General features: G+C 47.8%; 56 protein-coding genes, 2 pseudogenes and 1 riboswitch (1 of these 59 running past the window's edge). Of the genes and pseudogenes, 26 read left to right on the top strand and 32 right to left on the bottom strand.

What is annotated here, in order from left to right; translation table 11 throughout:
- Positions 1-55 carry the beginning of an IS607 family transposase gene (locus ACFW2W_RS11500; RefSeq protein WP_378177609.1) on the bottom strand. Its footprint begins 587 nt before the window's first position, so only the first 55 of its 642 coding nucleotides appear in the window; the start codon lies at positions 53-55; its stop codon lies beyond the left edge, outside the window.
- A gap of 77 nt (positions 56-132) precedes the next feature.
- On the opposite strand from ACFW2W_RS11500, the gene ACFW2W_RS11495 reads away from it, so the two are divergent.
- Positions 133-480: a fasciclin domain-containing protein gene (locus tag ACFW2W_RS11495; RefSeq protein ID WP_378177604.1), complete on the top strand. Its 348-nt coding sequence runs from the start codon at positions 133-135 to the stop codon at positions 478-480.
- 189 nt (positions 481-669) lie between these two features.
- Positions 670-1,272 carry a hypothetical protein gene (locus ACFW2W_RS11490; protein ID WP_378177601.1) on the top strand — a complete coding sequence of 201 codons (603 nt, stop codon included), beginning with the start codon at positions 670-672 and terminating at the stop codon, positions 1,270-1,272.
- A gap of 51 nt (positions 1,273-1,323) precedes the next feature.
- On the opposite strand, the gene ACFW2W_RS11485 is transcribed toward ACFW2W_RS11490, so the two are convergent.
- Positions 1,324-1,809 carry a gluconokinase gene (locus tag ACFW2W_RS11485; protein ID WP_378177598.1) on the bottom strand — a complete coding sequence of 162 codons (486 nt, stop codon included), beginning with the start codon at positions 1,807-1,809 and terminating at the stop codon, positions 1,324-1,326.
- Positions 1,810-1,964: 155 nt separating this feature from the next.
- On the opposite strand from ACFW2W_RS11485, the gene ACFW2W_RS11480 reads away from it, so the two are divergent.
- Both ACFW2W_RS11480 and ACFW2W_RS11475 read left to right on the top strand, forming a co-directional pair.
- The gene (locus ACFW2W_RS11480; protein WP_378177595.1) at positions 1,965-2,285 is read left to right on the top strand and encodes a hypothetical protein; all 321 of its coding nucleotides are present in this window, start codon (positions 1,965-1,967) and stop codon (positions 2,283-2,285) included.
- Positions 2,282-2,683 carry an aspartyl protease gene (locus ACFW2W_RS11475; protein WP_378177592.1) on the top strand — a complete coding sequence of 134 codons (402 nt, stop codon included), beginning with the start codon at positions 2,282-2,284 and terminating at the stop codon, positions 2,681-2,683. Before ACFW2W_RS11480 ends, ACFW2W_RS11475 begins: the two co-directional genes overlap by 4 nt.
- Before the next feature lie 41 nt (positions 2,684-2,724).
- On the opposite strand, the gene ACFW2W_RS11470 is transcribed toward ACFW2W_RS11475, so the two are convergent.
- The 10 genes and pseudogenes from ACFW2W_RS11470 to ACFW2W_RS11425 form a co-directional block, all read right to left on the bottom strand.
- Positions 2,725-2,979: a glutathione S-transferase family protein gene (locus tag ACFW2W_RS11470; RefSeq protein ID WP_378177589.1), complete on the bottom strand. Its 255-nt coding sequence runs from the start codon at positions 2,977-2,979 to the stop codon at positions 2,725-2,727.
- Between the two features lie 43 nt (positions 2,980-3,022).
- A complete protein-coding gene (locus ACFW2W_RS11465; protein WP_378177586.1) occupies positions 3,023-3,253 on the bottom strand; it encodes a glutathione S-transferase family protein in 231 nt (76 codons plus the stop codon).
- 140 nt (positions 3,254-3,393) lie between these two features.
- A complete protein-coding gene (locus tag ACFW2W_RS11460) occupies positions 3,394-5,049 on the bottom strand; it encodes an alpha-keto acid decarboxylase family protein (RefSeq protein WP_378177583.1) in 1,656 nt (551 codons plus the stop codon).
- Between the two features lie 176 nt (positions 5,050-5,225).
- Positions 5,226-5,917 (bottom strand): annotated as a pseudogene (locus ACFW2W_RS11455) (IS1 family transposase).
- 16 nt (positions 5,918-5,933) lie between these two features.
- A complete protein-coding gene (locus ACFW2W_RS11450; RefSeq protein WP_378177580.1) occupies positions 5,934-7,166 on the bottom strand; it encodes a pyridoxal-dependent decarboxylase in 1,233 nt (410 codons plus the stop codon).
- Between the two features lie 39 nt (positions 7,167-7,205).
- Positions 7,206-7,748 carry a hypothetical protein gene (locus tag ACFW2W_RS11445; RefSeq protein ID WP_378177577.1) on the bottom strand — a complete coding sequence of 181 codons (543 nt, stop codon included), beginning with the start codon at positions 7,746-7,748 and terminating at the stop codon, positions 7,206-7,208.
- 240 nt (positions 7,749-7,988) lie between these two features.
- Positions 7,989-8,129 (bottom strand): hypothetical protein, encoded by a 141-nt coding sequence (locus tag ACFW2W_RS11440; protein ID WP_378177574.1) that lies wholly within the window; start codon positions 8,127-8,129, stop codon positions 7,989-7,991.
- 232 nt (positions 8,130-8,361) lie between these two features.
- On the bottom strand, positions 8,362-9,915 hold the full coding sequence (locus ACFW2W_RS11435) for an NAD(P)H-hydrate dehydratase (RefSeq protein ID WP_378177571.1): 1,554 nt from the start codon (positions 9,913-9,915) through the stop codon (positions 8,362-8,364).
- Positions 9,916-10,012: 97 nt separating this feature from the next.
- Positions 10,013-10,720 carry a hypothetical protein gene (locus tag ACFW2W_RS11430; protein ID WP_378177568.1) on the bottom strand — a complete coding sequence of 236 codons (708 nt, stop codon included), beginning with the start codon at positions 10,718-10,720 and terminating at the stop codon, positions 10,013-10,015.
- A 1-nt stretch (position 10,721) separates the two neighbouring features.
- Positions 10,722-10,922 carry a hypothetical protein gene (locus ACFW2W_RS11425; protein ID WP_378177565.1) on the bottom strand — a complete coding sequence of 67 codons (201 nt, stop codon included), beginning with the start codon at positions 10,920-10,922 and terminating at the stop codon, positions 10,722-10,724.
- Between the two features lie 200 nt (positions 10,923-11,122).
- On the opposite strand from ACFW2W_RS11425, the gene mnmA reads away from it, so the two are divergent.
- Entirely contained in the window at positions 11,123-12,178 is a 1,056-nt protein-coding gene (gene mnmA, locus ACFW2W_RS11420) for a tRNA 2-thiouridine(34) synthase MnmA (RefSeq protein WP_378177562.1), read from the top strand.
- Positions 12,179-12,230: 52 nt separating this feature from the next.
- Here the strand turns inward: mnmA and ACFW2W_RS11415 are convergent, their stop codons facing one another.
- Complete coding sequence (locus ACFW2W_RS11415; protein WP_378177559.1) at positions 12,231-12,539, bottom strand: type II toxin-antitoxin system RelE/ParE family toxin; 309 nt, start codon at positions 12,537-12,539, stop codon at positions 12,231-12,233.
- Positions 12,536-12,838, bottom strand: coding sequence for a type II toxin-antitoxin system ParD family antitoxin (locus tag ACFW2W_RS11410; RefSeq protein ID WP_378177556.1), 303 nt, complete (start codon positions 12,836-12,838; stop codon positions 12,536-12,538). Before ACFW2W_RS11410 ends, ACFW2W_RS11415 begins: the two co-directional genes overlap by 4 nt.
- Positions 12,839-12,908: 70 nt before the next feature.
- Between ACFW2W_RS11410 and ACFW2W_RS11405 the strand changes: the two are divergent.
- The 4 genes and pseudogenes from ACFW2W_RS11405 to ACFW2W_RS11390 all read left to right on the top strand — a co-directional run bounded on the left by ACFW2W_RS11405 (position 12,909) and on the right by ACFW2W_RS11390 (position 19,337).
- Positions 12,909-13,988, top strand: a pseudogene (locus ACFW2W_RS11405) (DUF6745 domain-containing protein).
- Positions 13,989-14,166: 178 nt separating this feature from the next.
- Positions 14,167-15,366 carry a sulfate adenylyltransferase gene (sat, locus tag ACFW2W_RS11400; RefSeq protein ID WP_378177553.1) on the top strand — a complete coding sequence of 400 codons (1,200 nt, stop codon included), beginning with the start codon at positions 14,167-14,169 and terminating at the stop codon, positions 15,364-15,366.
- Positions 15,367-15,468: 102 nt separating this feature from the next.
- On the top strand, positions 15,469-17,928 hold the full coding sequence (locus ACFW2W_RS11395; protein WP_378177977.1) for a caspase family protein: 2,460 nt from the start codon (positions 15,469-15,471) through the stop codon (positions 17,926-17,928).
- A 386-nt stretch (positions 17,929-18,314) separates the two neighbouring features.
- On the top strand, positions 18,315-19,337 hold the full coding sequence (locus tag ACFW2W_RS11390) for a TPR end-of-group domain-containing protein (protein WP_378177550.1): 1,023 nt from the start codon (positions 18,315-18,317) through the stop codon (positions 19,335-19,337).
- 288 nt (positions 19,338-19,625) lie between these two features.
- On the opposite strand, the gene ACFW2W_RS11385 is transcribed toward ACFW2W_RS11390, so the two are convergent.
- Positions 19,626-20,498 carry an S-methyl-5'-thioadenosine phosphorylase gene (locus tag ACFW2W_RS11385; RefSeq protein WP_378177547.1) on the bottom strand — a complete coding sequence of 291 codons (873 nt, stop codon included), beginning with the start codon at positions 20,496-20,498 and terminating at the stop codon, positions 19,626-19,628.
- 232 nt (positions 20,499-20,730) lie between these two features.
- Here ACFW2W_RS11385 and ACFW2W_RS11380 point away from each other — a divergent pair, with 232 nt between their 5' ends.
- Together ACFW2W_RS11380 and ACFW2W_RS11375 are read left to right on the top strand one after the other, a co-directional pair.
- Entirely contained in the window at positions 20,731-20,934 is a 204-nt protein-coding gene (locus ACFW2W_RS11380) for a hypothetical protein (RefSeq protein WP_378177544.1), read from the top strand.
- A gap of 118 nt (positions 20,935-21,052) precedes the next feature.
- Positions 21,053-21,448 carry an SH3 domain-containing protein gene (locus ACFW2W_RS11375; RefSeq protein ID WP_378177540.1) on the top strand — a complete coding sequence of 132 codons (396 nt, stop codon included), beginning with the start codon at positions 21,053-21,055 and terminating at the stop codon, positions 21,446-21,448.
- Between the two features lie 73 nt (positions 21,449-21,521).
- Here ACFW2W_RS11375 and ACFW2W_RS11370 read toward each other — a convergent pair whose 3' ends face one another.
- The 3 genes from ACFW2W_RS11370 to glgP all read right to left on the bottom strand — a co-directional run bounded on the left by ACFW2W_RS11370 (position 21,522) and on the right by glgP (position 25,502).
- On the bottom strand, positions 21,522-21,977 hold the full coding sequence (locus tag ACFW2W_RS11370; RefSeq protein ID WP_378177973.1) for a pentapeptide repeat-containing protein: 456 nt from the start codon (positions 21,975-21,977) through the stop codon (positions 21,522-21,524).
- Between the two features lie 276 nt (positions 21,978-22,253).
- Entirely contained in the window at positions 22,254-23,090 is an 837-nt protein-coding gene (locus ACFW2W_RS11365; RefSeq protein ID WP_378177538.1) for a Tab2/Atab2 family RNA-binding protein, read from the bottom strand.
- Positions 23,091-23,306: 216 nt separating this feature from the next.
- Positions 23,307-25,502: an alpha-glucan family phosphorylase gene (gene glgP, locus ACFW2W_RS11360; protein ID WP_378177535.1), complete on the bottom strand. Its 2,196-nt coding sequence runs from the start codon at positions 25,500-25,502 to the stop codon at positions 23,307-23,309.
- 466 nt (positions 25,503-25,968) lie between these two features.
- On the opposite strand from glgP, the gene ACFW2W_RS11355 reads away from it, so the two are divergent.
- Entirely contained in the window at positions 25,969-27,249 is a 1,281-nt protein-coding gene (locus ACFW2W_RS11355; RefSeq protein ID WP_378177532.1) for a valine--pyruvate transaminase, read from the top strand.
- A 13-nt stretch (positions 27,250-27,262) separates the two neighbouring features.
- The gene (gene rimM / locus ACFW2W_RS11350) at positions 27,263-27,934 is read left to right on the top strand and encodes a ribosome maturation factor RimM (RefSeq protein WP_378177529.1); all 672 of its coding nucleotides are present in this window, start codon (positions 27,263-27,265) and stop codon (positions 27,932-27,934) included.
- Between the two features lie 126 nt (positions 27,935-28,060).
- On the opposite strand, the gene ACFW2W_RS11345 is transcribed toward rimM, so the two are convergent.
- Complete coding sequence (locus ACFW2W_RS11345; protein WP_378177526.1) at positions 28,061-28,609, bottom strand: hypothetical protein; 549 nt, start codon at positions 28,607-28,609, stop codon at positions 28,061-28,063.
- Between the two features lie 399 nt (positions 28,610-29,008).
- Between ACFW2W_RS11345 and ACFW2W_RS11340 the strand changes: the two genes are divergently transcribed.
- Complete coding sequence (locus ACFW2W_RS11340; RefSeq protein ID WP_378177524.1) at positions 29,009-29,626, top strand: L,D-transpeptidase; 618 nt, start codon at positions 29,009-29,011, stop codon at positions 29,624-29,626.
- A gap of 49 nt (positions 29,627-29,675) precedes the next feature.
- Here the strand turns inward: ACFW2W_RS11340 and ACFW2W_RS11335 are convergent, their stop codons facing one another.
- The 3 genes from ACFW2W_RS11335 to ACFW2W_RS11325 all read right to left on the bottom strand — a co-directional run bounded on the left by ACFW2W_RS11335 (position 29,676) and on the right by ACFW2W_RS11325 (position 34,118).
- Positions 29,676-31,094, bottom strand: coding sequence for a sensor histidine kinase (locus tag ACFW2W_RS11335; RefSeq protein WP_378177970.1), 1,419 nt, complete (start codon positions 31,092-31,094; stop codon positions 29,676-29,678).
- A 151-nt stretch (positions 31,095-31,245) separates the two neighbouring features.
- On the bottom strand, positions 31,246-32,793 hold the full coding sequence (locus ACFW2W_RS11330; RefSeq protein WP_378177521.1) for a sensor histidine kinase: 1,548 nt from the start codon (positions 32,791-32,793) through the stop codon (positions 31,246-31,248).
- Between the two features lie 257 nt (positions 32,794-33,050).
- Positions 33,051-34,118, bottom strand: coding sequence for a diguanylate cyclase domain-containing protein (locus tag ACFW2W_RS11325; RefSeq protein WP_378177518.1), 1,068 nt, complete (start codon positions 34,116-34,118; stop codon positions 33,051-33,053).
- A gap of 309 nt (positions 34,119-34,427) precedes the next feature.
- Here ACFW2W_RS11325 and ACFW2W_RS11320 point away from each other — a divergent pair, with 309 nt between their 5' ends.
- The 6 genes from ACFW2W_RS11320 (at position 34,428) to ACFW2W_RS11295 (ending at position 42,059) form a co-directional block, all read left to right on the top strand.
- Positions 34,428-35,438: a permease gene (locus ACFW2W_RS11320; protein WP_378177514.1), complete on the top strand. Its 1,011-nt coding sequence runs from the start codon at positions 34,428-34,430 to the stop codon at positions 35,436-35,438.
- Positions 35,439-35,524: 86 nt separating this feature from the next.
- Positions 35,525-36,307 carry a TIGR03943 family putative permease subunit gene (locus tag ACFW2W_RS11315; protein WP_378177511.1) on the top strand — a complete coding sequence of 261 codons (783 nt, stop codon included), beginning with the start codon at positions 35,525-35,527 and terminating at the stop codon, positions 36,305-36,307.
- Between the two features lie 38 nt (positions 36,308-36,345).
- Positions 36,346-37,890, top strand: coding sequence for a hypothetical protein (locus tag ACFW2W_RS11310; protein WP_378177508.1), 1,545 nt, complete (start codon positions 36,346-36,348; stop codon positions 37,888-37,890).
- Between the two features lie 111 nt (positions 37,891-38,001).
- The gene (locus ACFW2W_RS11305; RefSeq protein WP_378177505.1) at positions 38,002-39,762 is read left to right on the top strand and encodes a pentapeptide repeat-containing protein; all 1,761 of its coding nucleotides are present in this window, start codon (positions 38,002-38,004) and stop codon (positions 39,760-39,762) included.
- Positions 39,763-39,933: 171 nt separating this feature from the next.
- Positions 39,934-40,833, top strand: a complete 900-nt coding sequence (locus ACFW2W_RS11300; RefSeq protein ID WP_378177502.1) for a lysophospholipid acyltransferase family protein — start codon at positions 39,934-39,936, stop codon at positions 40,831-40,833.
- 377 nt (positions 40,834-41,210) lie between these two features.
- Positions 41,211-42,059 (top strand): HEAT repeat domain-containing protein, encoded by an 849-nt coding sequence (locus ACFW2W_RS11295; RefSeq protein WP_378177499.1) that lies wholly within the window; start codon positions 41,211-41,213, stop codon positions 42,057-42,059.
- 83 nt (positions 42,060-42,142) lie between these two features.
- Here ACFW2W_RS11295 and sipA read toward each other — a convergent pair whose 3' ends face one another.
- The 4 genes from sipA to ACFW2W_RS11275 form a co-directional block, all read right to left on the bottom strand.
- On the bottom strand, positions 42,143-42,439 hold the full coding sequence (gene sipA, locus ACFW2W_RS11290) for a regulatory protein SipA (protein WP_378177496.1): 297 nt from the start codon (positions 42,437-42,439) through the stop codon (positions 42,143-42,145).
- Positions 42,440-42,550: 111 nt separating this feature from the next.
- Positions 42,551-43,573 (bottom strand): sirohydrochlorin chelatase, encoded by a 1,023-nt coding sequence (locus ACFW2W_RS11285; RefSeq protein ID WP_378177493.1) that lies wholly within the window; start codon positions 43,571-43,573, stop codon positions 42,551-42,553.
- 46 nt (positions 43,574-43,619) lie between these two features.
- A riboswitch (cobalamin riboswitch) is annotated at positions 43,620-43,755 on the bottom strand.
- Between the two features lie 549 nt (positions 43,756-44,304).
- The gene (locus ACFW2W_RS11280) at positions 44,305-44,733 is read right to left on the bottom strand and encodes a nucleoside deaminase (RefSeq protein WP_378177490.1); all 429 of its coding nucleotides are present in this window, start codon (positions 44,731-44,733) and stop codon (positions 44,305-44,307) included.
- 219 nt (positions 44,734-44,952) lie between these two features.
- A complete protein-coding gene (locus ACFW2W_RS11275; protein WP_378177487.1) occupies positions 44,953-45,096 on the bottom strand; it encodes a hypothetical protein in 144 nt (47 codons plus the stop codon).
- Positions 45,097-45,307: 211 nt separating this feature from the next.
- On the opposite strand from ACFW2W_RS11275, the gene ACFW2W_RS11270 reads away from it, so the two are divergent.
- Together ACFW2W_RS11270 and ACFW2W_RS11265 are read left to right on the top strand one after the other, a co-directional pair.
- The gene (locus ACFW2W_RS11270) at positions 45,308-46,420 is read left to right on the top strand and encodes an acyltransferase family protein (protein WP_378177484.1); all 1,113 of its coding nucleotides are present in this window, start codon (positions 45,308-45,310) and stop codon (positions 46,418-46,420) included.
- A 138-nt stretch (positions 46,421-46,558) separates the two neighbouring features.
- On the top strand, positions 46,559-46,762 hold the full coding sequence (locus ACFW2W_RS11265) for a hypothetical protein (protein WP_378177481.1): 204 nt from the start codon (positions 46,559-46,561) through the stop codon (positions 46,760-46,762).
- A 99-nt stretch (positions 46,763-46,861) separates the two neighbouring features.
- Here ACFW2W_RS11265 and ACFW2W_RS11260 read toward each other — a convergent pair whose 3' ends face one another.
- Entirely contained in the window at positions 46,862-47,287 is a 426-nt protein-coding gene (locus ACFW2W_RS11260) for a GxxExxY protein (protein WP_378177478.1), read from the bottom strand.
- 61 nt (positions 47,288-47,348) lie between these two features.
- Between ACFW2W_RS11260 and ACFW2W_RS11255 the strand changes: the two genes are divergently transcribed.
- Together ACFW2W_RS11255 and ACFW2W_RS11250 are read left to right on the top strand one after the other, a co-directional pair.
- Positions 47,349-50,447: a valine--tRNA ligase gene (locus tag ACFW2W_RS11255; protein WP_378177475.1), complete on the top strand. Its 3,099-nt coding sequence runs from the start codon at positions 47,349-47,351 to the stop codon at positions 50,445-50,447.
- Between the two features lie 156 nt (positions 50,448-50,603).
- Positions 50,604-51,062, top strand: coding sequence for a hypothetical protein (locus ACFW2W_RS11250; RefSeq protein ID WP_378177472.1), 459 nt, complete (start codon positions 50,604-50,606; stop codon positions 51,060-51,062).
- A gap of 115 nt (positions 51,063-51,177) precedes the next feature.
- On the opposite strand, the gene ACFW2W_RS11245 is transcribed toward ACFW2W_RS11250, so the two are convergent.
- On the bottom strand, positions 51,178-53,313 hold the full coding sequence (locus tag ACFW2W_RS11245) for a cation:proton antiporter (protein WP_378177469.1): 2,136 nt from the start codon (positions 53,311-53,313) through the stop codon (positions 51,178-51,180).
- Between the two features lie 62 nt (positions 53,314-53,375).
- Here ACFW2W_RS11245 and ACFW2W_RS11240 point away from each other — a divergent pair, with 62 nt between their 5' ends.
- Complete coding sequence (locus tag ACFW2W_RS11240; RefSeq protein ID WP_378177466.1) at positions 53,376-53,576, top strand: hypothetical protein; 201 nt, start codon at positions 53,376-53,378, stop codon at positions 53,574-53,576.
- A 108-nt stretch (positions 53,577-53,684) separates the two neighbouring features.
- Here the strand turns inward: ACFW2W_RS11240 and ACFW2W_RS11235 are convergent, their stop codons facing one another.
- From ACFW2W_RS11235 to ACFW2W_RS11220, 4 genes are all read right to left on the bottom strand, one after another.
- On the bottom strand, positions 53,685-54,353 hold the full coding sequence (locus tag ACFW2W_RS11235; protein WP_378177463.1) for an HAS-barrel domain-containing protein: 669 nt from the start codon (positions 54,351-54,353) through the stop codon (positions 53,685-53,687).
- 123 nt (positions 54,354-54,476) lie between these two features.
- Positions 54,477-54,674 (bottom strand): NAD(P)H dehydrogenase subunit NdhS, encoded by a 198-nt coding sequence (locus ACFW2W_RS11230; protein ID WP_378177460.1) that lies wholly within the window; start codon positions 54,672-54,674, stop codon positions 54,477-54,479.
- 97 nt (positions 54,675-54,771) lie between these two features.
- Positions 54,772-56,025 carry a rod shape-determining protein RodA gene (rodA, locus tag ACFW2W_RS11225; protein ID WP_378177457.1) on the bottom strand — a complete coding sequence of 418 codons (1,254 nt, stop codon included), beginning with the start codon at positions 56,023-56,025 and terminating at the stop codon, positions 54,772-54,774.
- Positions 56,026-56,097: 72 nt separating this feature from the next.
- The gene (locus tag ACFW2W_RS11220) at positions 56,098-57,162 is read right to left on the bottom strand and encodes an Mrp/NBP35 family ATP-binding protein (RefSeq protein WP_378177454.1); all 1,065 of its coding nucleotides are present in this window, start codon (positions 57,160-57,162) and stop codon (positions 56,098-56,100) included.
- A gap of 144 nt (positions 57,163-57,306) precedes the next feature.
- On the opposite strand from ACFW2W_RS11220, the gene ACFW2W_RS11215 reads away from it, so the two are divergent.
- A complete protein-coding gene (locus ACFW2W_RS11215; RefSeq protein ID WP_378177451.1) occupies positions 57,307-57,438 on the top strand; it encodes a hypothetical protein in 132 nt (43 codons plus the stop codon).
- Positions 57,439-57,671: the final 233 nt, after the last annotated feature.

Below are 57,671 nucleotides of genomic sequence, written 5' to 3'. Positions count from 1 at the left end.
CTAGTTCCTTAGCTGCCTCTCCTATGCTTAACGTCACGTCCTGAAAGTTCTCCATATAATCCTTACTTTACTTTTTTCTCTCGATTATATGGGCAATCAAAACGATTTACATAGACTTGCATAGAAATTATCTTGCAGCTTCTAGCCCTCGAACAACAAGGACCGTTCACGGTTTTTGCACCGACTGATGCAGCATTTGCGGCTTTACCCGAAGGCACTGTCGAAAAGTTGCTGCAACCAGAAAATAAAGCGATGCTGGTCAAAATTTTGACCTACCACGTCATTCCCGGCAAAGTTAGTTCCTCCCAGTTGAAGTCTGGAGAAGTGACTACAGTTGAAGGCAGCCCAGTCACCGTTAAGGTTGGAACCGATGGAGTGATGGTGGGGAACGCCAAGGTCTTGCAGGCTAACATCGAAGCCACCAATGGCATTATTCATGGGATTGACAAGGTGATTATGCCACCTATGCCGACCAAGTAGGCGTGAAACATAGTCATCGTTTGTAACGCTAACGTCTTAAAAGAATAAACCCGGTTCCGAGAAGGCTTGGGACTGGGTTTTTTATCTCTGGCTATCAATAATTCGGTACTGAGGAAATTCAGGATAAATTAGAATAAAATCGACACAAACATGGAGCATTTTGCTTCATGGGCGCTGAGGAGTGGGGAAATGGAGGGTTTCAAGGGTTTATTTTTGCAAGAAGGAGCCGCCCTAGAAGGGGACAGGAAAAAGGTAAAAAAAAGCCTTTTTTACTTTTTACTCTTTGGGTTCTACTTTTTGCTTCCCGTAGCCGATTCGGCTTCTGGTAGGATAGGGTTTGCTTTTTGTCAGCCAGCATCGGCTCAGGCAGCATACGGCAGCTACGTGGGCGTTGGTGCTACGGTGGGGATTAATGAGAATGATTTTGGAGAAGGTCGCCAGATAGGTGGGGTAGTTGCTGTACGCTACAAACTCCTGCAAGCTCCCCTTTCCTTAAGGGCACAAGCGCTGATTGGGGCAAGTCCAGCGGTTGTGCCAACGATTTCCTATGATGTCCCCCTCAACTGGCAAACAGATGTCTATGTGGGCGCAGGCGTTGCTTTTGGGAGTGGGAATCGGACGCCTTCGCCGGTGGGAGATAAAACCAGTTTTGCTATCCAACCGGGGATTGATTACGTCGTTCCTAACAGCAATGCTGTTCTTTTTGGCAATGCGATTATTGCTTTTGACGCCTACCGCGATGGCGGTGGTACTGCTGTTTCAGTGCAGGGTGGTGTGGGTTTGAGATTTTAGAGATTGCCTGTGGCGAACCAGCGGATTTGGAATGAGATGCGATCGCCAGCTTTAGATTTCTAGACGCCTGCGAATCTGCTGCACAATTCCGTCTAGCGGCTCGGAAATGTCCACCCAGAGGGCATTGTGTGGTTCTTCAAGGGTGTCAAACTGGCTTTGCAGGAGTGTTTTGGTCATAAAGTGGCTTTGGCGCTCTTCCAGCCGCTGCGCGATCGCCTCGAAACTTCCTTTGAGATAAACGAGCCGCATTTGTTGTGGATCTCGCCACAGCATCTGACGATAGGATTCTTTTAAGACAGAACACGCCAGTACCCTATTGTTGCCTTCCTGTAGCCATTGGTCGATGGCGTGTTGCATTGCTTGCAACCACGGCATTCGGTCGGCATCGGTCAGAGGAATGCCTCGGCTCATTTTTTCAATATTAGCGCTCGTGTGGAAGCAGTCGGCATCGCTAAAATCCCAGTTTAGTTCTTGTGCGAGTAGCTGGGCGACAGTAGATTTGCCGCTGCCAGAAACACCCATGACGAGAATAATCACTTCTCACAACTCCAAGTGTAGGGATTTTACAGTGCGATCGCTTTCATAAATTTGTCGATTTTAAATGATTAAAATTAAGCGATCGCGCCATAAGTTGCGCCGTATTGCCTAAAAATATAATATTAAATAATTTAAACACTAACTTAATTGTAATCATGACTGAGAAAACCCATAGACGAGTGCCGCGTGGCAGCAGAATTTCTCCTGACCGCCCACCGCTTTCCTCAGAAGAAATAGCCCGACGGAAGGCTGAAGATGAAGTATTTGTCCAGCGATGCCGAGAGATTTTTAACAAAGTTTACCCAGAATTAGTCGCGGCTCATTACAACTGGTTCATACATATTGAGCCAGAAAGCGGAGACTATTTCATTGATCCCGATGAAATAGTCAGTTTTCAAAAAGCCAAGCAGAAGCACCCTACAGCAGTGCTGATGGCAATGCGCCTGAATAAAACCGGGACTTGCGGCAGAATATGATCCAAGGCTATTTTGGCGAGAAGGGCGATCTATTTTTTGAGATTGACTTAATCGCGGATGATGGTTCATTAGTTACAGTTAATGCGTTACTAGACACCGGATTCACTGACTGGTTAGTAATAGATATCCAAGATGTGGAGAGTTTGGGATGGTCATTTGTCAAGAAAGAGCAAATGCAGACAGCAAGGGGAGAAGCAACGTTTAATCTTTATCGAGGAACTGTTGTGATGGAGAGTCAAGAGTTTACTATTCCCGTTTTAGGAGGTGAAGAAATTACGGAAGTTTTACTGGGTTTGCAGTGGCTAGAAAATCGACGATTAGTGGTAGATAGAAAAGCAGGTTTGCTGACGTTAGGAAAAGATGGAACAGAAAGCGATCGCATTCCCAGCGCTTCATAAAGAATAACGGCGATTTCTCTAATTTTCCATCACCATTTCCGCTACGCTGCGATCGGGAACTGCTGGCGACGAGACTTGTACGCTTCAATTACCTCCGGGCTAGTCTGGGTCATTTGCCAGGTAGCACGCTTCGACAAGCGTTCAGACCAAGCACTCAGTTTTAGATAATCACCCATAGACACACCTATTCCAGGTAAGCCGGGTATCACAGTTCCGGCAACAATATCAGCTAGGGTTAGGCGATCGCTACCAAAATATGGATGTTCGCCAAGTAGATTCTCAAAGAAGGTCAGCACCGTATGTGCTTGCTGCTTTGACTGCTCAAGTTTCTGCTGTTCGTCACCAGCAAGCGCCCATCCATTGCCGACTCAGCGGGGCTATGCCAAGCATCAGTTCATTGACAGTGACCATTTCCACCATCCGCACAGTTGCTCTTGCCTTGGCATCCGCAGGCAGCAAGGTAGGCATCGGATACTTGGTCTCTAGGTAGTCAAGGATTGCTAAGGATTCCACTACATTAAAGCCGTCATCCACCAAGACTGGAATGTGATGAAAGGCGTTAATCGCCAAGGTATTAGTCCTCTGAGGACTTCAGCTATAAGCTGTGGGGTTTGAACCCCTGGCGGGCTTTCAACACAAGTGCAAGAACTGAATCTAACTTCACTGATTTTTCTGTCATTGAAGTTTTCGCAAGAGCGCCATTATCCCGATCATTGCTGCAACAGCTTCAAGAGATTTTCAGGGTTGTCCATTTTGTCCATCACCACTTCAATAAAGGCAAGTTTGTCCCTATTTTGTTCGGCTTGTTGCAGCGCCGACTCTAACTCTGACTCAGTGCTTACTTTAATGCTCCAGCTATTGTTACCAAAAACTTCAGGAAGTTTGTGATAATTCCACCGCTGGATGTCGTTGTATGGCATCTTCTCACCGTGTATATCGCGCTCGATCGTGTATCCATCATTATTGATGAGAAAAATAATTGGCTTGAGGTCATAGCGTAATATTGTTGATAGTTCTTGTGCCGTCATTTGGAAGGAACCATCACCAATGAATAGGATAGACCGACGTTGGGGAGCAGCGATCGCACAACCGAGAACTGCGCCAAGCGAGTAACCTATAGAAGCCCAAAGCAGTTGTCCAACGAAGGTGGTTCCCTTTGGCAAAGGAATTTCTAAGGCTCCAAAAAAAGCCACTCCAATGTCGGCGACAACAATATCATTTTCTTGGAAAAAATGAGCCAGTCTTTGCCAAAACCGCTCCAGCTTAATCGGCGCAGAGGAGTTAGGTTGAAAGCTCGTTGTCAAGCCAGCATTTAAATTGTCTTTGGCGGGTTTTATGTCGAGCGAAATAGCATCCCGATGCTGCAACCGTTTGCTTAAAGCAGGTAGAAAATCCCCCATCGCTACATTATTGTACAAGGCACGCTTTATCTTGAGATACTGCCCATGCACTTCAATAGTTCGACTAGGATCGAGTTGGGCGGAAAACTTTCCGGTGTTGAAATCAGTTAAATAAGTACCGATACTCAACACACAAGCTGCCTCTTCAATACGTGTTCGCACATAGTTTTCACTGACAGCACCGTTATAGATGCCGATATATTGGGGGTGCGTTTCTTCAAGCAGCGCTTTCCCCATGCTCATAGTTGCATAAGGATATCCAGTGGCTGCTAGAAGCGATCGCAATTCATTATGGAGGCGATAGCGATCGACACCTATGTCAGCGAGAATGACTGGTTTTTCAGCCTTCTCCAGCATAGTTACACTGACATCAACTGCCTCATCCAAAGTAGCGCGATCGCTCTCTTCAACGGGAGGCATAAATTCACCTTCAGGTGCAGCTACTTCAGTCGTAGCAACATCCATCGGTAGGCTGATATAAACAGGTTGCTTCTTGAGAAGGCAAGCAGCCAGAACTCTATCGATTTCTGCTGTTGCATTCTCTGGAGTTAAATACGCTTGAGCTACCGTTACCTTCTCAAACATTCGGGCAAACATGGTAAAATCGCCAGTACCAAGGGTATGGTGGAGAGGTGCCCCAGATGATTGCTTTTTGGTAGCAGGAGATCCGGTAATCGCCACAACAGGAACGTACTCCGCGTAAGCGCCAGCAATTCCATTAATCGCGCTGAGTTCGCCAACACCAAACGTAGTAACTAATGCTGAAATGCCATTAATTCGAGCATAGCCATCGGCGGCGTAGGCTGCGTTAAGTTCGTTGCAATTTCCAATCCATTTAAGATTCTCTTGAGCGACAATACGATCGAGAAATTCCATATTGTAGTCGCCAGGGACACCAAAGATATGCTTGATGCCAATTTGCGCCAGACGAAGCAATAAATAGTCGCCAACAGTACAGTTTGTCATTGTTTTAGCCTTGATATTTTATATATGGTTGTATTGCAAAGGTTGTATTGCAAAAACTTTTTGAGGATGAAAGCTCCCCGTCAACTACCTGGCGATGCTCATAATTGCTGCTATTAGTCAGTGGTTATGAGCAAAGCAGACACGCCCTAGTCGGCGTTGCTGGATGCAGGTATGAGTTATGCAGGAACAGGGATATCCCGGAATTTTAAGTAGTGGAGTAGCAATCGAACTGAGTGTTTCAGCATCTCTACGGACTTTGAATAGCACAAGGTCTTGCGATGCAGTCGGGCAAGATAATCTCTTAATCGAGTGTTTTCGCCTTCAACACGAATCATGTAAGTCTTACTGACAATATGGTCTTCGTCTGGGATAAAGAGAGGATAAACGCGATTTCCATCAGTGACATAGAAGAAACAATTCCATAGAGCAACGAGGTTCCATAATGGTTCAAAGGTTTGGGCACTATGATCACCAATGACCCACCCTAAAATACCGCATCTAAAGTGGTCAACGGCTGTCCACAGCCAGATCTTGTTTTTTTTGACCGACAAACGTTTCGAGTTCATCGAGTTTCCCAACTTCAGGAATGGTTTCAGGTGCTACCGTCATCTGGCAAGGTTTGCCCCACGTGCTCGACCCAATCGATCACGGTCGTATGATGCACTCCCTTGACACGTTCGATTGCTCGAAATCCTGAACCGTTGACATACATTTTGAGGCATTCTCGTTTGAACTCATCCGAGTACCCTTTAGGTGGATCATAGCGGTCAATAAATTGGCGACCACAATCGACACAGATGTGATTTTGTTTGCCTCTTTTCTTGCCATTCTTACGGATACGGGTGGAGGCGCATTCAGGGCATTGCATGAAAATTTCTCCTAATTCATACCTTTATTCTGCAACGCCAAATTTCATTCTGCGTTTTACCATGCAAGCGATCGCGCAGAGTAGCAAGATAGCTTTCCTTGTCGCCATCATTTCCTGTCCGCTCAATTGGAAGACGTGGCAATGGCACCATAATAAAATTATCCTGTTCTGTTGCCATCAACAGTAGGCGCAGACACAACAGTTTGGTATTAAACAGGGATTGGTTGATTATCTTGCCATAGCCGCTCTCGGAGGGTCGAATCATTTGGTGCGATAGGAAAACCGCAGCCGCCCTTGCACCAGGCTTGGAGCCTTCCAGACCGTAGATTGCCACCGACGGTTCTTGGGGACGAATTGACTGAGTGCCGCCGATATAGGAACCAGCATAAATTGTGAGATTTTTCAACTGACCGTTGCGGTAAAGATTGCCTCCGGCAGGATAGGGGATATAGCCTAATTTGTGCGGATCTATCGTTGCGGAATCACACTCCCGCATTCGCTGCAACTGCCTTAATGTGTGTTCGTTGCAAGGTACGCGGCTGAAATCGTCTATAAATAGTGGGGAATTTTGCTCGGCAAATTTGTAATCGCGGCGGATGATTGACATCAAGTATCCACCCCAAGCAGCATCGACGTGGATGTTGAACTCTAATCCTTTTTTCCGATAAGTTTCGCGCAATTCTAATATGCTCTCAAGCGGATCGACGGCGCTTTCTTCGACGCTGCCAAGAACGGCTGTGGTTAAAAGTACCGGATTGCGGGAGTCCAAACACTCTTGCAAGCAACGCCCCAGCTTTTGCATATCCATCCGCGCATCGGCATCAACGTAAAGATCGATCTCGTTGTCCGTACCGATGCCAAGAGCCGCCGCCGCCTTGGGCCAAGCATAGTGTTTAGTTGATGATGTTATCATCTTCAACGAACCAACGTCTTGGAAGGCGCTTGACATCCCTCCCCATCCTTGACCGTTGAGGCTGCGCTTCAACAACAAGTCCCAAACGCTATAAACATCTTGCAGTTTTTCGCTCTCACCGCACAGTTCCCAAATTCTCTGCGGCAAAGCGAGAATATCGTCCTGACGGATGTTAAATAGCTGCCATGATGTCGCTTCCAGCAGTTTGGGGTGGCTGCCATCTACAATCGGCACCTCAATGTTGCGGGCTTTAACAAGTGCTGGTTCCTGCCTCAAGGCTTCGCGTGCCGCAAACGGGAAGAATTTCATCTCTCGCGTCGCCCAAACTGCCTCCATGATTGCAATGGAACCGCCCGCTGTAATATGGCTCCAAGGTTAGATTTGGTTATTGGATGGAAAACCAACCATCGCACACAAATCCTGACCCACCTGTAACTCCAGCAATGTTGTTGCTGTTGACATCTGGATAGTCAGTTGGTTGGGATTGTGCAACATGGTCGCGAAATAGCCAAGCATTGCAGGTAGCGTGGTATCCCACAATACGTGACCCTGATAGCGCATACTGAAATAAGGTGTCGCGTACTCGCGCAGATATTCCAGCAATTTGTCATAAGCATCCCTCAAAGCACTCATACCAGCCTGATATTCTGGAGAGGCTTTTACTTCAGGAGTGATGGTTTCCGGATCGCCTGCTAAGTATTCCTGCCGATACTGAATGATATGGTCTACAGCCTTGGCAATTAATTCCTTAAATTCAGCACCATTTTCCGCCCGCGTACCCAAAAACCAGGTGGAAATATCTCCAGGTGGCTGTGGCGAATTGATATTAGGAATCCCAGTTAGACGACCAATGGATAAGTCACCGTTGTCGTCTTGAATGAAGTTTTGGCTAAAGTTTCTGGAAATATTATCAACCATGTTTATCTCCTTTCTTTACCTGATTTTTTTACTAAGATTGAATAAAGTCCCCGCAGGAGTTATTTAAGACAAAACGGCGACATAATTTAACAGTCGTACATTGAGGAAAGTAGGGAGTATGAAGAGGGTAAACTAAAAGCGATTTCCCCGATCATTACTTGCAAAACGAACACCTCCTAACTGGATTTATAAGTTATCTTAAAAGAAGCTGAAACCATTCAAAAATGTGCCCAAAAATACCTACTCTTCAATAGTGCGACCCAAAAAAGGAGTACAAAATGCCAGTTGGGTGAGCTTTTCGCCGTGTCGCAGCTTTAAAGGGCAGTCTTCTAAAATTGATGCTCCCATGCAGCGATAAAACGCTCGTGCAGACTGATTCAAATTCAAAACTCTCCACTTCAACTACCCACAGTTGCGCTCAACAGCTAGCTAGCTAAGAACCACGCACTTATTGATAAATTTTCTATCAAGAATTTAAAATACAGGCTGAGAGTATATATCCCTAGAAAGGGGGATTTGAGTCAAGAAAGAATACCGATCCCGCGAGGGAGGTAAAAACTAGATAAGAAGGCTCACCCGCTTGGTATCAAGCAAAATTTGGTCTCAACGCGAACTAACCATTAAACGCTTGTCGCACTACTGCCATCAAATACTGTGTCAGAGTATACGCATCAACTCCTAACTCAGTACGCTCCTCGGCTGCCAAAATTCCCGCTTGAGCGTGCCACCAAGCCGCACTTTGTACCATCTCTTCTATGGGTAGCTGTTGCTTAGATGCGGTTGCTACCAGTCCACCCATTAGCCCAGTTAGCACATCTCCACTGCCGCCACGGGCTAAGGCGGGAGTGCTTTCGGGAACAATCCATACTGAGCCAGAAGGATGGCATATCGCAGTCCTCGCCCCCTTCAGGAGTACCACTGCCCCACTCTGCTGGGATGCTTTACGAACTGCACTCACCCGGTCTTTCGTGGCATCGGGTGCATCTGGAAACAAACGATTGAACTCACCCGTATGGGGGGTGAGAACAGTTGGTGCTTGTCGTTTAGAGAGGGTCGGGATCGTGTTTAACTGGGCGAGGATATTCAAGCCATCAGCATCTAAAACAACAGGCAAATCGCTAGCTAAGACTTTTTCAACGACTGGCGTGGCATCTTTTGTCAAACCGGGACCGCAAGCGATCGCGCTATAGGAACTCAGATCCGTGTCTTCTGGCAAAGATGCGATCGCACCTGTCTCTGTTTCTGGACAACCAATAATCAGCGCTTCTGGCAACTGAGCCACCAGTAAAGGTTTCAGCGATTCTGGCACCGCAATTGAGAGCATCCCGACGCCACTGGATCTTGCTCCCAAACCGGCTAAAATCGCGCCTCCAGCATACTTGCGAGAACCGCAAATCAACAGCAGATGTCCTTGTTTATACTTATGAGTAACTGCGGGGCGAGGAATGGGAAGATGAGCGATCGCAACTGCCGGTGTCACCCGCTGAATGTTGGGCGTCTCACCCAGTACCGCCGAGATATCCGCCACCGGGATACCAAAATCAATCAGTTCAGCTTTTCCAACAGATTCCAACGCTTGATCTTGCAGAAATGCTAATTTCCACAAACCTAAGCAAAACGTGTGAGTTGCACGAACCGCCGTTCCCAAGACTTCCCCAGTATCGGTATGCAAACCGGAAGGCAAATCGATACTAATCACTGGCTTAGACCACTGATTTAGTTGATGAATAGCAGAGAATATGGGTTCAGCGATCGCTCTTTCCAACCCAAACCCAAATAAACCATCAATAATTAGATCGCACGCTTGCAACGGCTCAATCTGCTCAACACAGGGAATGCCCAAACTCTCAGCATACTGGGCGTGTTGCGAAGTTAATTCCTTCAGCTTGGCAATCGGACGATAGATGACAATTTCATAACCCTGAAAATGCAACTCACGGGCGACCACCAACCCATCGCCCCCATTGTGACCAGGCCCCACCAAAACGCCTACACGTCGCATCTGGGAACGGGGATAAAGCGCTTGAACTCGACTGGCAATCAGTCCCCCCACCTTTTCCATCAAAGCCGCCACCGGCATTCCAGCCGCAAATACGCGCCCTTCAATCTCGCGCATCTGCTGGGCAGTCACCACCATTTGCTGAATCTTTTCCTGCCTCTGTTGCATCTGTGCCACTTTCAGTGCTGATTCCTGTGAGTTCTAAGTTTTATCTTACTCAGCATAGGCATGAGCGGGGTCTCCCCGCCCCTACAGCAGGGGCACGCTATTGACCGAAATAAACCCGTGCATCCATACCATTAGAGCGGAGAAAGCGACTCCAGCGTTCTGCTTGTGAGCGATCCTCAAAAGGACCGACCGCAACGTGGGGTCCGCGTGGTACCTCTCTTTGAAACACCGCATCCTTGGGGAACCCCAGCCGGATCATGTGGGAAGCAATGTCAGGTAAATACTCCTGACTCCCCGGAATCACCACGAAATAAGCAACTTCCTCCACTTCATCTCTACTGGTGACTGGACGAGAATCGAAATTCTCTGCATCAGCATCAAAATTTTGGTCAGAATAAGCACTGATTTGCCCTCGAATGCCCCATTCTTCCAAAACCCGAACCCGCTGCTGGGCTTTAATTTCATCAGCAAATACTCCCGCTTGGATCACACCCCCGCCGTACCGCACAAAAGCTTCGGGTTCTATCTTTCGGACTTGCGCTAACAACAGCGGACTATCCCCATTAATAAAAACCCCATAGAGACGAGAATTCCGACGCACCGGGCGAGGATTCTTATTTCTATTTCTGCTGGGTGTACTTCTGCTGGGTGTACTTCTGCTGGGTGTCCTTCTGCTAGGTGTACTTGGCGGCGGTGCCTGAAATTCAATCTCACGCCTGCCCGCAGGATTCGGTGAAATCGAGGGCAAAGTATCTTGAGGAAACGCTGGCGGAGCATTTGGCGATGCAGGTAAGCCAGGAACCACATCAGGTGGTGTAGGGAGAGGTCTGGCTGCTGCTGGGATCGGGTGTGGAATCAGCAAATATCCACCCCAGAACCAGCACGAGGTAAGGGATAACAGCCAACAGGTTTTTCTTTTTCTGTTGCCATGAGTGAGTAAACGCTGCTGATTGCTCCTCATTTAAAATCAGCTCTCCTCGGCGATCTTCCAGGAATTGTGCGGACAAAATTTGTAGTCAATCTAGCATAATTAGTCATTAGTCCTTCATCATTAGTGATTGAAACGTTGGAATGTTGTCAGGTTGGAACGTTCTAACCTGATAACGCCTACAGACAAAAGACTAATGACTTTAGACTAATGACGATTATCAAAGTGTTAGTCTAGAAAAGAAAAAACTGATAATTCAGTAATTCACTTTTTCGTTCTATGAATAAAGTCGTCGTCGGCCTCTCCGGTGGAGTTGATAGTTCCGTCGCAGCCGCCACCCTCCATCATCAAGGATATGAAGTTGTTGGTCTTACCCTCTGGCTAATGAAGGGTAAAGGTCAATGCTGTTCTGAGGGAATGGTCGATGCGGCTTCTCTTTGCGAACAGTTGAGCATTCCTCATCACATTGTTGATAGTCGGGATGTTTTTCAGGCAAATATTGTCGATTACCTGGTTGCGGGATACGAATCGGGGATTACTCCGTTGCCTTGTTCTCAGTGCAATAAGGCGGTGAAATTTGGCCCGATGCTGCGCTATGCCTCTGAAGAGTTGGGTATTGATAAAATTGCCACGGGTCATTATGCGCGGATCGGGTATGACGCAGAAACGGGACGTTATCAGCTGCGGCGGGCTGTAGATTTATCTAAGGATCAGTCGTACTTTTTGTACGATTTGACACAAGAAATGCTAGCTGGATCGATGTTTCCGTTGGGAGAACTGCACAAGACAGAAACTCGGCGCATCGCCGCAGAATTCGGCTTAAAAACCGCTGATAAGCCGGAAAGTATGGATTTGTGTTTGGTGGAATCCCACGGTTCCATGCAGACGTTTCTAGATAAGTACATTCCTCAGCAAACGGGTGAGATTGTTGACCAGTCTGGCAAAGTGTTGGGTCAACATACGGGTATCCATCACTACACAATTGGGCAACGGAAGGGAATTGGTGTTGCGGCGGCGGAACCGCTGTATGTAGTGGCGCTGGATGCAGTTCGGAATCGAGTGATTGTGGGCGATCGCGCTAGCACACACAAGCCTGAATGCACCGCCGCGCGGTTAAACTGGGTTTCAATTCCCGAACCCACCAGTCCCATCCGCGCCGAAGTGCAAGTCCGCTATCGCTCAAAGGCAGTCCCAGTCAGCGTAATTCCCCTGGAAGATTCGCGAATCAAGCTTGTCTTCGATGAACCCCAGTTCGGGATTACCCCTGGACAAGCTGCGGTTTTGTACGATGGGGACATTGTACTCGGCGGTGGCATTATCGAAAGGTTTGAGTAAACAGTAAACAAGCAACTTTTTTAGAGGCAAAAGTAAAAATTTTTGCCTCTTTTTAGTTGTCCTCATTTCTTGAGAAAACAGTATCAATATCCCGATAGCCACTAATCACCCGAACTACTTCAATACCGTTTTCAATTGGACGATAGAAAATCAGGTAGTTATCTATTGGAAAACTTCGCAGTGGAGGATTGAGGTCATCTCTTCGGCGACCCATGTTAGGGAAGTTAGCAATATTTTGAAATTTCTCCTCAATTTGGTCTAAAAAACCCTCTGCTGCACCAGGGTTTCTGGAAAAAAGGAAAGAGATAATGTTATCAATATCTTGTTTAGCTGGAGCAGTAAGAATGTAAAATTTACTCATTGGTCGCCGTTAGAGGAGCGTTGGCGAATTTTATCCCGGAGTTCTTGAATTGCTGTGGCTCCATCAACCACTTCCCCTCCTTCAGAAGCTTCAATACCAATAGTAATTTCCTTTTGAAGTTCAGCCAATCTAGCTTGATATACAATGTATCGGTCTTGTAGCGATCGCAGCCCCTCACAAACAACCTCACTAGCAGATGAGAATTTGCCGCTCTCAAGTAACTCGCTAACAAACTGCTCCAGTTCAGGTGTAACTGATACAGTGATGGAGCGATCTTGTTTTTGTCCAGTTAAAGTCATAGGTTCTATTTTTAGAATATATAAAAACAATAGCATAATAACTATTAGTATTTCTATTAATTTGTAGATAATGATTAGTCAACTTACCTCTGAGCAAGAAGCCCTGATTCCGGTTTATCGGCAGAAGTGGAGGCGAATCGCACTTTGCACTGAACCAATTGACCGTCAAAAAGCAACAGAAGCCATAAAAGCAGCTTACACATGGATTGGCGAAAAGCCGCCTGAGATTATTTTTTTTGATAGCCCAAAAACAGCTTTGATAGATACTTTGATAAGACTTAGGAAGGAACTGGGCAATGACTGGGATAACCGAGATTTGTGGATGGAATTGTATATTCCTGAAGACCCAGCAAGACAACTGGTGGACATACTTAGGGGCAAGCTCGAAACTCAACTGACCCGTCAATTAGAGAGCCAACTAAATAGCAACTTGAAAAGCAACCTGTTCTGGCAACTGTGGAACCGACGGGAGAGTCAACTGGAGATACAACTGGAGAGTCAACTGTAACTTGAACTGGAACTTGAATTTGAAGAAAATCACTACATTCGACACGATAACTTGTCTTGTAATAACGGTGTATATGATTTTTGTTTTTCCGCCTTAAATTGCGATTGCGATCAAAAAACATGGTATTTGTTTCAGTCTCTTGCTAAAGAGTGTGGCTGGATTTTCCCTTTTGAAAAGATTTGCTTGGTAAGCGATCGCCCTCGCGTCCTCTCCTTCGACAACCAACAACGCCTACACGCAGAAAGTCCCGCCATTCAATTTGCTGATGGATATAGTCTGTATTCCTATCACGGTGTAACCTTACCTGAAAAATATGGTCAAGTGCATCCGAACCAGTGGCACGCACAATGGCTTTTAGAAGAAAATAACGCTGAACTGAGGCGAGTATTAATTCAAGGAATTGGCTACGCCCGAATCTGCCAAGAATTACAAGCTGAAGAATTGGATACTTGGCAGGAATACACTCTATTAAGAATTGATAATGATGTGGATATCGAGCCAATTTATTTATTAAAAATGACTTGTCCCAGCACCGGATTCATTCACGCCTTGCGAGTGCCACCGGATATTAATTCAGCGCGTGAAGCTATTTGCTGGGTAAATTGGGGACTCGCTCCAGAGGAGTTTTTAGTGCAAACTTGAAGAACCTCTCCCTAACCCTCTCCTAAAAGGAGAGGGGACAAGAAAAATATTTGTAGCTGGAAGAAACTCCGGCTCCCCCTTCCCTACTAGGGAAGGGGGCTGGGGGGTTAGGTTTCTTATCTCTCGGTTCTATATATTGGTACGATAAATTTTTGCAGCTAACACATTTAAAATCGATATGAGTCTAGCACCTCACGGCGGTCAGCTAATTAATCGCATCGCTACACCAGAACAACGACAAGAATTTCTCGATAAAGCCGACTACTTGCCTAGAGTGCAACTCGACGAACGGGCGACATCGGATTTAGAACTGATTGCTATTGGTGGATTTAGCCCATTGACTGGCTTTATGGAACAAGCAGACTACGATCGCGTAGTTACTGAAATGCGGCTTGCCAATGGGCTACCGTGGGCAATTCCCGTCACGCTATCGGTGGATGAGTCGGTTGCGGCGAATCTAAGAGAAGGCACTTTGGTGCGCCTGGATGACCCGACAGGTAGATTTGTGGGGGTTATGGAACTCACACAAAAGTATCGCTACGACAAAACCCGCGAGGCGGTGAATGTTTATCGTACCGAGGATGAAAAGCACCCAGGCGTTAAGGTTGTCTACAAGCAAGGAGAAATAAATCTCGCGGGTTCAGTTTGGCTGTTGCAACGCGACTCTCATCCTTTCTTTCCTAAATACCAGATTGATCCTGCTCAATCTCGCGCCATGTTCAAAGAAAGGGGATGGAAAACGATTGTCGGCTTCCAGACGCGAAACCCCATCCATAGGGCGCATGAATATATCCAGAAGTGCGCTTTAGAAACCGTAGATGGCTTGTTCCTGCATCCCTTAGTGGGAGTCACCAAAGATGATGATATCTCGGCAGAGATTCGGATGCGCTGCTACGAGATTATGCTGGAATACTACTACCCCCAAGACCGGGTAATTTTGGCAATTAATCCATCTGCTATGCGCTACGCGGGACCAAGGGAAGCAATTTTCCATGCCCTGCTTCGCAAGAATTACGGCTGTACTCACTTCATCGTTGGGCGGGATCATGCAGGTGTCGGCGATTACTATGGAACTTACGATGCTCAGCATATTTTCGATGAGTTTGAGCTGGGTGAATTGGGCATCACGCCGATGAAGTTTGAACACGCCTTCTATTGCACGCGCACACAGACAATGGCGACGACAAAGACCAGTCCCAGCAGTCCAGCAGAACGTATTCATCTATCGGGGACGAAGGTGCGAGAAATGCTGCGTCGGGGTGAATTGCCACCACCAGAGTTTTCTCGCCCAGAAGTCGCGGCAGAATTGGTAAGGGCGATGCAGGTACCAGAGGAAGCAAGCAAATTTAAGATTGCCAGTTTCAAATTTGAAATTTAAGATTGGAGGCTACTTAAATTTGAAAATTTGCCATTCTTTCTATTTTCTAAACCCTAGCCCCTGATAGGCTGATCGAGTAATAGCTAATGGCTAATGGCTGATATGGGATTGAAGCGGCGGAGTTTTCTGCAACGGGCAGGGTTGGTGCTGGCAGCGCTGGGCGTGAGCGAAACGGTGCTATCTCTACTGGGAGATAAAAGCTTTGCGGTGCCTTTGCTGGATCGCTATTATCAGGCGCTGGCACAACCGAGTGGGCGGAAGTTGGCGCTACTTGTAGGAATTAATCAGTACCCCCGTGGGACACAGACGCGATCGCTCCCGTCTCTACAAGGTTGTGTTACAGATGTGGAACTGCAACGGGAACTTTTGATTCATCGCTTTGGTTTTCACCCTAGCGATATTTTGACGCTGACGGATAGCCAAGCCACGCGGCAGAATATTGAAACTGCTTTTCTGGAGCATCTCACAGGGCAGGCGGCGGCGGGGGATGTTGTCTTGTTCCACTTCAGCGGCTGCGGTAGCCGCGTCAGAATCAGGACTGAGGAGAAAGGACTGAGGACTGAGTTTGGTGCTGATGAATCCTTGCTCAGTCCTCAGTCCATCCTTCGGGAAGGCGAAAGCGTTGCGGCTGCAAAGCAGCTAGCGCCTACACTCTTCAACACTCAGAATAGTTTGGTGCCGGTGGATGGGGTGCTGCTGACGAAGGGGGCACCCGCGAATGATTTGTTGGAAGAGACACTGCTGTTGCTGTTGCGATCGCTTCCCACAGACCAAGTCACAACGGTACTGGATACCAGCTACACTGACGCCGATACTGTCCTCCAAGGCAACTTGCGGATTCGTTCTGCCCTACAATCGCTAGCAGAGCAAGCGAGCGACGAGGAACTCGCTTTTCAGGAACAACTCCTGCTGCGTCTCAAGTCTTCGCGAGAACAGCTCCATAAGCAGCACAAACCCGGTCAAATGCCTGGAATCGTTCTGGCAGCGGCTGGCCCCAGTCAACTGGCGACAGAAGCTCCTTGGGGCGGTTTCAGCGCTGGATTGTTCACCTATGCCCTGACTCAACATCTCTGGCAGGCGACTCCTCCCACTACACTTCAAGTCAGTTTCAGTCGAGTGGCTGGGGTAGTCGAGCAGCTGGTGGGAAAAGAACAACAACCCCAGTTGAGCGGTCAAAAAAGTAACCAGCCTTCCTTGCTACCCTATCAGCCTGAAATCAGCATCGGTGCAGATGGCGTCGTTACGGCGGTGGAAGACAGCGGCAAAACGGTACATTTGTGGCTGGCAGGATTACCTGCACCCGTTTTGGAATACTACGGAGCGAATTCTCTGCTGAGTGCTTCCCTACCGATGTCTGAAGCTCAGACTCCAGACAGCAACGCGACTGGTGAAGTTTCATCAGTTCCTGCTCAACTGCAACTACAAATTCGTTCTAAGGAGGGTCTGACCGCCAAGGCGCGACTTGTTGGCACCGCAGACACTTCCAACCTCCAAGTGGGGCAACTGGTTCAAGAATCCGTCCGGGTGTTACCAAAAAATATTGGCTTGACGATTGCCTTAGACGCCGGACTGGAGCGCATTGAACGGGTGGATGCCACCAGTGCTTTTGCCAGCGTTCGCTCTGTATCATCCGTGGTGACGGCAGGAGAGCAACCCGCCGATTATTTGTTTGGCAAGGTGCAGACGCCCAATTATTTAGGGAGATATGGGCTGTTTTCTCTCGGTCGGGACTTGATACCCAACACCGTTGGGGAATCGGGTGAGGCGGTGAAGGCGGCTGTGAATCGGTTAGTGCCCAAACTAAGGACGTTGCTGACAGCAAAGTTATTGCGTCTGACGGTCAATGAAGGGTCTTCCCGCTTGGGAGTCGGGGCAACGTTGGAGATGATTTATCCCGCCCAAAAGGTGTTTCTGAAACGCGAAACGCTGCGGCGGACGGGGGACGCAGTTGTTGATTCAAACCCCAGACGCGATGACTCGCGCCTCTACAACTCAAAAATTGCTTCCGAGGGAGGCATCCCCACCATTCCCATCGGTAGCCGCATCCAGTACCGAGTTCAAAATTACAGCGATCGCCCGATCTATTTGATGCTCATCGGCGTTGATAGCAGCGGCTCTGGCGTTGCTCTCTATCCGCTGCAATTTCCCGAAGTTAAGGACAGTCCGGACGCGAAACCAATGGTCAAAGATGTGGTCGTCGAGGCGGGTGCTACCCTCGTTGTGCCACAACCTTCTGCCTCTTTTGAATTGACGATTCACGGCCCTTCTGGGTTGGAAGAAACCCTTCTAATTTGCTCCTGGGCACCCTTTACCCAGATGGCAACTGTGGCATCGGTTCGCGGGTCTAAGGGAGAGGGAGTGGGCGAGTTGTTTAAGCCGCTGACTGTGGCGCAGGCGGTGCTGCAAGATTTGCATCAGGCGAGTACGTTAGCGAAGCGGCATGAAGTGGAGGGGGAAGCGATTGCTTCGGTTCCTGTCGAAACGATTGGTATCTCTTCTGACTCCTACGCTTTAGATGTGAAAAGCTGGGCAACGCTCAGCTTTATTTATCAGGTGGTTTAAAAGTTATTGCGCTACCTTTACATTTCAGATGTGCAGATTGGTTGGGACTGGTAATGGGGAATGAGAGTTATGAGTTCAGGACTTACGCAAAGCTTATACATACAGCGTTTTGTAGGGGCAATCCCCCTGTGGTTGTTCTCAGATGTGGTGATGTTGCGTAAGTCCTGAGTTGTAGAGATGCGATTTATTGCGTCTGAGTTTTGAGTGAGAAGAGCGTTCTTTAATTCAAAATTCAAAAACCTGTCCTTGAGCGAAGCCAAGGGACATAACTTAAAACTTTTTACCCATTACCAAACCTCTGCGACTAATATGCAATTTAAACGCACATCGGCTGATAGTTTTGGCACGGATTGGGAATACTAAGATTAAAGCTAACAGGATGAAAAATGAAAATTCCGAATCTGGTTGCGTTCGCCAAGCGTGCGCTTCCTGCACTTGCGCTTTCTTCCCTGCTACTATCTGCCGTTGCTACCACTGCCCAACCCCAGCCTAATTCACCTCCAACCCTGTCGAATCAAGAACGCGAGGAACTGGAACGACTGCGGCAAGATCAAGAAATACGCGATCGCGTCCAAGCTGAAGTTGACCGCGCCTTTAGCCGCACCACCACGCTGCTCAATACTTTGTTACTTGTTCTGACGCTGTTTCCGATTGCGATCGCTGTTAGTATTGTTCTACTTCGTCGCAGTATGATCGAGCAGATAATTTCAGATGCTCAAAAGGAATTAGCGCAGCTACAAGAAAAATTTACTAGGCAAATAGAAGAGACAGTCAATGCTAATTTAAAATTAGAACAATCTGCTTTGCCGCAAAAAATCAAGCCTTTTCCAACCGATAGTTTAAGTCAATTAAATACAATTTTAACCCAATCTCAGACTATATTAGAAGACCTGAAAGAACAGAAAGAAAGTGTACAACAAGAAATTGCCCAACTCAGGTACGCACAAGCTGTTAAAACTCCGACCGTTATACATAGAGAAATCGAAACCTCTAACTTTGAGCATTCTTATCAAAATTCCGAGCTGGTTTCTGATACTCAATCGGAGTCTGTAGCCCAAACAAACAATGCAGAGTCTGAGCAAAGGGTGACACAAACCGAATCTGCCAATCTAAATCTTGATTTGAACGCCAACGATTACTTAATTTTAGGAAATTCTTGCTTCTCTGAAGGTCGGTATTTAGAGGCAAATCAATCTTACAACTTAGCTGTTAAGATTGAACCAAACTTTTCGGAAGCTCGGTATAACAATGCTCGCTGCTATGCAATGCAATACCGCCTCAATCTAGCAGTAGGAAACCTACAATGGGCAATTGATATTGAGCCTAGGTATAAAGAAATCGCCAAAACCGATGAAGCTTTTAGCGCCATTCGAGGAGAAGAAATATTTAAAAAAATACTAGACGAATAGCTTCCTCGAAGCGCTATTTATAGGTTTGTTGATTAAGCATTAAATTTTATAAAAAGACACGCTGTTCCTCCAGGCGCGAGGGCTTTGAAGCGCCTTAATTATTTATCATTAATTATCATAAATAGAACCTTAAAGTACCAATACGGTTCGGTTAAAAATAATTGTAGGTTGGGTTGAGGAAGGAAACCCAACAAATGCTTATATTTTGTTGGGTTTCCTTCTTTAACCATTCCCTACGCGAACTTTGGTGTTTTTCACTTTATTCGTCTCTACGGTGTCTTGGCGTGACTACAAATACTTCTTCAACAGCAACCCCATTTTCTCCTTCGTTGCTGCTGGAACGTTATCCAGTCGCGTGAGAATTGCATATTTTAAAGCTGAATGAGCATCAGATGGCGGTGGATTTTCGCTCAATCTTCGCACCGTTTCTTGAATTACCTTTTGGGCATTCACTGCATTACGTTGTAGATTAGCAATCACCATTTCTACCGTCACGCTATCGTGATCTGAGTGCCAACAATCGTAATCTGTCACTAACGCTAACGTTGCATAAGCAATTTCTGCTTCTCTGGCTAACTTCGCCTCTGGTAAATTAGTCATGCCAATGATTGTGGCACCCCAACTGCGGTAAAGATTTGATTCAGCTTTCGTAGAAAATGCTGGCCCTTCCATACAAATATAAGTGCCACCGCGATGGAGAGTGACATCGGGTAAGTTTAAAGATGCGATCGCATCTGCCACAACTCCAGCCAATTTATTACACACGGGATCGGCAAATGCAATATGAGCCACAATCCCTTCCCCAAAAAAGGTAGAAACTCGATTCTTGGTGCGGTCAATAAATTGATCCGGCACTACCATATCTAAAGGTTTCGCTTCTTCCTTGAGAGAACCCACCGCAGACGCAGAGATCAGATACTCGACGCCTAGCTGCTTCATGGCATAGATATTCGCTCGAAACGGCAATTCAGAAGGCAACAGCGTGTGATTGCGACCGTGACGTGCCAGGAAAGCCACCCGCGTTCCTTCCAAAGTTCCCAATATCAAGGCATCAGAAGGGAAGCCAAAAGGCGTGGAGATTTGCACCTCTTCCACATCTTTGAGCGCCTCCATCTTGTAGAGACCGCTGCCACCGATAATCCCAATCCGAGCCTGAGTCATTTTTTTGCCTTCTTGCTACAACGCCAAGTTATTTTACGGGAAATTAGGGAGTGTTTTAATAGCCGACCTGATTTGTCAATGATGAGAATCACTAAAATATAAAGAAATTGTTACATTTTCTCTATGATGGCGATCGCTTAGGTTTGTAAAGAAATATTGCAACATCTGTCATATCCCCAGAATCTCCTTGAGCGGGATTCGCAGCATTATTGCATAAAGTTGCTAAAGAACGATGCCAGCTTCAGCTAGTTTACCCGCAGTCTCAGTCAAACAAATCGTTGAGCGAATCTTTGTCTTTCGCCAAATTACTCGTACCGATCAACGTCTATTGATGTCAACATTCCTATCGCAGGAAGCCCTGAGTGAAGCAGAACACCTGCTAATTAATCGGGTGTTTGATGCACTGAAACAGGAATTGTTGAGAGTAGTGGATTAATTAAGAACGCTTCAGCATTTTAAAAGTTTAAATAAATATCACAAAATCTCTTAGTTGAAATCTAGTCGGTTAAAGTAAGACTAAATTTACATCAGTGCAGACGCACTTATCAATAAACATGAGCAATTCGAGAAACTCTCTCACAGCGATCGCACTGCTATGTTTCTATACCACTAGCTTGCAGCTAATCGCCCAGACAAATGCGAATGCAGCCACGCCAACTTTACAGGCTCAATCGAGGCTTGCACAAAACACGAATATCTGTTCATTTATTAATGGGAATAATGTCAATATCAGAAAAATTCCCAGCACTAAATCGCAAGCGATCGCTAAACTCAATAGAGGCGATATTGTTCGGGCGGTGCGAAGACAAGGTAACTGGGTTCAAATCTCTGGAAGAGTAACATCACAACCTGGAGTGACTCCGGAGGTGGTTAAACCTCTGAAGGGTTGGGTACTCAATACTTATATCAATGGATGCTCAGAAGATCAATTTGATAGATGGCGGAAATAGGGAAGCCGCTCGTTTTAAATATTATTTGACTTCCCCAATTATCCGTAGAATGCTAATCGCTAATTAGCGCCATCTAGTCCCAACGGGGAATATCGGCATCTTCCCCACCAATACCGATTCCGGTGTTAAATATTTCGGCATCAGTAATGTTAAGCTCATTCATTGATGCCCCATACACGTTAGCGTCATAAATCTTAGCGCGAGTCAAGTTTACTTCGTTAAGATTTGCTTGCTGAAAATTGGTATTCGTTACAAAAGCTGACGTTAAATTAGCTGCTGTTAAGTTTGCATTCGTCAAGTCAGCGCCTTCGAGGTTCGCATTCGTCAGGTTAGCTCCTTGCAAATTGGCTTCTCTCAAGTCAGCACCAATCAAATGTGCGCCACTGAGATCGGCTCCTGATAAATCGCACCGAACACATTCCCCCGTTGACAATAGCTGTTTTAGGTGAAGGGGATTCTCCGCTTTCACTGGGCTGGTTAAAAATAATGGAGCGAGTAAGGTTAGAGTCGCTAATAGTTTGATCATAATACTCCCCCTTTATTAAAAAGGTTGTTTCGTTTTCTTCCTCACACCTTTATTATCTCACTAAGATTCTGTGGTAGACATTGATTGATGCCACAGGTAAGTTGTGATAGAAAACATACGATTTAATCACTCGTTAGCAGGATTACGGTAGTGCTTAATTGAGATAAAATATAACGAAGTGCTACCGCTGTTGCATTTTCAACGTGGGTTGAGCGTACCGGGTGCAAAGCGCGATCGCATCAATCAGCCTTTAATCTATATTTTGGTATAGGGACAACCTCAATCCTCTCCTCCCAACAGCCAAAACCCGCTATAAGTCATCCCCGACTCATCCGGTTGCACCAGCAAAAAGTGCAATCCCCGACTCTGCTGCTGGCGCTGTTGATAAGCTTGAGCTGCTGCCCTAACTTCTTTATCCTCAAAAGTAGCAACAATCCAGCGGTCAACCAATCCAGCTTCTAATACCAACCCATCGGGGGCACCCGCAATATAATTGAGAGACACGGGACGCGCTTCTTGTAGCCAACGCGCCAAACGCATCGATTGCCGCCCACCGTAAATTACCACACCGGGAACTGGAATTGTTGACGCTAACCCCAGATTAATCGGCAAGAGAAATTCTGGCATCTCCAGAATCGGAATCGGGCGTTCTGCAAAAGCTGCTACTAAATCTCCCGCAGGAAGTTTAGCAAATCGCCATTGTTCCCCCCAAAGGTTTTCTGGTAACGGTACTGGCGGCGGTTTGTCCAGAGGCGAGAAAGGTTCACCAGTGTAAGTGTAATTATCTAAACTGGGGTATTGTTTTAAGCGCTCTTGTAAATATTCTTTCAAAGCATGAGTGCGTCGCGTCGGTTCCACTACAATACCCAGTTGTTTCCCAGCAGCTTCAAGCAAACTCAACGACTGGGGACGAAAAACTTGGATGAGATTCGGCAGATTTCCACCCGCTGCTTGCTGTAACTGAGAAATCAGCCAAATAGCATTCGCTTCAGATTGAGGACAAAAGGCGTCATAACTAAAACTGCGTGTGGCATCGCAAATCAACAACTCCCACAACACCTGCCCTTTTTCATCTTTCAAAGGACGCCGATAAAAATCAGCTTGCCAAATACGCATCTCGTTCCAGCTTTAAAGATAAGGTGAACCACAAAAGCACAAAGGCACAAAGAACACTTCGTCAGGACTTACGCAAAGCTTATACATATAGCGTTCTTGTCGGTTCAATCCCTCTGTGGTTGCCCTCAGATGTCGCGCAAGTTGCGTAAGTCCTGTTCGTGTTTCCCTTAGTGTCTTCGTGCCTTCGTGGTTCATTTTATTCCTTTCACCGCACCCCTACGCCAGCGCACTTGCCAGAATCGGTTCGGTACCTACCGAAGTTCCCGGCGCGTACACCTGAGTCACGTAGTCTGCAATCATCCGGTCAGTGTTGAATAGCGGCGAATTTGTCTTAATCGACGCCTTCATCATCTGAATCCAGCGATGAGGAATTCCATTCTCATCTTGGTCATAGTAGAGAGGAACGATTTCCTCTTCTAGTAGCTGGTAGAGAGATTCCGAATCAATCCGGTCTTGCAACTCCTGGTCGCTGGTGTGGGCATCTTCACCGATTGCCCAGCCATTGCTTCCCTTGCCATCTTGCCCTTCTTGATAGCCTTCGCACCACCAGCCATCGAGGACACTGCAATTAATGCCGCCGTTGAAGCAGACTTTTTGCCCACTTGTACCGGAGGCTTCTAGAGGGCGACGCGGGTTGTTCAGCCAGACATCAACACCTTGCACCAAATGTTGACCCGTGTAGATGTCGTAATCTTCAACTAAGGCAACTCGGTTGAGAATATCGGGGTGCTTGCACCACTCCATCAACCGCTGGATAATCCGCTTGCCTTCTTCGTCGTGGGGGTGCGCTTTACCGGCAAAGACAATTTGCACGGGTCGTTGGGAATTCCCAAATATCCTCAAGGCGCGTTCGGCTTCCCGCAGCAGCAAGTCACCCCGCTTGTAAGGGCTGAAGCGTCGCGCAAATCCAATCGTCAGCACGTTGGGGTCTAGCAGCTGGTCGGCGGCATCAATGCGGAATTGCTCTTCACCGCGACTAATCCTTGCCAATTTCACCTTAGAACGGGTATGAGCAATCAGACACTCTTTGAGAACTTGGTGCCGCCACCAGATTTCCTCATCGGGAATTCCGTCCACCTTTGCCCACATCTGTTTGTCAGCCATGCGGGTTGACCAATCTTCACCCAAGTATTGGGAATACAGGTCGCCCATTAGGGGTGCTGTCCAGGTACGCGCATGGACGCCATTGGTAATGTGACCAATGGGCACTTTCTCTTCGCTACGGTCGGGATAGAGAATGTTCCACATCTTGCGGGAAACCTGACCGTGCAGTTCGCTGACGCCGTTGGCAGTGCGACACATCCGCAAAGCTAAGACGGTCATGCCGAAGGGTTCCCAAGGGTCGCCCAGTCGGCGTGCCCCCAAGGCGAGGAATTGTTCGCGCGACAGACCCAATGTAGGCCAGTAGTGGGCGAAGTAGGAGTCCATCAGGTCTGAGGAGAAGACATCGTGACCTGCGGGAACGGGAGTGTGGGTGGTGAAGACACAAGCGTCGCGCACCGCTGCCTCAATGTCATAGAAAGACTTGCCGGTACGCTGAATTTCTTGTCGCGCAATCTCCAGAGTGCAGAACGCCGCGTGACCTTCATTTAGATGACACACCGACGGAGCAATCCCCAGTGCTTCCAGCGCCCGAACGCCGCCAATCCCCAGCACGACTTCCTGGGCGATGCGCGTTTCTTGGTTGCCGCCGTACAGGTGCCCTGTCAGCCAGCGGTCAATGGGATCGTTGTCGTGTCGGTCGGTATCTAGCAGGTAAAGATTGACACGACCGACTCGCGCCAGCCAAATTTGGGCTTTGACAATCCGTTGCCGAATTTCCATCTCAATGGTGATGGGTTCCCCAAGAGGATTTTTGAGCAACTCCAGGGGCATCTGGTCAAAGGGATTGTTAACGTAGTTTTCTTCTTGCCAACCGCCCCGATTCAAGCGTTGACGGAAATAACCTTGGCGATAACAAAGCCCTACAGCGACCATCGGTACGCCTAAATCGGAGGCGGATTTGAGGTGATCTCCGGCTAAAATTCCCAAACCGCCGGAGTAAATAGGTAGGGATTCGTGGATGCCAAATTCCGCACAAAAATAGGCGACAGGTCGCTGTGGGGAAATTTGCGGCGCGACGCGAGACGCCCAAGAATTTTTTTCGTTCATGTACTTGTCAAATTGCTCAACAAGTGCATTTACCCGTTTGATGTAAGCTGGGTCTTGAGCGAGCTGGGTGAGTCGCACAAAAGAAGCTGATTCCAGGATGGCGACAGCGTTGTGTCCGCAGCGGTGCCATTCATCGGGATTAATGTTCTGAAATAGAGAAGTGCGATCGCTCGTCCAACTCCACCAATAGTTATATGCCAGGTCTGCCAATCGCTTGAGAGGAAACGGTAGCTTCGCACGCAGCGTTTCAATTGTTGTCATAAATTCCGTTGCACTACACTTGACAGGCTTGCTCTTCACATTCGTCTGGATAGGGAGGGTGTTATCTTCGTACTGGTTGTTTGGCTTTTAGCTCAAAAAAGCATCGCTAAGAGCCTGAAAACATCCTGCTATCCAGCCCGATTTATAGCTTTACAGGATTTCCTAGATAAACTGTGTTTTTTTACACTCTTTACATTTTCCCCCTAAAAATTTGTCAAGTAATTTAAGAAAGATTATGGTTTTGTTAAGTTTTGTCAGATAATGCCCAAACCGTGCGTAATCTAAACAGCCGGTTCCGCGATCTCAACCCCAGACTGGCTGTACTTGTGCCAATTAGTCATGAAAATTACAGTTAAATTGGTTAGAGTACCAACGATTCACTAAATTAACTAAAGGGGAAAAAGCCTCAACTGACTAGGCAGATCCCCGGTTGTTAAACTCTCAATTTTCAAAGTTGCTTTAGCTTATGAATCCTGCCCTGACTCAATTTGGCGATTGTATGTCCCACCTAACCGGGGTGCGGGCAATTATGAAGGATATTAAGGAAACCCTGCAAGCAGGTATTGGACAGGAATATATTAATTTAAGTCCTGGGAATCCAGTGATTTTGCCAGAAGTAGAGCAGTTGTGGCGGAATTACACTGAAGAATTGCTCGCTAGCTCAAATTACGGTAATGTGGTTTGTCGCTATGGTGATTCTCAGGGCTATGAGCCGTTAATCGAAGCGGTAGAAAAGGATTTCAATCGCCGCTACGGGCTAAATCTGACTCATCGCAATATTTTGATTACCCCCGGCAGTCAAACGCTTTATTTCTTTGCTGCGAATGCCTTTGGGGGGTACACCGCAGGCGGTCAATTAAAGCAAATTATCCTGCCCCTGAGTCCAGATTACACGGGTTATGGGGGTCTGACCTTAACTCCAGAGGCATTATTCGCCTATAAGCCAGCTTTAGACATTGATGCCGCTGCCCACAGGTTCAAATATCGTCCGGACTTCAGCAAACTGAAGATTACAGAAGATACGGGTTGCGTGTTATTTTCGCGTCCTTGTAACCCAACCGGCAACGTCCTCACGGATGACGAGGTGAAAAAAATTGCCGATTTGGCTGCGCCTTATGATGTGCCAGTCTTGATCGATTCAGCGTATGCACCTCCGTTTCCGGCGTTAAATTTTACCGAGATGACGCCGGTGTTTGGAGAGAACATCCTGCACTGCATGAGCTTATCGAAAGCGGGGCTACCCGGAGAACGGATTGGGATTGCAATTGGGGATGAAAAGTGGATTCATGTGCTGGAGTGTTTCCAGACGAATATGTGTATCCATTCATCTCGGTATGGACAAGCGATCGCTGCCCGTGCGATTGAATCGGGAACGCTTGCAGAAATCGCTACCACCGTGATTCGCCCCTACTACCAGAAAAAGTTTGATGTTGTGGAAAGCAGCATCGAACAGGCAATGCCCAAAGATTTGCCTTGGTTCCTCCATCGCGGCGAAGGAGCAATCTTTGCGTGGCTGTGGTTCCAAGATTTACCCATTACAGACTGGGAACTGTACCAGCAGTTAAAGCAAGTCGGTGTCATTGTAGTGCCAGGTAGCTCTTTCTTCCCCGGATTGCGCGAAGAATGGTCGCACAAGCAACAATGTATCCGGATTAGCCTCACTGCCACAGACCAGGAGATTGAAATCGGGATACAGCGCTTAGCGAAGGTGGTCGAGCTGGTTTATCAAAAAGCGATCGCTTATTAGAGTTGAGTTATGAATGATGAGTAACGCAGAAATTAACTCAGAACTCCAACAAGAGTGGTTAGAAATTGGCACAATTGTTGCCGCTCAAGGAATGAAAGGGGAGTTGCGGGTGTATCCTGACTCCCAATTCCCAGAACGCTTTGAGAAACCGGGAGAGCGTTGGATGTTGCGACCAGGCGAGACAGAACCGCAGCCAGTGAAATTGGTGAAAGGGCGGTATATAAATGGTAAAAATCTATACGTTGTGCAGCTTGCCGAAGTGGAAGATCGGGATCGGGCGGAGGCGCTGGCTGGAACCAAGTTAATGGTGAAAGCTTCCGATCGCCCTATCTTGGCAGAAGATGAATACCATGTTCTAGACTTGATTGGCTTGGAAGTTTTCCTTCAAGAATCGGGAGAAAACTTGGGCGTGGTGGTGAATGTAATTCCGGCTGGCAACGATTTATTAGAAGTGCAGTTGCACCAGCAACCAGCATCAGTTCCCGCAACAGATGAGCCGGAACCACCCCAGAAAGGGGAAGTAAATCGAACCAGTAAAAAACGGAAATTTCGACCCAAGCCGTCGAAGCCGTCTACAATTTTGATTCCTTTTGTCAAAGCGATCGCGCCCGTGGTAGACCTGGAGAATCGGCGAATTGAAATTACGCCGCCGCCTGGATTGCTAGAAATAAATCAGGAAGCTTGAATTTTTTCAGAATCCCAGCGCGATCGCCACCAAGTATCTATTTCGCAAAATAACCATGCCGTCCTTTAGGGGACGACATGGCTACGTTAACGATTCTTTGTTAATTGCTCAAGAATGCTGAAGTAATTACCAAAGCGCTCGCACAGGCGCTGCCTCAGTCGTCTGCGGTTCGGTTTGAGTCATTGTATCTGGAGTGGTTGTTGTCTCTCCAGTGGTTGTTGTCGGAGCAGGAGACGGTGTTGTCTGCACCGTTCTTCGCTGAATCGTCGTCTCTTCCACCCGACGGGTTCTATTGAGGCGAGTGGTATCTGTCGCATCGACTTCAACCATACTCACATTGCTAGCCATATTCTGGTCATCCAATGTGGCGCTAATCTCCATTCCCGGCATGAGGTTCAACCGGGTTAGATCCTCTGGTGTGAGCATCATATCTGTGGTTGTACCGTCTGGCAGTGTCAGCGTGACCATATTGCCTTTAATGCTTTTGACGGTACCTCTAACTACTTGATTGGTGTTAGTTGGGTTGGGAGTGGTTGTGTCGGTGTTTGTTTGGCTGATGAGCTGCCTTGATTCACCTTCATCTGCGGGGCGAGCGATCGCTGGCAACACTGATACTGCCGAGAGTAACAGTGTTAGCATCGTACCTGTCAATACTTTGGTTTTTTGCAAACGCATTACACTCTCACTTTGAAAATATTTGGGTAATAAACTTGACTATTGGCAACAGTTGTAGTTAACAACGGATGAAAATACCTAGATTACTGCCCAAATGCTATCCATCTCTACTGAAGATTCAATCTACCGGAATATATAAGTCATGAGGAGTAGAGCTGGGAATAATATCAGGACTTACGCAAAGCTTATACATATAGCGTTCTTGTCGGTTCAATCCCCCTGTGGTTGCCCTCAGATGTGGTGATGTTGCGTAAGTCCTAAATATCTTACTTTGTGAGACTTGACAATACTGAGAAAATCCCATTTCAAACAAGTCAGCCAGCGAGAGTGCGATTTACAGTTTTGATCTCAGATAATAATTCGATAAGAGTCGTTGACCACGGAAAAAAGAGGACAGGAATGCTCGGAGGTAAATTACCATCTGGAAGCTTCAAGCTGCTGTGCTTCAGTGCAGCCATTCTATTGCTGGGCGTTCGGCAGCCAGCGGTTGCCTCAGTTCCAACAGAAGCTGTAGCAACTACCAGAGAGGCAACAACGATTGAATTGCCTTCGGAACCACAATTGCCTCCTTTGGGGGCACCTTCTCTCTATCTGCCTTTGGAGAAACTCTCCCCAGCGAGTACCACGCCCGATACTCGTTTGGTGATTAAATTAAGCGATCGCCGCGTCTATGTCTATCGAGACAATCAGGTGAAAGCAAGTTATCCCATCGCAGTTGGTAAAAAGGGTTGGGAGACGCCTACAGGCACGTTTAAGGTGATGCAAATGCTACGCAATCCAGCTTGGCAGCATCCCTGGAATGGAAAGGTCATCCCTCCAGGCGCAGATAATCCTTTAGGAGCCAGGTGGATCGCTTTTTGGACGGACGGACGCAATTTTATCGGGTTTCATGGCACCCCCCAGGAAAAACTGGTGGGACAGGCAGTTTCCCACGGCTGCGTCCGAATGCGTAATCAGGATATCTTGGCTTTGTATGCACAGGTAAACATCGGAACACCTGTAAAAGTAGAGCCTTAGAGTCTTTAAAATTGCCAAATTAAAAATTAAAAAGCCGCTTTCTTTTTAATTAAACCAAGGGCAACAAAATCTCAAATTCGGTGCCAATGCCTGGTTTGGCTTTTCCGCTGGAATTGCTAGGAGTAGTATACCCCTGGGGAGATCCACCCTCAGGGAATACGCTGCGCGATCGCATTCTTAATTTTCCCCCGTGTTTCGCCGTCACAATCTGATAACTCACTGATAAACTCGTTTCTTTAGCAGAGCGTTTCTCTACAGAAAAAGACTCAAGAATTTGCTGCTGTACTTCTGGAGACATCCCAGGGCCATTATCGGCAATGCGAATCGAAACCCAACGCGAATCAGAAATTCCTGTCTGGCTTGCCTTGTGCGAACAAACCTCCGTAGTGATTTCGATCCGAGGCTTCTCTTGCGTATTGGGTGGCAATGTTCCTCGGAAATCTTGAGTAAACTGCTGAACCACTGCTTGATTAATCAATGCATCAATCGCATTCGTGAGGATATTTATGAAAACCTGGTTCAATTGACCCGCGTAGCATTGTACCGGCGGCAAATGACCATAATTTCTAATAATTTCAATCTCGCTGTTTATCCGACTTTTTAAAAGTAAAAGAATACTATCTAAACAAGCGTGTAAATCCGCAGGCTTAGGATAAACATCATCAATATGGCAGAAGTTTTGCAGACTCATCACTAGCTTTTTCAATCGTTCAGCTCCGGAGCGGATGCTGGCAATCGAGCGGGGCAAGTCTTGTTGTACAAAATCAAATTCTATCTCTTCTTTCAGAGCAGCAATTTCTTCAGGAATCTGCGGCAGATGTGTCTCATAAGCAGACAGCAATTCTATCAAGTTCTCAGTATAAGCTGAGACATAGGTTAAGTTCCCCCAAATAAAGCCAACCGGGTCTAAAATTTCGTGAGCAACTCCGTCCACTAAGCGCCCTAAGCTTGCCATTTTCTCGCTTTGAATCATCTGAGCTTGGGTGCGTTCATATCGCACCTGAGCTTCGATTCCCCGGATTTGCCAGGAAACAACATTCAAGTCCTGAACATCTAACAGCCGATAGTCAGATTCTCCCACTTGCACCACGACGGGTTCTCCCAAAAATTCAGGCGATCGCCGCAGCGCCTGCTGGGTTGCCGTCAAAATCGGCGTACTATCGGGAAGGATTAAAACCTCAGAGTGAGCGTACTTGTAGAGTACGTGCAGCGGTTTGTGCAAAAATAGTTCTAGTCGATGAGGACGGATCAGGTACTCCAAAAGCCGCCGCCGCGAAATCATCCCGGCAAACTGACTCTGTTCAAGCAAGATGGCTCCTGGCAGTAGGGGATTCTTCTCAAAAATCCGGGCAACATCCACACCCAGGCAGCTGGTTTTCACCAAAAAGGTGTACAGGGGCAGTTCCCCAAGAGTTGAGTCTATAGAGAGATCGCGATCGCTCCCTTGGGATAAGGACGGAAGTGATATAAATCCGTTTGGTACCGACACACAACGCCCACAAATGCAGCAGTGAAGCTGGAATCAGCTATGTCCATAGACTACCATTTTCAGCAGTTCTCCACCCGTCCTTGAAGTTAAGTTCTGCTGCTATTTTCCGAAAAAATTGTTGACGAGCGCTTTAAACGAGCGGCAATCGGATCTCGAATTCTGTGCCCATCCTTGGTTGTGAATCTTCTATCCCCCTTGTTGGATTGGCTAGCAACGGAGCCGCTGCTGGTGCCTCGCGTCCGCTAGCCCCAACACAGAGCCTTTCTTGTGGCGGATACGAATCTGCTATTCCTACTCCTACGGGGGAAGCTACAGGTACCGGCAACGCTTCAACTACGGAGCCACTATGGGGGGAGGTGCTAGGAGCAGCATATGCTAAGGAAGAGCAGCCCAGAGGGCACACACTGCGCGATCGCACCGATAAATGACCCCCGTGCTTCTCGGTAACAATTTGATAACTAATTGCCAATCCCAACCCCGTTCCCTTGCCCATCGGCTTTGTAGTAAAGAACGTCTCAAAAATTCGCTCCTGAATTTCTGGTGGAATTCCCGGCCCATTATCCGCAATCCGAATTGCCACCCATTCAGAATCTTGGATTTCTAAAACTTCCGTCGTAATCTCTATTTGGGGTTGCCAATCCGACCCATCAGCTACTTGATCCTTGAGCGCATCAATCGCATTACTAATGATATTCATAAATACCTGACTCAGTTGACCTGAGTAGCAATTTACCTCTGGTAAATCGCCATAATTCTTAATGACTTTAATCCCCTGTTTGATGGGATTATTTAAAATTAACAAGGTACTTTCAATACATTCGTGCAAGTCAACGGGCTGCCGCCGTGCCTCATCCACATGAGAAAAATTTCGCAGACTGCCAACGATTTTTGTTAATCGCTCTGCACTCAGCTTCATACTCTCTATCAACTTAGGCAAATCTTCTAGAAGAAAATCAAGTTCAATTTCTTCTTTCAGTTCCTCAATTTTACTTGAAGGTTCGGTTTCTTTTTCATAAGCTGCCAATAAATCTATTAAATTTTTGTAATAAGTTTCCACAAAGCCGAAATTTCCATTAATGCAGTTAATGGGATTTCTAATCTCATGGGCAACCTCAGCAACCGTCCGTCCCAAACTCGCCATTTTTTCTGTTTGCAACATCTGAGCTTTGGTTTGCTCATTGAGCAACTGGGTTGTCAGTTCATGAATTTTTGACTGTGCCACCAGTAATTGATGTACATCCAGTAATCGGTAAATTCCCGGCGCTAACTCTACCACAATCGGTTCATAGAGTAACTCAGGAGGTCGTTGCAAAGACTGCTTTGCTGCCGCTACAATTAACGTATCGCCAGAAAGTTTCAAAACATGGGTACTGGCGAATTGATATAAAGATTTTAAGGGTCGCTTTAAAAATAATTCCAGTCCATAAGGACGGCTCATTTGTTCTAAAAATCGCCGCCGCGAAATCATTCCCGCAAACTGACTTTCTATCGTTAAAATGACTCCTGGTAGCAGCGCATTTGCTTCAAATTCTTTATTGGCTTCCTGGCCCAGATTAGAGGCTTCTATCTGAAAATCATATAGGGGAAGCTCTTGAAGCGTTGACTCCAAATTGAGGTTATTTATCTGGGACAGAGGGAGAACTGATAATTCCGACGGGGATTCTTGCCAAGTCACCATAAATTACCTCAATCAGTTCTTATTCGCTGTATAGGAAAATGCAAAATTTACTTTATCCCCACATTTTACTGATTATAAGTTATAAATTTTACAGCCATAATCTTTATTGATTTTTAAATTTAATTTGAAGATCAGATTAACTTTTGGTTAATTAAATTCTGCTTAAGATGGTTTTTAAATCCTAAAAAGCTAGAAAATTTTATAATTTTTAGTAAAATAGAACATTTGTATATATTTTAAATCAAATATTTTTTTATTCAAGAAGTTGCAGATGGCTCAAAAACGGATGAGCGATCGCGCGGTATGCAAAGCAGATGACCTTGAGCTTGATCTCGCCCTGTGTGTTTTGCCCGATACAGCTTTTCGTCCGCCGCCGCAATCAGCATTGCCGGTGAAAAAGTTGAGCTAGGAAAGATCGTGGCAACTCCTAAACTTAGGGTGATGTACTCGCTTACTTCTGAGCAAACATGGGCAATCTTCAAGGCTTTCACACTCAGTCTGATACGTTCTGCGACCTGAAGGGCATCCTCAAGCGACGTGTGCGGCAAAATCACGGCAAATTCTTCACCCCCATAGCGTGCCACTAAATCTTCCGGACACTTCACCGCTTGCTGAATGGCACCTGCTACCTGTCGCAAAGTATCATCACCCGCTTGATGACCGTAGGTATCGTTGTACTTTTTGAAGAAATCAACATCGCACAAGATCAGCGATAACGCTGAATTACTAGCTTGCATCTGTTGCCAACAGGAATCGAGATAGCCATCAAAACGGTGTCGGTTAGCAACCCCAGTCAAACCATCAGAAGTGGCAAGGCGCAGCAATTGTTGGTTTGCTGCTTCCAGATGAGTATAAAGTTGAGTGAGCAGTTCAGTTGCCAATTCGTGAATTTGCGATTGAGCGATCAGTAATTGATGTACATCTAATAACCGATAAACTTGCGGCGCGACCTCCACCACAATCGGTTCATAAAGTAACTCAGCCGCTCGTTGCAAAGATCGACACGCCGCCGCCACAATTAACGTATCGCCACTCAGAATCAAAGTTTCCGTTTCGGCAGAGCGATATAAACACTCAATGGGACGCTTGGAAAATAGTTCCAATCCGTAGGGACGGCTCATGTATTCCAAAAATCGCCGCCGCGAAATCATCCCAGCTAATTGACCCTGCTTCATCAAAATGACGCCTGGGAGTAGCGGATTGGCTTTCAAAGTTTGAGTCACTTCCCAGCCAACTTGATGATATTCAATCTGACAATCGTGAAGCGATAGCGATCGCAGCGTGGACTCCAAACACAGATTTTGCTGGCTTCGATTGGATGACAAAGGAAGTGATAAAAATGCGTTTAGCACAGGGTACCCCGCTGCATGAAAACGCAGCAATGGAAGCTTGAGTATACTTCAAGCATAGGATAGCATTTTTACCAGAGATGGTTTGTGTTACAGACTACAAAGTTTCGGTAAACTCCGTAAATTTACGGTAAAGCAACGGGTAGATTGGGGATAAAGTGAGCAACTTTTGGTAACAGGTTTCGTCCACTAGCACATTCATCAACCCTAGTGATGAGTAGTAATAACCGTTAAAATGGCTTGGCAACCTCATAAAGCTAAAAAAGGCTTCTCACGATCCAAAGCATGAATCAACTGCACAACGCTTTCACCTTGTTTTTGAGTTTGCTGGTAGAGGCAATGCCTTTCTTACTGCTGGGGGTTTTGCTCTCCGGTTTGCTGCTGTTGTGGATCGATGAGCGCCAGCTGATTGCTGTCATGCCGAAAAACCCCATTTTGGGGGCATTTGTGGGCAGTTGTGCGGGCTTTTTGTTTCCGGTGTGTGAGTGCGGCAACGTGCCCGTGGCGCGGCGGTTGCTGATGCAGGGAGTGCCTGCGCCTGTGGCAGTGGGGTTTTTGCTAGCGGCACCGACGATTAATCCGATCGTGATCTGGTCAACCTGGGTGGCGTTTCGAGATCAGCCGGAAATTGTAGTGTTGCGGGTGGTATTTTCTCTATCGATCGCGACGATTATTGCCTCAGTTTTCAGCGTTCAGTCCAATCTGAAGCCGATACTGCAACCCGCGATCGCTTGCGCCTTACCTCAGATGAAAACTCAAACGGCAGAAGACGAAACTCCCACTTTATTAAAATCCGGCACGTTTTGGCTGGGACAACCGCAACCGGCAATGAGCGCCGTTGGCATCACAGGCGGCGGGATAATGGGTCAATCGATTACGTCAAAACCCCTGTCTTTCAAGCTGCGGATGTTACTTGAGAATACAGTGCAAGAGCTGCGGGAATTGGGAGGCGTGTTAATTTTGGGAAGCGCGATCGCAGCGGCGATTCAGGTACTCGTTCCCCGCGAACTGATCCTCAGCTTGGGTCAGGGGCCAATCGCCTCCATCCTTGCCATGATGGTACTAGCGGCTTTAGTGTCAATTTGTTCAACAGTCGATTCTTTTTTTGCCCTTTCCTTTGCCACAACATTTACCAGCGGCTCCTTGTTAGCCTTTCTGGTATTTGGCCCCATGATTGACCTCAAAGGCATCGGTTTGATGTTATCCATTTTCAAACCCAGAGCCGTGTTTTACCTGTTTGGTCTGGCAGCTCAGATGACTTTTATAATGACTCTCTTGTATACGTACTTTTTCTAAGATTATGGGTGAGTTGCTAATGGAACAAAGGTTTTTGAACAATTAGCAATTAACCAGTCTTCAATTAGCCATTAGCACGCTTACCAATGACCAATCAACCAAAAATTATTTCTCAAAAATTTATAATTCCCGGTTTGGATATCTTGGCACTAACTGCTTGGGGAACCTTGCTACTGAAATATTGGTTCACGGGTCAGTTATACCTGCTGATTCACCGAGATTACTTTAAATATGTAGTTGTCACTGCCATCTGCTTGTTAATTATGGCGGCGTTGAGCGCCTTGCAACTGATTGGGAAAGTGTTGAATCACCGGAAGGAAAATCGGTCGGTGGCAGTTCTTCAGCACATTACCCTATTTCCTCCCGGTTGGAGCAGTGTATTGTTGCTGTTGACGGCAATCGTCGGTTTACTGGTTGCCCCCCGCGCATTTACCTCAACCACAGCACTCGATCGCGGGATTGCGGACTCTTTGAGCTTGACACGAGCGCAACCCCAATCATTTCGCTCTTCAACAAGACCAGAAGAGCGATCGCTCATCGACTGGGTGCGGACGCTCAACTTCAACTCAGAACCCGACACCTACACGGGTCAGAAAGTTAAAGTGAGGGGATTTGTCGTCCATCCACCGAAACTCTCCGAGCAATATCTGTTAATTTCGCAATTTGTGATTACCTGCTGTGCCGCAGATGCTTATCCCGTAGGATTGCCGGTAAAACTAACTGAAAACCGGGCAGCTTATACCCCTGACACTTGGTTAGAAATTGAAGGTGAGATGATCACCGAAACCCTAGACGGCAAACGCCAACTTACCATCAAGGCAAACTCCCTCAAAAAAATAGAAGCACCGAAGAACCCGTATGATTATTAGACGATTTTAGATTTTAGATTGGCGAGGCGAAGGCAGTGATGAATCGAAAATCAAAAATCGAAAATCGAAAATGGGTGCAACCCGTTGATCGTCTGGCGCTAGCGCTGATGCTGGTGCTAAGCGTGCTGATTGGGCTAGTGGTGTGGGGTGGCGATGCCTGCGGTCCGAACTGTTTTTTAGTCACCGGGCCTCGCGTGCGGGATTTCAACTGGCAGGGTGAAAAAGTGGGTGTCGAGGATACTTCCTTTATTCTCACCTTTAGCCGCCCGATGGAACACAGCAGCGTGGAAGCAAATCTGCGAATCGCTCCACCCCTGCGCGGTAAATTCAGTTGGGCGGGGCGGAAGATGTCTTATACCCTCACTTCCCCAGCATCCTATGACACCGACTATAAAGTGGAATTGCAGGGGGCGCGAGAGCGCTTGGGGACTCAAGGGAAAACGGGGAGGGCAATTGTACCGTTTACGAGTCAGTTTCGCACCCGCGATCGCGCTTTTATCTACTTGGGCGTTGAGAAGGAAGAACAGGGACAGTTAATCCTCTACAACCTCACCCAAAACAAAAAAACCGTTCTGACGCCTAAAGACCTAGTGGCGATCGACTTTAAGGTGTATCCAGATGGCGACAAGGTTTTGTTTTCTGCCACCGACTGGACGAGTAACCAACCCGGTGTATCGGCACAACAACTGTACACCGTCACCACAGGACTCAATTACAAAACCGAAGGAAAAGCTGACAAGGATCTCGATCCAGCAGGCAGAATGAATCTGGTTTTAGATAATAAAAACTACCAGAATCTCAAATTTGACTTAGCTGCGGATGGGCAAACGATTGTGGTTCAGCGGGTGAACAGCCAAAATCCAGCCGAATTTGGCTTGTGGGTACTCCGACCGAATGCACCGCCGCAACCGCTGAATAACCAACCGGGCGGAGATTTTTTGATTGCGCCAGATAGTGCCTCGGTGGCAAGCGCACAAGGAGAAGGCATCGCCATTCTGCCGCTGACACCTGGAGCCAAACCGTTAGATTTTCTGCCCAAGTTTGGGATGGCGCTAGATTTTGCCAGAGATGGCTCGGCAGCGGCGATGGTGAAATTTAATACAGATTACACGCGATCGCTCTTTTTAGTCACCAACCAAGGCGTACAGAAAGAACTGCTGCGGACAAATGGCTCAATTCTCAACTGTCAGTTTGCCCCCTACAAGGAAACGCTCTACTGCCTGCTGACTCAGTTACTGCCAGGACAAGAGTACCAAGAACAACCTTACATTGCGGCAATTGACCTCCAGACAGAGGCAGGGACTCTGGATGCAAAGGCGATCGAGCCGCTGTTGCTTTTGCCCATCCAGCGGGATATTCAGATGAGTCTGGCACCGGATGGGTTAGCGCTGCTGTTCGACCAAATTGTTGCCACCGGGACAGCACCCACGGCAGACGGTTTGAGAACCAATGAAGGAGAGGCGATCGCTACCAGTCGCCTTTGGCTGCTTCCCCTAAGCCAGCCAAAAGCTGGAGAACCCCCAACCCAGCTCCAACCAGAGCAGCTGCCTTTCCCTGGATTTCATCCCCGCTGGATACCATAAAAGAGCCAAATTTTACTCATTTCAAAGGCAAAATAAAGAAGGAAATCCCTAAAAATTTTGCCTTTTTAATTTTTTATTTTTAAAATTTAATAATTTTTATCCTTCAAGGGTGTGCAAATACATAACTTCCTCGATCGGTACCGACAAGGAGAACGCGATTTTTCCTATGTAGACCTCAGTGGAGCCAGCCTCGGTGGGGTCAATCTCCGGGATATAAACTTAACGGGAGCCAACTTGAGCGGTGCCAACCTCAGCTGGGCTTGTCTGAACCAATCCAACCTCATCGGTGCTTGCCTGCACCAAGCCGATATGCGGAGCGCTACGCTCACAGGTGCCAATCTTAACCAGGCAACTTTGAGTCGCGCTCGGATGGTTAAAGTAGACTTGCGTTTAGCAACTCTCCAAGACGCCGACCTCAACTGGGCGGTTCTTCAGGAAGCAGACTTGAGCGGTGCTGACTTGTGTAGGGCGAAGCTGGATCAAATCAATCTCGAAAATGCCAAACTCAACGGCACTCAGTTAATCGAAGCCGAGTTGATGGAGGCAAATCTCCGTGGCGCTAGCTTGGTTGGTGCCAACCTCAGCGGCGCAAATCTCCGGGAAGCGCATCTAGAAGCCGCGAATTTACGAGATGCGATTTTAGTGGGCACCAACTTGACGGAAGCCGACCTCAGCGCCGCCTACCTGCGGGCGGCAAATTTGACTGAGGCAGACTTGCATCGGTCAATTCTCATCGGTGCCGATTTGAGCGAAGCGATTCTCAATAGTGCTGACTTGAGTCGGGTGAATTTGACTGGAGCTTATTTACTGAAAGCCAGCTTGCGAAAAGCTTATTTACTACGAGCGATCTTGCAGGATGTGTATTTGTTACGTGCCGACCTGAGTGAGGCGAATTTACGCGGGGCGGATCTGCGAAAAGCTGATTTGAGCGGGGCATACCTGGGTGACTGCACGATGTCTGAGGCAAATTTGAGCGATGCCTATCTTCTAGAAAGTCATTTGATTCGCACCAATCTCGACCAGGCGCAATTGACTGGCTGTTGCATCAGCAACTGGCACCTTGAGGATGTCGATCTTTCTAAGGTGGAGTGCCGTTATGTTTTTACCCGGTTTAATTACGCGACTAAAAAACCGACTGAGCGCTTTCCGGTGGGTCGGGATTTTGAGCCGGGGGAATTCGGCAGGGACGATAGCACAGGGGACGCGGACGGTGCGGAGGGTGCCACTACCATAGAAGTTTTTTTGAAAGAGGCTCCGAACTGGGAAGCGCTGGTGTTTACTCTGACTCAGGTGCAACTCGATTCTCCTGACTTGCAACTGAGGATTAAGTCTTACCAACCCCAGGAGGAGCAGTATCTGCTAAAACTGGCGTCGAGTCATTTTGTGAATGGGAAAACTCTGTCTCAACGAGTTTTGCAGCTATACCCGGAGATGCTTCAGTTGGTGGAGTCTAAGCGACAAGCGATCTTGGAGCTGCTGCAAATCAAGGCTCACCCAGAAAATCTCGTGACGCTGAAGGTACCGCCACCGCCACTGCCGCCACCGTCGCCTCCACCCGATTATCGGCTGCGGATTTATCAAGAGGTGGTGAAACAGATCCAACTGATTATCCTCTCCCAAGCGCCAGAGCAGTTGGTCGGAAGCGTGCAGCGGTTGTTGAATTTCCTTAAGAACGAGGGCATCTCGACGGAAGAAATCCAAAAGACAATGATTAGTCAGGCGCTTGTGAAGCGAGCCAAGCAAGACCAGATGTTCCAAAAGCAGTTGTTGCAGTGGGAGAAAACGGCGGATGAAACGGCTCGTTTTTCGATGGTGGGGGAGTCACTACGGCTAGCGATCGCGCTAATTTGGCCCCATCTTCCGCAAAAATAGAGTTGTCTATGTAGATCAGAGATCAGAAAAGGGTAGCGGATCGAGATCGGTTTCTGGCATCCGGGAAGGGTGAGAAGCGATCGCCACCGAAAAAGCAAATGTTTGCCAATAGACTCGGCAGCAGATTATCCTAAAGAACGCAATTTATGAGTTTTGGGTGGTTAAGAACCATTGTTTGAAAATATTAATGTTTCTACGGGTAGCAGAGGCAGTGACAGCAAAACCGCTGCTCATCAGTTTGATGGTTGGTCGCTAGAAGATCGAAATCCCGATGCGATTAAAGCTTGGATGCCGGTGTGGGAATGGTTCTACCGCTACTATTTTCGGGTTCAAACGGATGGCTGGCATCATGTGCCCCCAGAAGGGAAGGTACTGATTGTCGGTTCCCATAATGGAGGCTTGGCTTCGCCGGATACCTCGATGTTTCTGTATGACTGGTTTCGCCGGTTTGGCTACGAACGCTTAGCTTATGGACTAATGCATCCTTCTGCTTGGAAAACTCCTATCTTCGCGGTGCCAGCTGCCCAAGTAGGGGCACTGATTGCTCATCCGAAAGTAGCGATCGCTGCCCTTGGGCGGGGTGCTGCGGTACTCGTCTATCCCGGCGGGGCTGAAGATATGTTCCGTCCTTACAACCAGCGTTATCAAATTCACTTTGCAGGGCGTAAGGGGTTTATCAAACTGGCACTGCGGGAAGAAGCGCCAATTGTACCGATTATTTCTCATGGTGCCCACGAGACGCTGATTGTTCTAGCAGATTTCTACCAGCAGGTGCGACAACTGCATGAATGGGGCTTTCCCTGGAAGTTAGACGCTGACACGGGTGTATTTCCAGTTTATTTGGGGTTGCCTTGGGGACTGGGGATTGGCCCGATACCAAATTTTCCGCTGCCAGTGCAAATTCATACCCGCGTCCTCTCCCCGATTGTATTTGAACGCTATGGTCGTGCAGCAGCTAGCGATCGCGCTTATGTGAATGCCTGCTATGAAAAAGTCTGTACTCAGATGCAACTTGCACTAGACCGTTTAGTTCGAGAGGTTAGCGTGACTGGGCAATCATCGGTACCCTAAAAACGCACAGGAAGAAACGAACTGCAAAGAACAAGCGAGAAAAGAATACAAGAGGGCGATCGCACCGGGGATCTTCCCCTGCCAACCAACTTTTTCAACCAGTAGCGGCGAATTGATCGGAGCGAAGCGTGCTTGAGAGTAACCAGGACTCGCCGCACATCACCACATCTATGAGGGCAACCACAGGGGGATTGAACCCGAAAAAACGCTATATGTATAAGCTTTGCGTAAGTCCTGAGTAACGCTGCTTTGCTATCCCGCTACTAAATCATATATCTTGATTCATCCTCTGTATCGTGTTAGAGATGAGGACTTGAGGCTGCCAAGACTCAAGTGAATCTAGCAGAAGCAATCGAGATGGAAACAAGGGAATTGAGATGAGCATAGAGAGTTATGCACCACCAGTGAACCAGCTGCTCACCTATGGCAATTGCGCCGAGATGGACTTTGACAATTGGCCTGACTATCTAGAACTAGGTATTGCCCCCAAGGACATTCCTGACTTGATCCGCATGGCAACAGACAACGAGTTATACCGGGATGATGAAGATACTCTCGAATCCTGGGCACCCATTCATGCCTGGAGAGCATTGGGACAACTCCGCGCTGAGGCTGCCATTGAGCCGCTCATGGGCTTGTTTGAGAAACGGGAAAGCAACTACTGGGAATGGATTGCCGAAGAACTGCCATTAGTCTATAGCACGATCGGGCCAGCGGCGATTCCGGCTCTGGCAGCTTATCTAGCGGATACCTCTCAGGCGATATTCCCTCGCACAACTGCTGTTAACTGTTTGGAAGAGATTGCCATCGATTATCCTGAGGCTCGTGATGAGTGTGTTACGATTCTCACCCGTCAACTGAAATCGTTTGCAGAAAACGGTCCAGAATTTAATAGCTTTCTCATGGCTTCCCTGGTCGATCTGAAGGCGGTAGAGTCCGCGCCGTTGATGGAGCGTGTCTTTGCTGCCGATACCGTGGATCGTTTCTTGGTAGGAGACTGGGATGATGTGCAGGTGGAATTGGGCTTGAAGTCGCCTGAAGAGTTACCGAAGAAAGAATTTAACCGGAGCTTTCCAGGAAAGGGGGTCAGCGATCCTGGCTTCACGGGTTCATCAATTTCTCAGGAAACGAAAGGCTTTCGCTCTGGCAAGAGCGAAAGCAAACAGAAGTCTAAAAAAAAGATGTCCAAGGAGTCACGCAAGAAAAACCATAAAAAACGGAAGTGATTTGATTCGGGGTTGGCGATTGTTGAGGTGCGAACTGACTTTTTGAAGCGCTTGGCGATCGCCTCGGACTCAGCTGGGGTCAACTATATATACTTTTGATCCAGTGGTACGTTGTGCGATCGCTCATCATTTGCCTCTGCCTCTGATTCGGTATCAGCGATCGCTGGCACAGTCTCTATAAACTGGCTATCTAGCAGAAAAATTCCTCTGGCAAAGCGGACGCTCCAAAATCCCCCTGGACGCCGGTCAACGACAACACCCTCTTCCCCAAGCTGAATCACATCAGGAGGGCGCAGCATCGGCATCGGTTCCGCTGTTTTGACGTAAGGTGGCAACGCTACCACACGGACTCGCTCACCAATTACAAATTCTTTAGACATCGGTTTTTAGGTAATGAGTAGTTGGGAATTGTCAGTAGTCATTAGTTCTGAGTTCTTTGCTAGTGACACCAATGACTAATGACGACTGACTAATGACTACCTATCAAATATTCAAGGCGCTTGCCAAATCTTTTGATGATATTGCTCTACATTTCTGTAGGGATCTTCAGCAGCGTGAGCATGATCGTGACTATGGTGATGCCCATGCCCATGCCCATGATGAGAATGCTCGTGGGCGGGAGTGTGCCCGTTACTATTGCTAATGGCTGCTATCCTGAATTTGCACATTTCGCAGTTCATTTGCACTTGCCCCAACTGCGTCTCAATTTCTCGTTCTCTTAATACAGACAACAACTGAGGGTGAATGCCCATTTCTGGCAGGCAAGTCATGGAAATATCCGGGTATTGCTCCTGCTTTTGCGCGGTGATGTCAAAAATCTTTTTAACTAAGACTCCGGTAAATAGGAAGTACGGCAGGACGATAATTCGTTTAGGCTCGTAGAGTCTAGCACGACGGAACCCTTCTTCCAGACGGGGATGGGTAATGCCGATAAAGCAAGTTTCAACTGTGGCGTAGCCGCTACCTTCCCACAAAATCCGGGCAAGCTTATAAACATCGCTGTTAGCGTCAGGATCGCTGGAACCCCGACCGACAAAGAGCAGCACCGTTTCTGAGCGATTGTACTGGGGTTGGTCTAATTCCGAAAGACGCGATCGCCACAAATCCAAAATCCCTGGCGTAATCCCAAAATGACGCCCATAGTAAAACTTTACCTGGGGATGTCTAACCCTTGCCCGGTCTAACTCATTCGTCACATCAAACTTATTGTGTCGAGCTGCAAATAGCAGAATCGGCAATACCGAAAGTTCCGTGTAACCCTCTTCTACACAGCGATCGACCCCCTCCTGTATCGTAGGAGCAGTGAGTTCCAAAAAACAAGGTACAACAGGACGCGACGTGTCTAAAGCTTGATACGCGGCGGCAAAATCTAAAAGACTCTGCCGTCCATCCTCATCTCTGGTGCCATGACCAACCATCAACAACGGACGGTGTAAAGGCAGCGGCGGCAATTGAATCGACTGGGGAGTAGGGGATTCTAGCCCCATCAGATCGGTTGAATTTATACTAGGCATCAATTTTATTGCTCCTTTCCCGTGCAAGGCAGGAAATTAGACTGTATGAAGGTACTAGGTACTAAGTAGGCATTCTGGCTTACGAGAGTCGCCTCGTTTACAGCTGCCGCACAGCCCCGGACTTACACCGGCGTTTCCCCACGTTGTTACCCTTTACGTGTGCCTTGATATCTTAGCCGATCCGGTCACAGCTCAAAATCCAGGGGGAGGGGGTATCCCCAAGACGCTCTTCTATGCAAATTGTTTCATTCAAGAAGGGAAAATGAAGGAAAATTTTTACAAATTTATCGAACATCTTTCTAAAGTCAAGTCTTCCAACCAGATGTTTTATCAATATTTTGATGAATTGATAGTTAAGATAGCAATTCTCGTTTGGATGGAGTACGATTTGATCCCACCCCGCTTTTCCGGAAGGGGTTCAATATTCCCCCTCCCCGCTTTTCGGTGATGGGGTTGGGGTTCCGAGTCTATTGCCTGACAAATCTCGGATGTGTAGGCTGGACTCTTGGAACGAAACCCAGCACTAGTGCAGTTTGCCCTAGTTACTCTCCCTTGAAGGCTAAAGCCTTACGGCATGAACGCGCCTACGCTTACGCTCTACCATTCCCTACGATTTTTCTAAGGGTTTCAGGAGTTTTGGATAGTCTTTCAGGGTTTCGAGTCTATTGCACGCTTAGTCAGAACCGCTATAAGGTAAAAAGGCATTTTTTGTTTCAAGTGTAAAAACAGAATTAACGCTTAAATAATTGCAGAGCTTCTTCTTTTAAAAGTCCTTTTGTCAGTTTTATTTCCTTTAACCCTTTTTCAATAATTTCTTCGCTAGATAAGTTGATTTGGGAAACACCAGCCGCAATTAAATCTTGAATTGAAGCTCCAAATATAATTTCAGATATCCCTGCCCATATACAAACCGTCGTACACATTGGGCACGGTTCGCAAGTTGTATACAAGGTATAACCTTCTAAAGAAGGATTTTTTCTTTCTTTTGTTAAACGGCGAATCGCGTTAACTTCTGCGTGGGCAGTTGGGTCATTATCCGTTTTGACAGTATTGTGTGCTTTAATAATTACTTGATTATCTTTAACAATTACTGCACCGTAAGGAGCATCTCCTAGCTTTGCTTCTTCCAAGGCTATCTTCATAAAACTTTCTGGTTTCATCTAACTCCTGTAGCTAAAAAATAATCTTTCTGGATGCAACCTTCTTTTACCCTTTTTTAAGGTTAGGACTTACGCAAGAACTCTCTGAAACTCTTATTCCTTCGTGTCCTTTGCGTCCTTCGCGGTTCGTTTTTCCATGACTTTGCGTAAGTCCTGAAGGTATAGGTAGCGGTTCAAACCTTAAGTTAACCTAACAAAATGATAGGAAATCCTAATTATTTAATCTTTGAGCCTCAGCAAGCCATGTCGGATGCCGTAAAGCACTCTATCAATCAGAATATGTTCTGCTTCTTTGAGTGAATCCTGCAATAGCCCTGCTCTTATTTGTTGCTGGTCGGTACGAGTAATTTTACGCGATACCAAAATTTTATCGCTCAGTGTCGTGACCGTGTATAGGGTTGAACGGCTAGAGCTAGCATCACAATTCTAGAACTCTTTAATAGATCGGAAATTATTTTTTATTTCCTTCCCCGTGATGTTACCCTAAGCGACAAGGTGAATGTCTTCTTCCTATAGAGTGATACGTGTCACTCTATTATTTATTAGCGCCTTGAATGCTTCTGGAAACTCTACTATGCGCTTGACTTCGCTCGATGTATTTCGAGGTATTGCCATTGCGGGAATGATTTTAGTTAATCAGGCGGGAGTCGCCGACCAAGTATATCCTTTCCTGGAACACGCAGAATGGCACGGCTGCACCCTCGCAGACTTGGTATTTCCCTTCTTTCTATTTATTGTCGGCGGGGCAATGACCTTTTCCCTTTCCAAATACGCGGAAGGGAACCGCCCTACTGCCGCTGTTTATAGACGAATTTTACGCCGAGCGGCGATTCTTTTTGCCCTCGGTTTGCTGCTGAACGGCTTCTGGAATTATGACTTCAGCACCATCCGCATCATGGGTGTCTTGCAGCGGATTAGCCTTGCCTACCTGCTGGCTGGTCTGATAGTTCTTAACGTGCCACGCAAAGGACAGTGGGCACTAGCAGCACTGCTACTAATTGGGTACTGGGTGGCGATGTCTTTTATCCCTGTTCCCGATTATGGAGCTGGTGTCTTAACGCGGGAAGGTAATTTTGGGGCTTATATCGACCGCCTGATAATTGGCACAGCGCATCTGTATAAGGGAGATAATTTCAACTCTATGGGAGATCCGGAAGGTCTTTTCAGCACTCTTCCAGCGGTTGTCACCGTCCTCACCGGCTACTTTACGGTTGACTGGATACGCACCCAACCAATACAGTCGCGCACCAGTATCGGTTTGGTCTTGTTTGGCATTGCTTGCCTAGTCGCTGGATGGGCGTGGGGGTTAGACTTCCCCATCAACAAGAAACTGTGGACGAGTTCTTTCGTTCTTTTCACTACTGGTTGGGCGTTGCTGTTGTTGGCAGCTTGTTATGAATTGATGGAAGTGCGGAAGTTCCGCCGCTGGGGGAAGTCGTTTGAAGTCATGGGGTTAAACGCTATCTTCGCGTTCGTCGCCTCAGTTCTGCTGATTAAAATCTTAGTTAAAACCCACGTCGGAACCGGCGAAACCGCCCCAACTACTTACAACTGGATCTATGAGAATGTCTTTGTGTCTTGGGCGGGAGCGATGAACGGCTCTTTATTGTTCGCCATCGTGACATTGTTGTTCTGGTGGGCGATTCTGTACGCCATGTATCGCCAAAAGTGGTTTTTGAAAATTTGAGGTACCACTTCCTAACGACTCCAGAAATGACCGGGATCACTTAGTTTTTAAGCTGTTGTCACAATTTTTTCTAGCTGGCATCACTGGGGATGGTTCGGAAAAAGCTGAGAGTAGATATATTAAATTCTTGATTTGACAATGACAGCTGAGTTTTTTCCGACCCAAGTGACTATCGAGGATCTAGTTGCTCAGATATTCGTCTCCCGCCGGATTACTCCTGTGAACCAGTACCAGCTGAAAACTGTCCTGCTCACTAAAGATTGGCTAGACGAAGAAGAACAAACCATGCTCAACCGGCTATTTTATGGTGTCCGGCATGGTTTGCTGAAACTAGGGGAATGAGTCGAAGGTATTGGTCAAAAAGCTGCTAAGAACGGCATACGCTTAGCGATCGCTCTCTAAATTAACGAACCGCCAAGGACGCAGAGGACGCAGAGAGAGTTAGGAAGAGAGAACGATGCGGCGGATGCCGTCTTTGAGGAGAGGGACGTTGAAGTTGATGAGCAGGGCAAGAGGATAGTTAGTCATTTTAAGGTAGGAGAGGACTTGGGCTTGGTGAATAGGATCTAAGTTTTGGACAGCTTTCAATTCCACAATTAGGACATCGCCAACAAGAAAATCTAATCTGCCTTCACCAACTTGATGACCTTTATAAGTAACAGCTAGCGTTTTCTGAGGTTTAGAAAATATTCCCCGCAACCGAAACTCCACTTCCAGCGCCTCCTGATACACAGACTCCAAAAATCCCGGTCCCAACACTCGATGCACCTCCATCGCCGCACCTATCACAGCATACGCAAGTTTATCCACCTCCTGACTTGGCTCTCTTCTCTTGGCGTCCTTGGCGTCTTGGCGGTTCGTTCTCATATACCCTCCCCTACCGTATGGCAAAATTTATGTAAAGCCGTCTTCATTTAGTCTTCCCAGCATGACCGCAACAATCCCCGCCCTCGCCAGCCAATACGACCCCACTACGACAGAAACCAAGTGGCAGAAGTTCTGGGAAGAAAACCAAGTCTTCAAAGCCGACCCCAATCATCCAGGCGTTCCTTACTGCATCGTCATTCCGCCGCCCAACGTCACGGGTAGCTTGCACATGGGACACGCCTTCGAGAGTTCCCTGATTGACACCCTCGTGCGCTACCACCGGATGAAGGGACGCAACACTCTGTGGGTACCGGGAACCGACCACGCCAGTATCGCGGTGAACGCCGTACTGGAAAAACAACTTCAGGCAGAAGGAAAAACTCGCCATGAGGTGGGACGCGAGAAGTTTTTAGAACGGGCTTGGCAGTGGAAAACCGAATCTGAGGGAACCATTGTTAATCAGCTGCGGCGTTTGGGCGTCTCAGTAGATTGGACGCGGGAACGCTTCACGATGGATGAAGGCTTATCCAAAGCAGTGTTGGAAGCTTTTATCCAAATGTATGAGGAAGGATTAATTTATCGCGGCAATTACTTAGTGAATTGGTGTCCTGCAAGTCAATCTGCTGTGTCTGACTTGGAGGTGGATAATCAAGAAGTCAACGGGCATCTGTGGCACTTCCGCTATCCCCTCACGGATGGCAACGGCTATGTGGAAGTGGCGACGACTCGACCGGAGACGATGCTGGGCGATACAGCGGTGGCGGTGAATCCCAACGATGACCGCTACAAGCATTTGATTGGGAAGACGCTGACGCTGCCAATTATGGGGCGAGAAATTCCGATTATTGGCGATGAATTGGTTGACCCGGCTTTCGGGACGGGTTGCGTGAAGGTGACACCCGCGCATGACCCCAATGACTTTGAAATGGGTCAGCGTCACTCTTTGCCGTTTATCAACATTATGAATAAGGACGGCTCTTTAAACGAAAATGCCGGAGAATTTCAGGGGCAAGACCGCTTTGTTGCCCGGAAGAATGTGGTACAGCGACTGGAAGCAGACGGCGTTCTGGTGAAGGTGGAGGAGTATAAGCATACGGTTCCTTATAGCGATCGCGGAAAAGTCCCCGTCGAACCTCTCCTCTCTACTCAGTGGTTTGTCAAAATTCGCCCTCTGGCTGACCGGGGGCTAGAGTTTCTGGACGATAAGAATTCACCGGAGTTTGTGCCAGAACGCTGGACGAAGGTTTATCGTGACTGGCTAGTAAAATTAAAAGATTGGTGCATTTCTCGCCAACTGTGGTGGGGACACCAAATCCCGGCTTGGTATGTGGTGAGTGAAACAGGCGACGCAATTACCGACGAAACGCCGTTTGTGGTCGCACGTACCGAGGCAGAGGCACAAGAAAAGGCACTGGCACAATTTGGAGAAAATGTCAAGCTAGAACAAGACCCAGATGTTCTCGATACCTGGTTCTCTTCTGGTCTGTGGCCTTTTTCTACTCTGGGTTGGCCCGAACAGACGCCGGATCTCACAACCTACTACCCCACCACAACCCTCGTGACTGGCTTTGACATCATCTTCTTCTGGGTTGCCAGAATGACGATGATGGCGGGGCACTTTACGGGAAAAATGCCTTTCCACGACGTTTACATCCACGGCTTAGTGCTGGATGAGAACGGCAAGAAAATGTCTAAATCTGCCAACAATGGCATCGATCCGCTGTTGCTGATTGACAAATACGGCACCGATGCTCTGCGCTACACCTTAATTAAAGAAGTGGCTGGGGCGGGTCAAGATATCCGGATGGAGTACAATCGCAAGACGGATGAATCGGCAACGGTTGAAGCTAGCCGCAATTTCACTAACAAATTGTGGAATGCTGCCCGGTTTGTGATGATGAATCTGGATGGCAAGACGCCGCAACAATTGGGTTCTCCCCCCACTCCTCACTCCTCAGTCCCCAGTCCTCACTCCTCAGTCCTCACTCCTCCGCCCTCAGTCCTCACTCCTGACTCCTCACTCCTCAGTCCTCAGTCCTCACTCCTCACTCCTCACTCCTCAGTCCTCAGTCCTGAACTATGCGATCGCTGGATTCTCTCCCGCTACCATCAAGTGGTGCAGCAAACCGGCGACTACATCGACAACTATGGTCTCGGTGAAGCCGCTAAGGGAGTGTATGAATTCTTTTGGGGCGATTTCTGCGACTGGTACATCGAACTGGTCAAATCTCGCCTGCGCCCGGATGCCCCCGCCTCCTCGCGGTTGGTTGCTCAGCAAACTCTCGCTTATGTGCTGGAAGGAATTCTAAAATTACTCCATCCTTTCATGCCACACATTACCGAGGAAATCTGGCAGACGCTGACTCAAGCGGGTGAAGGCAAAACCTTGGCGTTACAATCTTATCCCACAGCCGATTCGGCACTCATTAACCCGGATTTAGAGCAACAATTTGAGCTACTGATTGGCACAATTCGGACGATTCGCAACTTACGGGCAGAAGCAGATATTAAGCCAGGGGTGAAGGTGTCAGCAATCTTGCAGACCCAAAGCGATAAGGAACGGCATATCCTCTTGGCTGGGCAATCTTATATTCAAGACTTGGCAAAGGTGGAAGAATTAACCATCCCAGGAACAAAATCTACCACCACATCCGCCGAGACACCCAATCAGGCGATGTCTGCCAACCAAAAAGGCAACTTTAAAATTAGCCCAATTTTCTTGCCATTTTTACTGTTGCTGCCCTTGTTCTTTTTGGTGAGTATTGGTGTAATTGCCCTGGCAAAAGTGGCAAAACAAATTCTCGGAACCAGTGTCTCAGAAGTCAAACAAGTTGGTGCTACGAATCCTCCATCCACCGTCCCTCCCTCAGAATCGGCGAGTACTGCACAAGCAGATACGCCACAAGCGATCGCTGGTGTCGTGGGTACGGTGCAAGTTTTGATTCCCCTGGCTGGTGTCGTCGATGTGGATGCTCTGCGTGCCAAACTAGAGAAAAATTTGAACAAAGTTGAAGCAGAAGCAAAAGCCCTTTCGGGACGTTTGAGCAATGCCAATTTTGTTGATAAAGCACCCGCTGATGTCGTCAAGGGAGCGCGGGACGCCCTTACCGAAGCCGAGAAACAGGCAGAAATTCTGCGCGAACGACTGGCGCGACTGTAGAAGCGATCGCGTAGGGGTTCATATATCTCGCCCCTACGAATCCCGCTCTGGGTTACACTCTCCTCCTGGCGGGGGAAGAAGAAAAGGGTTGTTTAAAATAAAATACGCCCGTAAAGTTAGGGTGCCCAGTTTTATTAATTTAAAGACAAAATAGCAATGCGATATTTTGCCGAAGTGCAAAAAAATGAATCATCAGGCAGCATGGAACTGCGAATCCTAGCTCAGCAAACCTCTGACAATATCTGGGCAGTGGTTGATAAGGAATCTGTCGTTCCTGCCTCTGAGATTCCATCCTTAAGCGAAGGTTTGTTGGTTCTAGCAGACCTGGGCGAGAATCAGCAGATTCTAAGTATCCACGAGGCCAAAAACTGGGTTTTGGATTTAGTGCAGCAGTACCTGACAAGTAGCATTACTCCTGCTTTTTTGCAGCAGGAAGCCGAACGGGCTGAACACTGGCGGCAAGACCTGACTTTACAAAGTCAGGAATTGGCTCGCAAAAATTTGGAAATGGAAGCGCGTCGCGAACAAATTCAAACTTTGGAACAAGAACTCGAACAGAAGAAGAAGCAATTAGAAGCCTTAGAAGCAGACCTAAAAAAAAGAGGCAGCAACTAGAGGTAACGCCGCATCAGGGAACGTTTGCAACCCTTGGCAATACTTTTCGGATAAGACAACCCTAACCCCCCACCCCTTACAGAGAACGGGTGGGGCAGAGGTGAGAAACCAAAAACTAAGTTAAAACATTATCGTTGGCAACCCTTGGCGAGGGCTTGGGGAGAAAGACGCCCGTGGTGGTTCGTTGCGGCTCCCCTAACAGCACCACAGAGCAAGTGAGATGCTGAACCAGCTGCGTGGTGACATCGCTAACTTCCAGACCCCCCGCAGTGCGGTATCGTAGCGATCGCAAGACAATCAAATCAAAAGAGCGAACTGTATTGAGAATCGCTGCTGCCACATTCTCATGCTGAATCACTTCAATCTCAAAGTTCGTTTCCGGTGCCCACTTCGAGGCTAAAAGAGACAGTTGCGATCGCGTCCACGCTATCTTAGCAGCCGAAGTTCTAGAATTGCAGACGTGTAACAACGTCACCTGAGCTTGATTGGACTCGGCTAAGATTTTCGCAAACCGTAACGGTTGTATCCCTTGCCCCGTCAAGTTTTCCACCGGCACCAAGATGCGGTGAAAATTCAGAGGCGAATCCAAAAGGCGTGTCACCACAACTGGACAATGGGACGCCCACAGCACGCTATCAATCACATTGCCAAATAAACGCGCCCTGAAGCCCGTCCGCTTGCCCCAGCCCATGACAATTAAACTCGCTTTTTGTTCGCGACTGGCGCGGCTAATTCCGTGAGCAATGTCGTCATCCAGGCGCAGCAGCGGCTCCGCTTTCACACCCAGTTCGCCAGCGAGTTCCGTAGCTCGCTCAAGTAGCATCTCACTGCGTTGGAACGCGGCTTCCATCTGCGGTGCGTCCATCTGAGCATTTGTTGTCGTAATGGCTAAAGGCACAATTCGTCCAGCTTCATGCCGCGCCAATAGCGCCGCCATTTCCATCAAATACTTCTCAGTCTGCGGATTGTAGACGGGTACAACCACTGTAAAAGGATGGCTTGCCGATGCATTTCCCTCATCCAGTCGAGTTTTATCGCTCTCAAGTGGCTCAGCTTCCGTTACGGTTAGTCCAGGTGCGACCCGACTGGTAATCAGCGGCCCTAGCGTTGCCGTTACCAGCATCAAAACCAGGACGCTGTTTAAGACACCCTCGGTCAGGAGCCGCTCACCCGCCGGGTTGAGCGCCCGATAGCCCACGAGCGTTGCTGCCAACGTTGCCGCCACCTGCGGTAGCGACAGCGACCACATCGTTAGCATCTCGCGCCAGTTGTAGCGGTAGACGAATTTAGCCAACAGAGCCGCTAAAAACTTACTACTAATCAAACCCACCACAATCGCTAGCGTTAGCCAGATAGAGCTGAGCGTTTTAATAAAAGCCGGGATATCAATCAGTAGCCCCATATCCACAAAGAAAATCGGGATAAACAGGACGCTACCGACAAAAACTACCTTTTCCTTTACCGGCCCTTCCCCCACAACATCATTCACCGCCAGACCGGCAAGGAAAGCTCCGACAATTTTTTCCACGCCGATTAACTGGGCACCCAACGCCGCCAGAAATAGTGCCAGGAGTACAAATAAAAATTGATTGCCTTCTTCTTCCCCAGTGCGTCGGAAAAACTCTCGACCCGCCCAATCAAAGCCAAACAAAATGACCGCAGAGTAGACAATCAACGACCCAAAAAGGGTGAGCAGCTTCACAATCGTGAAGTCGCCTCCATGAATTCCTACACAAACAGCCAATACCAGTAGAGCGCCAACGTCAGTGAAGATGGTCGCTCCAATTGTCACCGTGACGGCTTCGTTCCCCACAACGCCTAGACGACTCACAATCGGGTAAGCCAAGAGGGTATGGGAGGCAAACAGAGAGCCAATCAAAATTGAAGCGTTCCAGTCAAAGTTAAATACACGCCCCACGATTGTTCCCATAATTAGAGGCACTAAAAAGGTAAACGTGCCAAAACCGGCAGAGCGATGCTTAGTTTTGCGGAACTGTTCAATGTCAACTTCTAGCCCTGCCACAAACATCAGGTAAACTAACCCGATGTCTGATAGCAGTTGCATCGTCTCTGATTCATTCTGAAGCAGCTTCAACCCATTAGGCCCAAGTACCACTCCAGCTGCCAGCAAACCAACCAGTCCTGGCAGTCGCAGCCGCTCAAAAAAGATGGGCACGGTCAAGATGACTACTAGCAAAAGAGCGAAGGGAACTATTGGTTCCTTTCGGAACACTTCCAAAATCGGTTCCATAAACAGCGGCTTGGAGATGAGTTTGAAGCGATGCTTTCAAAAGTCAGCAACGACGCTGACTTTTGCAGCATGGTGGTATCACTGGAGACATCCTACAGAAAAACCGTTTTTTGCGCCCTACCTCTAAAGAAATAGCGGTGCATGGTGCAGTAGATGAATATATTTTGGATCTACAGGGTGCCCCAACGGATGCGCCCCTAAGCGCGAACGACCGCTATTTTGAGGATAAAACATCTCAGGACTCGCCGCACATCACCACATAGTGTGGGCAACCACAGGGGGATTGAACCCGAAAAAACGCTATATGTATAAGCTTTGCGTAAGTCCCGATCTTTCATTTTTGGGCGTTAAGCTTCTAGGGTGTCCACTGCCTATAAACGGATTTGGCTCAAAATATACCTCAAGCGGTCGTAGTCGTCCTTGAGAAGGACGCTGAGGGTTCGTCCTGCCTTCACTAACCAGTCACGGTCAGCCTTGCGTAGTTGATAAATTTCTCGAATCGCTGCTGCAATCAGCGCCTCCACGGGCGCACCCATGACCTGCAATAAGGTTCTTAAGAAATCCATCTGTTCGCTGAAGTGAACAATTTCCTCCGGTTCGCAGTGGTAAACCGCTTGATGAATTTGCGGCGGACGAGGCGGCAGGTACTGATAAATCGTTCCACCAAGTCGCTTAGAACCATTGACCCCTTGATGGGTGGCTTCAAACCCAACAATAGCGGCGCGGAACTCGGTTTTCAGCATGGCAAATATTTGAGGTTGCTGCTCTCGCAGTTCCTGCAATGATAGCCCCAAGGCTCTTGCCCGGTGAACGGAATCAATTGGGCTGGTGCAGGCATGATAAACAACAGCAAAGACGAGATTTCCCGACTCTTCATCTGTAGCCTTGACCCAGCTGCCAAAGGGTGGCATGACGGGGAAGCTCAAGTCTTCCGGATCGAGACATTGTGCCAGGAATTCAGTCGTTGCCGTCTCAATCACCTCAGCAATATGGTTGGCGGGGCGATCGCCCGTGGCAAACTGTGGCAGGGGAAGTCGCATATTTTTGGTAATGGATAATCGGTACTGGGTAATCGGTAATCAGTAGTTCATGGTTCGTGGTTCATTGGGTAAGAACTATGAACCATGAACCATGACTAATTACCAATTACCTTTTTCCCAATCTTATTTTGCTTTTTTGCGACCCGCTGTTGTCTCTACAAGTTCTAATTCTGATAGTTGGAAGGTGACGATTTTATCCCAATTGCCCCCTTCAAATAGGACTGCTGCCTTGCCCTCGCTAACCCGTTGGACTAGCCCTTTAAAGCCGTAGTAGATATCGTTAGTATTCTTTACTCGAACAGCCGTTCCAGGCAGAATCATGATTTTTTCTCGCTTAAGTTTTCATTTATTAGCTTAATAGCAGTTAGGAGTCATTCGTCATGGGTCAAACGAGTGACGAATGACGAATGACAAAAAGCTAAAACTTCAATCGGTGTCGATAATTGGCCACAGACTCTACAATCCCCAGCGCTAAAAAATTCTTCAACATCGCTGAACGACCATAACTAATCCAGGGAAGGGGAATGCCGGTTACGGGTGCAAGTCCCATCGTCATGCCTAAGTTGACAACCACCTGAAACACAATCATCGATAAGACGCCAATTGCTAATAGAGAGCCAAAGTTGTCTTTAGCATTTTGGGCAATAATCACCAAGCGCAGGCAGATCAACCAAAAGATAAATAGCAGAACCAAACCACCTGCAAAGCCGAGTTCTTCGCCAATTGCAGAGAAAATGAAGTCAGTGTGCTGTTCCGGAATAAAGTTAAGTTGGGTTTGGGTTCCCTTGTGAAGTCCTCGTCCCCAAAGTTCGCCTGCGCCAATGGCAATACGAGATTGGATCAGGTGGTATCCGCCGCCGAGGGGGTCTAGATCCGGCTTAAGGAACAATATCAATCTGTCTTTTTGATAGTCTTTCAAAAATCCCCAGAGGATTTGTCCTAACTCGCCTCCCACCAGGTTGACGACGATCGCTCCGATGGCACCCGACAAAGGCCACGGTAAGGTGCGCCAACCAATAATGCCCATGATTGCCGTCCAGAGGAACCATCCGGGCATAAATACGTTAAACAAGATAGCCGAAATCACCGGAGAAGCCAGCAGTATTAGCCAGCCGGGATTGGCATTCCCCCAATAGAGCATACCCAGCACGATCGCTCCAAAGACCAAGGAGGTTCCCAAGTCGGGCTGCAAAAATACTAAAATCCAGGGAACCGCAGTCACGCCCAAAGCTCTCAAAACAGATGGAATGGTGGAGGCGGGTCGAGTATGTAGAAGAGCCGCTAGGGTGATAATCACCCCTAATTTAGCAAATTCAGAGGGTTGAATGTTAAAGCCGCCGATAGTAATCCATCGTTGGGCACCTTTGGCGCTGGTGCCAATAATCATCACCCCGATCAGGGACAAATTGGTGATGCCATAAATAATCCAGTGCCACTGGAGCAGGTTCTCGTAACGCGATCGCGCGATAAACATCGCTAATGTCAACCCAATGCCGCCAATCAACCAGTGCCACCACCAGTCTGTCAATCCCTGGTTAAGTTCGGCACTGCGGATCATCACACCTCCAAAAATGGTGAGTCCAACAGTCAGTGCCAATAGCAGCCAATCTACCTCCTGCCAAGGGGAGAGCAGCGATCTCCAGCGAAAACCAGTTAGTGACTTTTGTAACATTGCTCAAGAATTAAAAATTAAAAATTAAAAATTAAAAAGGCAAAACTTTTAACTTTACCTTTTTAATTTTTCTTAAGTTAAGGCGGCGACAGAGACTTTGCCCGCGATCGCTTGAGCGATCGCCATCAGCGCTTTGGCAGAAGCCGACTCAGGATCGGCAACCACAATCGGCACTCCTGCATCGCCCCCCTCTCGCACGGGCATTTCTAGCGGTACGCAACCCAGCAACGGCACGCCGAGTTCTTGCGCCATCTTTTCACCGCCTCCAGAGCCAAAAATGTCATACTGCTTATCGGGCATATCGGGTGGAATAAAATAACTCATATTTTCCACCATTCCCAACACAGATACTCCCAACTGCTGGAACATCCTCAAGCCCTTACGCGAATCCAACAAAGCCACCGTCTGCGGCGTCGTCACAATTACTACCCCAGCCATTGGCACCGCCTGCGCTAGAGTTAACTGAGCATCTCCAGTGCCGGGAGGCATATCCACAATCAAATAATCTAGTTCCCCCCACTGCACTTGGTAGAGAAACTGGCGAATAATTCCATTCAACATTGGTCCCCGCCAGATCACCGGCTGATCCTTGTCAATCAAAAACCCCATTGAAACTAATTTGACGCCGTAGTTAAAAGCGGGTTCCAACTCTTCACCATTGGCACCTTGCCGCACGCTTATCTTGGCGTCTGACAATCCCAGCATCGTCGGGTCATTAGGTCCGTAAATATCCGCATCAATCAGACCGACTTTAGCTCCTAAATGTGCTAAAGCCACTGCCACATTCACCGCCACAGTACTTTTGCCCACACCGCCCTTGCCACTAGAAATCGCGATAATATTTTTTACACCAGCAATTCCTGCGCGATCCGGAAGCGATTTTTGTTGGGGCGTCTCAGCCGTGACATCCACCACTACATCTGTCACTTCTGGTAAATTTTTCTTTAGCGCCTGCTCGCACTCTTCCACGATGAACTGGCGTAGCGGACAGGCAGGTGTCGTCAGCACCAGAGTGAAGCTGACTTTTCCGGAGTCAATTTGCACATTGCGAATCATGTTCAACTCGACCAAACTCTTGCGGAGTTCGGGATCTTGCACGGGTCGCAATACTTCTAAAACTGAGCTGGCATCAAGCATAACTAGGTTACTTGCATTCCTTATCCCAGATATTGCACCTGGGACAAAACGATCGGGGTTCTCTCTCTTCAAGTATCTTAACGGTTTGTTTGATGCGATTACGCTATGCAGCTCAGGTTCTAATTTTGGATTGTTAATTGCTAATTGATAACTCCCTCTCTTTGGCTCTCCCCTCTCCTCACTCCTCAGCCCTCAGCCCTCAGCCCTCACTCCTCAGCCCTCACTCCTGACTCCTCAGTCCTCACTCAGTCCTCAGCCCTCAGCCCTCAGCCCTGACTCCTGACTCCTCAGCCCTCAGCCCTGACTCCTGACTCCTCAGCCCTCAGCCCTGACTCCTGACTCCTCAGCCCTCAGCCCTCAGTCCTCAGCCCTTAGCCTTGAGCGGCGTTGCATAATAAAGTATGAATTCAAGGTGCTTAGCCATGCAATGTCCTCGTTGTGGTTCTACTCATACCCGTAAGAATGGTGTGAAGCAAGGTAAGCAAAATCACATCTGTGCGGAATGTGGT

Source organism: Coleofasciculus sp. H7-2, from assembly GCF_042747725.1.
Taxonomy (GTDB): Bacteria; Cyanobacteriota; Cyanobacteriia; order Cyanobacteriales; family FACHB-T130; genus FACHB-T130.
This window is presented reverse-complemented; position numbering and strand designations above follow the sequence as displayed.

Bases quoted from the DNA above. Each gene is read 5' to 3' on its own strand.
- ACFW2W_RS11490 (WP_378177601.1), top strand. From the start codon at position 670: ATGGAGGGTTTCAAGGGTTTATTTTTGCAAGAAGGAGCCGCCCTAGAA.
- ACFW2W_RS11480 (WP_378177595.1), top strand. From the start codon at position 1,965: ATGACTGAGAAAACCCATAGACGAGTGCCGCGTGGCAGCAGAATTTCT.
- ACFW2W_RS11475 (WP_378177592.1), top strand. From the start codon at position 2,282: ATGATCCAAGGCTATTTTGGCGAGAAGGGCGATCTATTTTTTGAGATT.
- ACFW2W_RS11460 (WP_378177583.1), bottom strand. From the start codon at position 5,049: ATGACAAACTGTACTGTTGGCGACTATTTATTGCTTCGTCTGGCGCAA.
- ACFW2W_RS11450 (WP_378177580.1), bottom strand. From the start codon at position 7,166: ATGGAGGCAGTTTGGGCGACGCGAGAGATGAAATTCTTCCCGTTTGCG.
- ACFW2W_RS11445 (WP_378177577.1), bottom strand. From the start codon at position 7,748: ATGGTTGATAATATTTCCAGAAACTTTAGCCAAAACTTCATTCAAGAC.
- ACFW2W_RS11435 (WP_378177571.1), bottom strand. From the start codon at position 9,915: ATGCAACAGAGGCAGGAAAAGATTCAGCAAATGGTGGTGACTGCCCAG.
- mnmA (WP_378177562.1), top strand. From the start codon at position 11,123: ATGAATAAAGTCGTCGTCGGCCTCTCCGGTGGAGTTGATAGTTCCGTC.
- ACFW2W_RS11415 (WP_378177559.1), bottom strand. From the start codon at position 12,539: ATGAGTAAATTTTACATTCTTACTGCTCCAGCTAAACAAGATATTGAT.
- ACFW2W_RS11410 (WP_378177556.1), bottom strand. From the start codon at position 12,838: ATGACTTTAACTGGACAAAAACAAGATCGCTCCATCACTGTATCAGTT.
- sat (WP_378177553.1), top strand. From the start codon at position 14,167: ATGAGTCTAGCACCTCACGGCGGTCAGCTAATTAATCGCATCGCTACA.
- ACFW2W_RS11395 (WP_378177977.1), top strand. From the start codon at position 15,469: ATGGGATTGAAGCGGCGGAGTTTTCTGCAACGGGCAGGGTTGGTGCTG.
- ACFW2W_RS11390 (WP_378177550.1), top strand. From the start codon at position 18,315: ATGAAAATTCCGAATCTGGTTGCGTTCGCCAAGCGTGCGCTTCCTGCA.
- ACFW2W_RS11385 (WP_378177547.1), bottom strand. From the start codon at position 20,498: ATGACTCAGGCTCGGATTGGGATTATCGGTGGCAGCGGTCTCTACAAG.
- ACFW2W_RS11380 (WP_378177544.1), top strand. From the start codon at position 20,731: ATGCCAGCTTCAGCTAGTTTACCCGCAGTCTCAGTCAAACAAATCGTT.
- ACFW2W_RS11375 (WP_378177540.1), top strand. From the start codon at position 21,053: ATGAGCAATTCGAGAAACTCTCTCACAGCGATCGCACTGCTATGTTTC.
- ACFW2W_RS11365 (WP_378177538.1), bottom strand. From the start codon at position 23,090: ATGCGTATTTGGCAAGCTGATTTTTATCGGCGTCCTTTGAAAGATGAA.
- glgP (WP_378177535.1), bottom strand. From the start codon at position 25,502: ATGACAACAATTGAAACGCTGCGTGCGAAGCTACCGTTTCCTCTCAAG.
- ACFW2W_RS11355 (WP_378177532.1), top strand. From the start codon at position 25,969: ATGAATCCTGCCCTGACTCAATTTGGCGATTGTATGTCCCACCTAACC.
- rimM (WP_378177529.1), top strand. From the start codon at position 27,263: ATGATGAGTAACGCAGAAATTAACTCAGAACTCCAACAAGAGTGGTTA.
- ACFW2W_RS11345 (WP_378177526.1), bottom strand. From the start codon at position 28,609: ATGCGTTTGCAAAAAACCAAAGTATTGACAGGTACGATGCTAACACTG.
- ACFW2W_RS11340 (WP_378177524.1), top strand. From the start codon at position 29,009: ATGCTCGGAGGTAAATTACCATCTGGAAGCTTCAAGCTGCTGTGCTTC.
- ACFW2W_RS11330 (WP_378177521.1), bottom strand. From the start codon at position 32,793: ATGGTGACTTGGCAAGAATCCCCGTCGGAATTATCAGTTCTCCCTCTG.
- ACFW2W_RS11320 (WP_378177514.1), top strand. From the start codon at position 34,428: ATGAATCAACTGCACAACGCTTTCACCTTGTTTTTGAGTTTGCTGGTA.
- ACFW2W_RS11315 (WP_378177511.1), top strand. From the start codon at position 35,525: ATGACCAATCAACCAAAAATTATTTCTCAAAAATTTATAATTCCCGGT.
- ACFW2W_RS11310 (WP_378177508.1), top strand. From the start codon at position 36,346: ATGAATCGAAAATCAAAAATCGAAAATCGAAAATGGGTGCAACCCGTT.
- ACFW2W_RS11295 (WP_378177499.1), top strand. From the start codon at position 41,211: ATGAGCATAGAGAGTTATGCACCACCAGTGAACCAGCTGCTCACCTAT.
- sipA (WP_378177496.1), bottom strand. From the start codon at position 42,439: ATGTCTAAAGAATTTGTAATTGGTGAGCGAGTCCGTGTGGTAGCGTTG.
- ACFW2W_RS11285 (WP_378177493.1), bottom strand. From the start codon at position 43,573: ATGCCTAGTATAAATTCAACCGATCTGATGGGGCTAGAATCCCCTACT.
- ACFW2W_RS11280 (WP_378177490.1), bottom strand. From the start codon at position 44,733: ATGAAACCAGAAAGTTTTATGAAGATAGCCTTGGAAGAAGCAAAGCTA.
- ACFW2W_RS11270 (WP_378177484.1), top strand. From the start codon at position 45,308: ATGCGCTTGACTTCGCTCGATGTATTTCGAGGTATTGCCATTGCGGGA.
- ACFW2W_RS11265 (WP_378177481.1), top strand. From the start codon at position 46,559: ATGACAGCTGAGTTTTTTCCGACCCAAGTGACTATCGAGGATCTAGTT.
- ACFW2W_RS11260 (WP_378177478.1), bottom strand. From the start codon at position 47,287: ATGAGAACGAACCGCCAAGACGCCAAGGACGCCAAGAGAAGAGAGCCA.
- ACFW2W_RS11255 (WP_378177475.1), top strand. From the start codon at position 47,349: ATGACCGCAACAATCCCCGCCCTCGCCAGCCAATACGACCCCACTACG.
- ACFW2W_RS11250 (WP_378177472.1), top strand. From the start codon at position 50,604: ATGCGATATTTTGCCGAAGTGCAAAAAAATGAATCATCAGGCAGCATG.
- ACFW2W_RS11245 (WP_378177469.1), bottom strand. From the start codon at position 53,313: ATGGAACCGATTTTGGAAGTGTTCCGAAAGGAACCAATAGTTCCCTTC.
- ACFW2W_RS11235 (WP_378177463.1), bottom strand. From the start codon at position 54,353: ATGCGACTTCCCCTGCCACAGTTTGCCACGGGCGATCGCCCCGCCAAC.
- ACFW2W_RS11230 (WP_378177460.1), bottom strand. From the start codon at position 54,674: ATGATTCTGCCTGGAACGGCTGTTCGAGTAAAGAATACTAACGATATC.
- rodA (WP_378177457.1), bottom strand. From the start codon at position 56,025: ATGTTACAAAAGTCACTAACTGGTTTTCGCTGGAGATCGCTGCTCTCC.
- ACFW2W_RS11220 (WP_378177454.1), bottom strand. From the start codon at position 57,162: ATGCTTGATGCCAGCTCAGTTTTAGAAGTATTGCGACCCGTGCAAGAT.